This window comes from Acetobacter fallax (assembly GCF_011516735.1).
In the GTDB taxonomy this organism is placed as follows: domain Bacteria; phylum Pseudomonadota; class Alphaproteobacteria; order Acetobacterales; family Acetobacteraceae; genus Acetobacter; species Acetobacter fallax.
Window position 1 is genome coordinate 1 of the sequence record NZ_WOSX01000025.1, and the last position, 49,837, is coordinate 49,837.

60 protein-coding genes, 1 tRNA gene and 2 pseudogenes are annotated in these 49,837 nt (G+C 58.8%); 51 read left to right on the forward strand and 12 right to left on the reverse strand.

Annotated elements, in window-relative coordinates:
* Positions 1-288: 288 nt before the first annotated feature.
* Positions 289-1,152 carry a 23S rRNA (guanosine(2251)-2'-O)-methyltransferase RlmB gene (rlmB, locus tag GOB85_RS12095; protein WP_173577750.1) on the reverse strand — a complete coding sequence of 288 codons (864 nt, stop codon included), beginning with the start codon at positions 1,150-1,152 and terminating at the stop codon, positions 289-291.
* A 151-nt stretch (positions 1,153-1,303) separates the two neighbouring features.
* On the opposite strand from rlmB, the gene GOB85_RS12100 reads away from it, so the two are divergent.
* From GOB85_RS12100 to GOB85_RS12115, 4 genes are all read left to right on the forward strand, one after another.
* Positions 1,304-1,389 (forward strand) — tRNA-Tyr (locus GOB85_RS12100).
* Between the two features lie 120 nt (positions 1,390-1,509).
* A complete protein-coding gene (locus GOB85_RS12105; protein ID WP_173577751.1) occupies positions 1,510-2,952 on the forward strand; it encodes a cryptochrome/photolyase family protein in 1,443 nt (480 codons plus the stop codon).
* A 137-nt stretch (positions 2,953-3,089) separates the two neighbouring features.
* Entirely contained in the window at positions 3,090-3,791 is a 702-nt protein-coding gene (locus GOB85_RS12110; RefSeq protein ID WP_173577752.1) for a pirin family protein, read from the forward strand.
* 164 nt (positions 3,792-3,955) lie between these two features.
* A complete protein-coding gene (locus GOB85_RS12115; protein WP_408737071.1) occupies positions 3,956-4,807 on the forward strand; it encodes a creatininase family protein in 852 nt (283 codons plus the stop codon).
* 3 nt (positions 4,808-4,810) lie between these two features.
* On the opposite strand, the gene GOB85_RS12120 is transcribed toward GOB85_RS12115, so the two are convergent.
* Positions 4,811-7,000, reverse strand: coding sequence for an FUSC family protein (locus tag GOB85_RS12120; protein WP_173577753.1), 2,190 nt, complete (start codon positions 6,998-7,000; stop codon positions 4,811-4,813).
* A 307-nt stretch (positions 7,001-7,307) separates the two neighbouring features.
* On the opposite strand from GOB85_RS12120, the gene GOB85_RS12125 reads away from it, so the two are divergent.
* Positions 7,308-7,649, forward strand: coding sequence for a YidB family protein (locus GOB85_RS12125; RefSeq protein WP_173577754.1), 342 nt, complete (start codon positions 7,308-7,310; stop codon positions 7,647-7,649).
* Positions 7,650-7,737: 88 nt separating this feature from the next.
* Complete coding sequence (locus GOB85_RS12130) at positions 7,738-8,256, forward strand: hypothetical protein (RefSeq protein WP_173577755.1); 519 nt, start codon at positions 7,738-7,740, stop codon at positions 8,254-8,256.
* Between the two features lie 47 nt (positions 8,257-8,303).
* Here the strand turns inward: GOB85_RS12130 and GOB85_RS12135 are convergent, their stop codons facing one another.
* The 7 genes from GOB85_RS12135 to GOB85_RS12165 all read right to left on the reverse strand — a co-directional run bounded on the left by GOB85_RS12135 (position 8,304) and on the right by GOB85_RS12165 (position 12,789).
* A complete protein-coding gene (locus tag GOB85_RS12135) occupies positions 8,304-9,239 on the reverse strand; it encodes a bifunctional riboflavin kinase/FAD synthetase (protein WP_173577756.1) in 936 nt (311 codons plus the stop codon).
* Positions 9,236-9,958, reverse strand: coding sequence for an acireductone synthase (mtnC, locus tag GOB85_RS12140; protein WP_173577757.1), 723 nt, complete (start codon positions 9,956-9,958; stop codon positions 9,236-9,238). The genes GOB85_RS12135 and mtnC overlap by 4 nt, the downstream gene beginning before the upstream one ends.
* The gene (locus tag GOB85_RS12145; protein ID WP_173577758.1) at positions 9,955-10,500 is read right to left on the reverse strand and encodes an acireductone dioxygenase; all 546 of its coding nucleotides are present in this window, start codon (positions 10,498-10,500) and stop codon (positions 9,955-9,957) included. Before GOB85_RS12145 ends, mtnC begins: the two co-directional genes overlap by 4 nt.
* The gene (locus GOB85_RS12150; protein ID WP_173577759.1) at positions 10,497-11,186 is read right to left on the reverse strand and encodes a methylthioribulose 1-phosphate dehydratase; all 690 of its coding nucleotides are present in this window, start codon (positions 11,184-11,186) and stop codon (positions 10,497-10,499) included. Before GOB85_RS12150 ends, GOB85_RS12145 begins: the two co-directional genes overlap by 4 nt.
* Positions 11,187-11,204: 18 nt before the next feature.
* Positions 11,205-11,465 (reverse strand): twin-arginine translocase TatA/TatE family subunit, encoded by a 261-nt coding sequence (locus tag GOB85_RS12155; protein WP_173577760.1) that lies wholly within the window; start codon positions 11,463-11,465, stop codon positions 11,205-11,207.
* 185 nt (positions 11,466-11,650) lie between these two features.
* The gene (locus GOB85_RS12160; protein WP_173577804.1) at positions 11,651-12,088 is read right to left on the reverse strand and encodes a CHAP domain-containing protein; all 438 of its coding nucleotides are present in this window, start codon (positions 12,086-12,088) and stop codon (positions 11,651-11,653) included.
* A 74-nt stretch (positions 12,089-12,162) separates the two neighbouring features.
* A complete protein-coding gene (locus GOB85_RS12165) occupies positions 12,163-12,789 on the reverse strand; it encodes a regulatory protein RecX (RefSeq protein ID WP_173577761.1) in 627 nt (208 codons plus the stop codon).
* Positions 12,790-13,032: 243 nt separating this feature from the next.
* Here GOB85_RS12165 and rplK point away from each other — a divergent pair, with 243 nt between their 5' ends.
* From rplK to GOB85_RS12375, 42 genes are all read left to right on the forward strand, one after another.
* Complete coding sequence (rplK, locus tag GOB85_RS12170) at positions 13,033-13,467, forward strand: 50S ribosomal protein L11 (RefSeq protein WP_173577762.1); 435 nt, start codon at positions 13,033-13,035, stop codon at positions 13,465-13,467.
* A 4-nt stretch (positions 13,468-13,471) separates the two neighbouring features.
* Entirely contained in the window at positions 13,472-14,164 is a 693-nt protein-coding gene (rplA, locus tag GOB85_RS12175; RefSeq protein ID WP_173577763.1) for a 50S ribosomal protein L1, read from the forward strand.
* Positions 14,165-14,460: 296 nt separating this feature from the next.
* Positions 14,461-14,985, forward strand: a complete 525-nt coding sequence (gene rplJ, locus GOB85_RS12180; protein WP_173577764.1) for a 50S ribosomal protein L10 — start codon at positions 14,461-14,463, stop codon at positions 14,983-14,985.
* 94 nt (positions 14,986-15,079) lie between these two features.
* Entirely contained in the window at positions 15,080-15,454 is a 375-nt protein-coding gene (rplL, locus tag GOB85_RS12185) for a 50S ribosomal protein L7/L12 (protein ID WP_173577765.1), read from the forward strand.
* A gap of 272 nt (positions 15,455-15,726) precedes the next feature.
* Positions 15,727-19,899 (forward strand): DNA-directed RNA polymerase subunit beta, encoded by a 4,173-nt coding sequence (rpoB, locus tag GOB85_RS12190; protein ID WP_173577766.1) that lies wholly within the window; start codon positions 15,727-15,729, stop codon positions 19,897-19,899.
* Positions 19,892-20,050 (forward strand): hypothetical protein, encoded by a 159-nt coding sequence (locus tag GOB85_RS12195; RefSeq protein ID WP_338421725.1) that lies wholly within the window; start codon positions 19,892-19,894, stop codon positions 20,048-20,050. The genes rpoB and GOB85_RS12195 overlap by 8 nt, the downstream gene beginning before the upstream one ends.
* A complete protein-coding gene (gene rpoC, locus GOB85_RS12200; RefSeq protein ID WP_173577768.1) occupies positions 20,047-24,228 on the forward strand; it encodes a DNA-directed RNA polymerase subunit beta' in 4,182 nt (1,393 codons plus the stop codon). The genes GOB85_RS12195 and rpoC overlap by 4 nt, the downstream gene beginning before the upstream one ends.
* Positions 24,229-24,838: 610 nt before the next feature.
* The gene (rpsL, locus tag GOB85_RS12205) at positions 24,839-25,210 is read left to right on the forward strand and encodes a 30S ribosomal protein S12 (RefSeq protein ID WP_003621118.1); all 372 of its coding nucleotides are present in this window, start codon (positions 24,839-24,841) and stop codon (positions 25,208-25,210) included.
* 15 nt (positions 25,211-25,225) lie between these two features.
* A complete protein-coding gene (gene rpsG, locus GOB85_RS12210) occupies positions 25,226-25,705 on the forward strand; it encodes a 30S ribosomal protein S7 (RefSeq protein ID WP_146884866.1) in 480 nt (159 codons plus the stop codon).
* 101 nt (positions 25,706-25,806) lie between these two features.
* Positions 25,807-26,997: an elongation factor Tu gene (gene tuf / locus GOB85_RS12215; RefSeq protein ID WP_173577769.1), complete on the forward strand. Its 1,191-nt coding sequence runs from the start codon at positions 25,807-25,809 to the stop codon at positions 26,995-26,997.
* A gap of 133 nt (positions 26,998-27,130) precedes the next feature.
* The gene (gene rpsJ, locus GOB85_RS12220; protein ID WP_007282720.1) at positions 27,131-27,439 is read left to right on the forward strand and encodes a 30S ribosomal protein S10; all 309 of its coding nucleotides are present in this window, start codon (positions 27,131-27,133) and stop codon (positions 27,437-27,439) included.
* Between the two features lie 10 nt (positions 27,440-27,449).
* Positions 27,450-28,133: a 50S ribosomal protein L3 gene (gene rplC / locus GOB85_RS12225; RefSeq protein WP_173577770.1), complete on the forward strand. Its 684-nt coding sequence runs from the start codon at positions 27,450-27,452 to the stop codon at positions 28,131-28,133.
* Between the two features lie 5 nt (positions 28,134-28,138).
* The gene (gene rplD, locus GOB85_RS12230; protein WP_173577771.1) at positions 28,139-28,753 is read left to right on the forward strand and encodes a 50S ribosomal protein L4; all 615 of its coding nucleotides are present in this window, start codon (positions 28,139-28,141) and stop codon (positions 28,751-28,753) included.
* 35 nt (positions 28,754-28,788) lie between these two features.
* Positions 28,789-29,085 (forward strand): 50S ribosomal protein L23, encoded by a 297-nt coding sequence (locus GOB85_RS12235; RefSeq protein ID WP_173577805.1) that lies wholly within the window; start codon positions 28,789-28,791, stop codon positions 29,083-29,085.
* Between the two features lie 16 nt (positions 29,086-29,101).
* Positions 29,102-29,932, forward strand: a complete 831-nt coding sequence (gene rplB, locus GOB85_RS12240) for a 50S ribosomal protein L2 (RefSeq protein ID WP_173577772.1) — start codon at positions 29,102-29,104, stop codon at positions 29,930-29,932.
* A 12-nt stretch (positions 29,933-29,944) separates the two neighbouring features.
* Positions 29,945-30,223, forward strand: coding sequence for a 30S ribosomal protein S19 (gene rpsS / locus GOB85_RS12245; RefSeq protein ID WP_026397252.1), 279 nt, complete (start codon positions 29,945-29,947; stop codon positions 30,221-30,223).
* A 1-nt stretch (position 30,224) separates the two neighbouring features.
* Positions 30,225-30,632 (forward strand): 50S ribosomal protein L22, encoded by a 408-nt coding sequence (gene rplV / locus GOB85_RS12250; RefSeq protein WP_173577773.1) that lies wholly within the window; start codon positions 30,225-30,227, stop codon positions 30,630-30,632.
* Between the two features lie 2 nt (positions 30,633-30,634).
* Positions 30,635-31,312, forward strand: a complete 678-nt coding sequence (rpsC, locus tag GOB85_RS12255; protein WP_173577774.1) for a 30S ribosomal protein S3 — start codon at positions 30,635-30,637, stop codon at positions 31,310-31,312.
* 13 nt (positions 31,313-31,325) lie between these two features.
* Positions 31,326-31,742, forward strand: coding sequence for a 50S ribosomal protein L16 (rplP, locus tag GOB85_RS12260; protein ID WP_173577775.1), 417 nt, complete (start codon positions 31,326-31,328; stop codon positions 31,740-31,742).
* A 1-nt stretch (position 31,743) separates the two neighbouring features.
* Entirely contained in the window at positions 31,744-31,983 is a 240-nt protein-coding gene (gene rpmC, locus GOB85_RS12265; RefSeq protein WP_173577776.1) for a 50S ribosomal protein L29, read from the forward strand.
* Between the two features lie 11 nt (positions 31,984-31,994).
* On the forward strand, positions 31,995-32,267 hold the full coding sequence (gene rpsQ / locus GOB85_RS12270) for a 30S ribosomal protein S17 (protein ID WP_173577777.1): 273 nt from the start codon (positions 31,995-31,997) through the stop codon (positions 32,265-32,267).
* Between the two features lie 17 nt (positions 32,268-32,284).
* Positions 32,285-32,653 carry a 50S ribosomal protein L14 gene (gene rplN, locus GOB85_RS12275; RefSeq protein WP_173577778.1) on the forward strand — a complete coding sequence of 123 codons (369 nt, stop codon included), beginning with the start codon at positions 32,285-32,287 and terminating at the stop codon, positions 32,651-32,653.
* Positions 32,653-32,973 carry a 50S ribosomal protein L24 gene (gene rplX, locus GOB85_RS12280; protein ID WP_173577779.1) on the forward strand — a complete coding sequence of 107 codons (321 nt, stop codon included), beginning with the start codon at positions 32,653-32,655 and terminating at the stop codon, positions 32,971-32,973. Before rplN ends, rplX begins: the two co-directional genes overlap by 1 nt.
* Positions 32,974-32,983: 10 nt before the next feature.
* Positions 32,984-33,553 (forward strand): 50S ribosomal protein L5, encoded by a 570-nt coding sequence (rplE, locus tag GOB85_RS12285; protein ID WP_173577780.1) that lies wholly within the window; start codon positions 32,984-32,986, stop codon positions 33,551-33,553.
* A gap of 147 nt (positions 33,554-33,700) precedes the next feature.
* Positions 33,701-34,006, forward strand: a complete 306-nt coding sequence (rpsN, locus tag GOB85_RS12290) for a 30S ribosomal protein S14 (RefSeq protein WP_173577781.1) — start codon at positions 33,701-33,703, stop codon at positions 34,004-34,006.
* A 9-nt stretch (positions 34,007-34,015) separates the two neighbouring features.
* A complete protein-coding gene (rpsH, locus tag GOB85_RS12295; protein ID WP_173577782.1) occupies positions 34,016-34,414 on the forward strand; it encodes a 30S ribosomal protein S8 in 399 nt (132 codons plus the stop codon).
* Between the two features lie 10 nt (positions 34,415-34,424).
* Positions 34,425-34,958, forward strand: a complete 534-nt coding sequence (gene rplF, locus GOB85_RS12300) for a 50S ribosomal protein L6 (RefSeq protein WP_173577783.1) — start codon at positions 34,425-34,427, stop codon at positions 34,956-34,958.
* Entirely contained in the window at positions 34,958-35,320 is a 363-nt protein-coding gene (gene rplR / locus GOB85_RS12305) for a 50S ribosomal protein L18 (protein WP_173577784.1), read from the forward strand. Before rplF ends, rplR begins: the two co-directional genes overlap by 1 nt.
* A 13-nt stretch (positions 35,321-35,333) precedes the next feature.
* Positions 35,334-35,906 (forward strand): 30S ribosomal protein S5, encoded by a 573-nt coding sequence (gene rpsE, locus GOB85_RS12310; RefSeq protein ID WP_173577785.1) that lies wholly within the window; start codon positions 35,334-35,336, stop codon positions 35,904-35,906.
* Positions 35,899-36,090 carry a 50S ribosomal protein L30 gene (gene rpmD, locus GOB85_RS12315; RefSeq protein WP_173577786.1) on the forward strand — a complete coding sequence of 64 codons (192 nt, stop codon included), beginning with the start codon at positions 35,899-35,901 and terminating at the stop codon, positions 36,088-36,090. Before rpsE ends, rpmD begins: the two co-directional genes overlap by 8 nt.
* Position 36,091: 1 nt before the next feature.
* Positions 36,092-36,586: a 50S ribosomal protein L15 gene (gene rplO, locus GOB85_RS12320; RefSeq protein WP_173577787.1), complete on the forward strand. Its 495-nt coding sequence runs from the start codon at positions 36,092-36,094 to the stop codon at positions 36,584-36,586.
* Positions 36,587-36,711: 125 nt separating this feature from the next.
* Positions 36,712-38,073 carry a preprotein translocase subunit SecY gene (gene secY / locus GOB85_RS12325; RefSeq protein WP_173577788.1) on the forward strand — a complete coding sequence of 454 codons (1,362 nt, stop codon included), beginning with the start codon at positions 36,712-36,714 and terminating at the stop codon, positions 38,071-38,073.
* The gene (locus tag GOB85_RS12330; RefSeq protein WP_173577789.1) at positions 38,070-38,738 is read left to right on the forward strand and encodes an adenylate kinase; all 669 of its coding nucleotides are present in this window, start codon (positions 38,070-38,072) and stop codon (positions 38,736-38,738) included. The genes secY and GOB85_RS12330 overlap by 4 nt, the downstream gene beginning before the upstream one ends.
* Before the next feature lie 143 nt (positions 38,739-38,881).
* Positions 38,882-39,259: a 30S ribosomal protein S13 gene (gene rpsM / locus GOB85_RS12335; protein WP_173577790.1), complete on the forward strand. Its 378-nt coding sequence runs from the start codon at positions 38,882-38,884 to the stop codon at positions 39,257-39,259.
* 117 nt (positions 39,260-39,376) lie between these two features.
* Entirely contained in the window at positions 39,377-39,769 is a 393-nt protein-coding gene (gene rpsK, locus GOB85_RS12340) for a 30S ribosomal protein S11 (protein ID WP_173577791.1), read from the forward strand.
* A 132-nt stretch (positions 39,770-39,901) separates the two neighbouring features.
* The gene (locus GOB85_RS12345) at positions 39,902-40,921 is read left to right on the forward strand and encodes a DNA-directed RNA polymerase subunit alpha (protein WP_173577792.1); all 1,020 of its coding nucleotides are present in this window, start codon (positions 39,902-39,904) and stop codon (positions 40,919-40,921) included.
* Positions 40,922-40,943: 22 nt separating this feature from the next.
* Entirely contained in the window at positions 40,944-41,369 is a 426-nt protein-coding gene (gene rplQ / locus GOB85_RS12350) for a 50S ribosomal protein L17 (protein WP_173577793.1), read from the forward strand.
* A gap of 156 nt (positions 41,370-41,525) precedes the next feature.
* Entirely contained in the window at positions 41,526-42,578 is a 1,053-nt protein-coding gene (locus GOB85_RS12355) for an ABC transporter substrate-binding protein (RefSeq protein WP_173577794.1), read from the forward strand.
* A gap of 22 nt (positions 42,579-42,600) precedes the next feature.
* On the forward strand, positions 42,601-43,368 hold the full coding sequence (locus GOB85_RS12360) for an ABC transporter permease (RefSeq protein ID WP_173577795.1): 768 nt from the start codon (positions 42,601-42,603) through the stop codon (positions 43,366-43,368).
* A 4-nt stretch (positions 43,369-43,372) separates the two neighbouring features.
* The gene (locus GOB85_RS12365; RefSeq protein WP_173577796.1) at positions 43,373-44,158 is read left to right on the forward strand and encodes an ABC transporter ATP-binding protein; all 786 of its coding nucleotides are present in this window, start codon (positions 43,373-43,375) and stop codon (positions 44,156-44,158) included.
* Between the two features lie 30 nt (positions 44,159-44,188).
* Complete coding sequence (locus tag GOB85_RS12370) at positions 44,189-44,518, forward strand: hypothetical protein (RefSeq protein WP_338421727.1); 330 nt, start codon at positions 44,189-44,191, stop codon at positions 44,516-44,518.
* A 135-nt stretch (positions 44,519-44,653) separates the two neighbouring features.
* Positions 44,654-44,833 (forward strand): DUF1328 domain-containing protein, encoded by a 180-nt coding sequence (locus GOB85_RS12375; RefSeq protein ID WP_173577797.1) that lies wholly within the window; start codon positions 44,654-44,656, stop codon positions 44,831-44,833.
* Between the two features lie 150 nt (positions 44,834-44,983).
* Here the strand turns inward: GOB85_RS12375 and GOB85_RS12380 are convergent, their stop codons facing one another.
* Positions 44,984-45,541, reverse strand: a complete 558-nt coding sequence (locus GOB85_RS12380) for a helix-turn-helix domain-containing protein (RefSeq protein ID WP_198912211.1) — start codon at positions 45,539-45,541, stop codon at positions 44,984-44,986.
* A 26-nt stretch (positions 45,542-45,567) separates the two neighbouring features.
* Between GOB85_RS12380 and GOB85_RS12385 the strand changes: the two genes are divergently transcribed.
* A complete protein-coding gene (locus GOB85_RS12385) occupies positions 45,568-46,506 on the forward strand; it encodes a DMT family transporter (RefSeq protein ID WP_173577799.1) in 939 nt (312 codons plus the stop codon).
* An 80-nt stretch (positions 46,507-46,586) separates the two neighbouring features.
* Here GOB85_RS12385 and trpA read toward each other — a convergent pair whose 3' ends face one another.
* Together trpA and trpB are read right to left on the reverse strand one after the other, a co-directional pair.
* Complete coding sequence (trpA, locus tag GOB85_RS12390; protein ID WP_173577800.1) at positions 46,587-47,402, reverse strand: tryptophan synthase subunit alpha; 816 nt, start codon at positions 47,400-47,402, stop codon at positions 46,587-46,589.
* On the reverse strand, positions 47,399-48,622 hold the full coding sequence (trpB, locus tag GOB85_RS12395; protein ID WP_173577801.1) for a tryptophan synthase subunit beta: 1,224 nt from the start codon (positions 48,620-48,622) through the stop codon (positions 47,399-47,401). The genes trpA and trpB overlap by 4 nt, the downstream gene beginning before the upstream one ends.
* 186 nt (positions 48,623-48,808) lie before the next feature.
* Between trpB and GOB85_RS12400 the strand changes: the two are divergent.
* Both GOB85_RS12400 and GOB85_RS12405 read left to right on the forward strand, forming a co-directional pair.
* Positions 48,809-49,639, forward strand: a pseudogene (locus GOB85_RS12400) (cobyric acid synthase); the annotation flags it as partial.
* A 39-nt stretch (positions 49,640-49,678) separates the two neighbouring features.
* Positions 49,679-49,837 (forward strand): annotated as a pseudogene (locus GOB85_RS12405) (IS5/IS1182 family transposase); the annotation flags it as partial.

A 49,837-nucleotide genomic window follows, 5' to 3' on the forward strand; every position in this document is an offset into this window, starting at 1 on the left:
ATCGGCGAACTCCTGCGCAGCTACACTCCCAGCGAATGCGCCAACTACTTCACCAACTCAGGATATGGACCAACATAAAATCATCACGCTCTAATGACAACAGAGCCTTTCAAAAGCCCCTCTGCTGGCGATCAGGCGCGCGTTTTCTGCTCTCCGATGTCCACGGCCAGCACGGCCGCTTCGCTTCGGGGCTCAAAAACACACGCCGGTCGCATCCCCTCACGACCGCTCTCGCTCAGCAGTGAGGCTTTTGAAACACCTTTTTAATGCCTGTGCGCCAGAGCCCCGTTATTTCCCGCGCACCAGTTCATAAAGCCCGATTGCCGCCGCGACAGATACATTCAGGCTCTCCATCGTCCCCGGCATATAAAGCCCGGCAATTTCATCGCAGCCTTCACGTGTCAGCCGCCGCAGGCCGTCGCCTTCCGAGCCAAGCACCAGCGCAGCCCTGCGCCCGCCCAGAGAGGCGCCGTCCAGCCGTCCGCCACCCGCATCAAGCCCGACCGTCCAGATGTCGTGTTGTTTGAGAGTGTCGATGCAGCGCGCCAGATTGACCACCCGCACCAGCGGAACAACCTCAAGCGCCCCTGACGCGGCTTTGGCGAGGGCGGCACCCTCATCAGGAGCATGCCGATCCTGCATCACCACACAGGCAGCTCCGAATGCTGCCGCAGATCTCAGAATGGCGCCGACATTGCGTGGGTCCGTGACCTGATCAAGAACAAGCACGGGGCCGGGCCGTTCCAGCGCGTCCTCCAGATCGAGCGCTTCCAGCGGCTCCACAAGAACAGCAACTCCCTGATGAACCGTGTCCGCACCAAGCAGGGCCGTGAAACGTGCCCGGTCAGCACGTTCTGTCGCGGAAGGCAGAGGCACGGAGAGGCGTCCTGCGAAATCCTCCTGCGCTTCGGCGGAGAGCAGAACCCGGTGGACCGTCCGGTGCGGATTCTCAAGCGCCGCCTGTGAGGCATGAACGCCCGCTACCCAGTAAGGCGCCGCGCCCCGCCCTGATGGCCGCCCATGCCGGCGCGGCTGACGGTGCGTCCCTTTGTCCGCCCCTGTGTGATCATCGCCTCCATGCCGGGGCCGATGCTCTTTCTGAGGGCGATTAGAGGGAGACGGACGAGGCTTTGGATGACGGGGCGTGTTCATGCGCCTGCTATACGACGGCACGAAAGTCTCGTCATCACGTCTGTCGCCGCCAGATGATCGTCCGGATACCGGCATTGCATCACATGGCGCCGTGAAGAGACGCGCCCGGTGTTGACATGGCCGTCTGAGCCCCTTAATTCCTCGTCGCGTCGGACAGGTGCCCGAGTGGCTAAAGGGGGCGGACTGTAAATCCGCTGGCGTACGCCTACGTTGGTTCGAATCCAACCCTGTCCACCATCTCCTCAGAAAATATGTCGTGAAATAATGTTCCGCCGCAGCAGGCAGTTTGTGCCTGATCACTGTCGGCGCAGTCTTTCATGAGCTTTGACGTCATCTCCGGCATCGCTATGAAGTCGTATGTCCGTCACCCCACCCGCGCTCGTCTGGTTCCGCGAAGACTTCCGTCTCGCTGATAACGCTGCCCTCGCTGATGCTGCACAAAGTGGCGGTCCGCTGATCTGTTTCGTCATTCTTGATGAGGCCCGCCTGCCTGGGGCAGCGGCCCGCTGGTGGCTTGACGGTGCCGTGCGCGCGCTTGATGCCCGACTGAAAGGCATGGGAGGCGCACTCCACGTATTTCGTGGCCCGTCGCAGAGCGTTTTGCGCCGGATCGTGGAGCAAACCAGTGCGCGATCCGTCTTCTGGAACCGCCGTTACGACCAGAAAGGTCGTGAGACAGACGCTGCCATCAAAGCGGAACTGAAAGACGCCGGAATCGTGGCGCACAGTCATGCCGGCGCTCTTCTGAACGAACCGTGGACAGTGCGCACCCGTTCCGGCACGCCATTTCAGGTTTTCACGGCTTTCTGGCGCGGCGTCCGGGATCTTGGTGAACCTCGTCCGCCTCTTCCGGAACCGAAGACAATGTCATTTGCCGGGCTGCCAGAGAGTCTTAAACGGGACTGTCTCAGACCGGATGAATATGCGCTGCGCCCGCAGCATCCTGACTGGGCCTCAGGCCTGCGTGACGCCTGGACGCCCGGCGAAGCAGAGGCGCATGATCTGCTCGACTCGTTTCTGGCCCACGACCTCACGGCTTACGCCACATCGCGTGATTTTCCAGGGCAGGACACAAGCTCACACCTGTCGCCGTATCTCCGCTCTGGCCATATTACGCCCGCCCAGGTCTGGCATGCCGTTGCCGACAGGACTGAAGCGGCCAGCGAAACGGATGCCGCGAAGTTCCTCGCGGAACTTGGCTGGCGCGAATTCGCCTGGTCACTGCTGTTTGCTCATGATGATCTGGCGACCCGTAATCTCCGGCCAGCTTTCGACGCCATGCCCTGGCGTCACGATCCCGAGGGCCTGAAAGCGTGGCAACAGGGCCTCACCGGCTATCCCCTGGTCGATGCCGGGATGCGGGAACTCTGGCAGACCGGCTGGATGCATAACCGTGTGCGGATGGTCGTCGCTTCGTTTCTCGTGAAACATCTGCTGATCGACTGGCGCGAGGGTGAACGCTGGTTCGCAGACACGCTCGTCGATTATGATCCGGCCAGCAACGCCATGAACTGGCAGTGGAATGCCGGCACGGGTGTCGAGTCAGCCCCGTTCTTCAGGGTCATGAATCCGATCCTGCAATCGCGGAAATTCGATCCGGACGGCACCTATATCCGCCGCTGGGTTCCGGAACTGGTCCGTCTGCCAGATTCCGTGATCCATACCCCCTGGGAGGCTGATCCGGACTTGCTGCGTCATGCGGGTATTGCCCCCGGGCAAACTTATCCCGCCCCGATTGTCGATCATCGCGAGGCCCGGGAGCGGGCGCTCGCCGCGTGGCGCGGACTGAAAGCGGACTGACTGGCTGCTTCTGTCAGGCGTCCTTTGTGGAAACACATCGTTTCCGCCATTTCGATTTCAATCAGTCTCTCCTGAGCGCAACTCTTCGGCACACCCATTCTCCGGAAAACTGAGCGGGGAAGAACAGGAGAAGAACAATGATCGAAGTCAGACCCTTTGCCGGACTCGGTGCCGCCCGCCACGGCTGGCTGGACGCGCATCACCATTTTTCTTTCGCGGGTTATCATGATCCCGCCAGGATGCACTGGGGTGCGCTCCGGGTGTGGAACGATGACACCATCGACGCGAACACAGGCTTTCCGCCGCATCCGCATCGCGACATGGAAATCATCACCTATGTTCGCAGCGGCGCGATCACGCATGAGGACAGTCTTGGCAATAAAGGCCGGACCGGTGCAGGCGACGTACAGGTGATGTCCGCCGGTTCCGGTATCACACATGCGGAATATAACCGTGAGGCTGAACCGACCACGCTGTTCCAGATCTGGATCATGCCGGATGCCCGTGGTCACGCTCCGCGCTGGGGAGCCAGACCTTTCCCGAAGACCGATCGGTCCGGCCAGTTCGTGCCGCTTGCTTCCGGTCGGGAAGGGGATGGCGACGCGCTGTGGATCGGGGCAGATGCCCGCGTCCTTGGCGCAACGGTGAAAGCGGGTGAAAGCGTAACCTGGGCGACATCGAAAGATCGCTATCTCTACCTCGTTCCGGCGCAGGGAACGGTCATCGTCAATGGTGTGAAAGCCAGCGCACGGGATGGTGTGGCGATTCATGATGAAGATTACATCACCGTCGAAGCATGCGAGGACGCCGAACTCGTTCTTGTCGATAGCGCCGCGTGATGTCCCGGGCCCTGCGGGGGGCTTAGCCCCCGCATCCCGATCTTCTCATGAGAGCGACGGACTGAGTATTTTCCGACAAGCAGGCAATCCGGGCCACCCGGCCTCTTGCGGCGCAGCGTGACGCGGGATACCGCAACCCGTTTAGTCTCGCAGGAGGGCATCCCATGTTTCTGACACCCGGCAGCATGCGGGCTGCCGCCGCCGCGCTCACCCTGGCCACCGTTGGCCCGGTCGCCGCGAACGCTGCCCCTCAGGTCGAGTTCCAGCGTCTGACATGGACGGAAATTCAGAGCGCCATCCACTCCGGTTACGACACGATCATCGTCCCCATTGGCGGCACCGAGCAGAGCGGGCCCTACATAGCGGTCGGTAAACACAATGTCCGCGCCCAGGCGCTCGCCGATCAGATTGCCCGTAATCTTGGCAATGCGCTTGTCGCCCCGGTGATCGCTTATGTCCCTGAAGGGGGCACGTCCCCGCGCACCTCCCACATGCGCTTTCCTGGCACGATCTCCGTCACACCTGCTGTATTTTCCGGCCTCCTGCACTCTGCCGCCGAGAGTTTTCGCGTACAGGGCTTTAGTCTCATCGCCTTTATCGGCGATCACGGCGGATATCGCGCCGAAATGTGTAAGGTCGCGGCGGAAATCGACCATTCATGGTCGCATACGGGTGCCCGTGCTGCCTGTATTGACGATTATTATACTGTCATCAGCGGTGCCTACGATCAGGCGCTCCGTTCCCGCGGGCTGGCAACTGATGTCGGCACTCATGCTGAACTGAGCGACACCTCACTGATGCTCGCTGTTGATCCGTCCATGGTCCGTACCGATGCACTTCGCGCAGCGCCGAAACCCACGACAGCGGATGGTGTCTATGGCGGAGATCCACGCCCTTCGACGGCGGAACTCGGCCGGACCGGCGTGGAAATGCAGGTGAAGGCCGCAGTGGCGGAGATCAGAACGCTACAGGAAACAACACGGTCATCGGGTGGTCATTCAAACCGCCAGCCGTGATTCTCAGTCCTTCACCTTGAACCGTCTGGACGCGTCAAGGAACGCGTGGTTCGCATCCAGCTCATGCGAGACAACGATCAGATAAGTGATGGCCCGCGTCAGTTCGATGCGTGTCGAGATATTGGCTTCCCGTGCCTCGATCCGCCGTAACAGCGCCGTGGCCCGCCGGGCCGTGCTCGATGCCCGCCCATACTGCCCGGTGAACTGGCTCATGCGCGACATGGTGATTTCCAGCGCCTGGCGGGCCTGATGCGGGACCTGGTTGCGCTTCAGCAGCGTGCGAAGCCTGATGATGTTCAGCCCGATAGTCATCGCAGCCAGGGTGCCCTGCAGATAGCCCTCAATGGTGGGTGAGGGCGTAGGGCCGGCATGGCGGATCACCCGCGCAAAGCGGTCGATGTTGCGGCCCGTCCAGTCCTGCGTGAGCGGGATCGGCTCGGCTGAGGCCAGGGTGCGGAGATCCTGAAGCATCGTCCGGCGCATCCGCCAGCGCTCGGAAGACGCATCGAACGGCAGCACAAGGCGGAAAATCATCACGGCGAAAGCAACGCCGAGAACAACGGCGCTCGTCGAGTTGAGCCACTCGATCTCGTTCCAGCGTCCCTGATTCCAGGTATGCACAAAGTTCGGCAAAAGCAGTGTGTAAGCAGCGGCATGCAGCGCTGTCGCCGAATTGCGGGCAGCCAGACCACCTGCAATCATCGGTATGGCCAGAGCGGCAATGAGTTCCTCATAAACCGTAAGCTGCGGCACAATGAGAAACACCATAAAGAACGACACAAAGGCGGCCCAGAGGCTGCCTTTCAGAAAGTTTGTCGTCGCCAGAACCGGGTTTTCACGTGTCGCGAACAGACCGCAGACAACGCCCACAAAGGTGATGAAACCGAGCCCTGACGGCCATGCGGTAATTTCCCACACCAGCCCCGCCGTTGTCATCGCAAGGGTAGCACGCACACCGTTATAGGCCGCCTCGCGCCAGTCCCGATGAGACTGTAGCCGGAAGCGGAAATGGTCGCCCTTAATCTCGTGATGGCTGGCATCGAACTCAGCAAGAGCCCCGTCAAGTTCACCCAGCAGTTCGTCAAGCGCGTTATGCAGAATGCGCTCATCAAGCAGCGCCGTGACCTTGTCGTCAGTGGACGGGAGATTAAGCGAGATCTCCTGGGTCAGGGCATCAACGATCTGCTGACGGCATTCAGCGCGCAATCGCGAGAGGTCGTGCCGCAGGACGACAATCTCTTCGTCGGTTGCCAGACGCGTGGGAAGCGTCAGCAGAAAGGTGCGTGTCATCCCCGCCGTATTCTCGAAAGCCGGCTGGGCATGTTCAAGCGATTGCAGCCGCACCGCCATACCCAGACCGCGGGAGAGCAGGACGGATACGGCAGCCAGCGCAGCACGCGCATGATCGCCTTCGTGTCCGTGTGGCCCCATCTCCACTTCGCTGAATTCGATCTGGTCGTTGATCGACAGAAGCGGCCCGAACAGAGCGCGGGAACGGACCAGCGCCGCCTGCTTGCCTTCGAGCAGAGCGGCAATTGCCTCCGAGACACTGGACAAAGCAGTGCCGAGCTTATGCCGGATGTTGCGCCGGGCCGTTTCGGCAAGATTATGAGCGAACAGGCCCGCCAGCAGCGCCTCGCAGGTAATCCCGAGCACGATATACGTTGCACGCGACATTGCGATCATGAACACATTGTCAGGATTGTTGACCGAACCCAGCGCGATGATGGCGGAGGTATAGCCTGCCAGAACAAGGGCATAGGAACGGAAATTGTGCACAAGCGTGGCGCACATGCAGCAGAAACCCACCCAAAGGCCGAGTGCGGGGAAAAACAGCCAGGGTTTCTGAGGGAAAGCCGAAACCAGCGCGATTGATGAGACCACACCCAGCACAGTGCCCACCAGACGCCAGCGGGATTTCGACATGCTTTCGCCGCGGGAGCCCTGAGCCACGATCCAGACGGTCATCGCCGCCCATTGCGGATCGTCCAGTTCCATCCACATGGCGATGACCAGCGCCAGAAGGGCTGCGGTCGTGGTGCGAACCGCAAATCCGAGAGCCGCCGGAGTCGGCGCGAAGAGCCACCGCAGAGCATCATTCCGCGATTCGCCTGGTCGCCTGACGGGCTGCAGGTGACGCAGAAAAGAGAGGCGCTTGATCAGAAAGAGGGGAATTCCGGGAAGCGCGGGCACAATCTGCCTGGATCAGAAGGTGAGAATATGAAATTACGGATAGCTGATGTTTGGACGCCGTGCGTGGGGGATAGCCGCATAACAGCCATCCTTTAGCCTGAACGCGACGCACATATCCTTACCGGCAGCGCTTCTGAAACGTTTTTGGGACGAGGATGTTGCCCGGCCCGGAAAATCAGGGCCGGAGCGTCGCGGAGCACAGTATAACGCTCCGGTCGCAAAGCGTCCTGAAATGCGTTAACGTCCCATTCAGGCAGCGCCCATTACATGCCGGAATACGCGAAACAACGGGCCAGAGGACACAGTCATGAGCATATTGGGCAATCTGGTCGATAAGATCGGTTCCTCTCTCGGTATCGATCTGCACGCCAAAATGAATGAGCAGCTTCAGTCCCTGCTTGATCCGGCCACCATTCAGCAGATCGTCGCCAAAGCCGACGATGCCGGCCTCGGTGACAAGGTCCGCTCGTGGATCGGGAAGGGCGACAACCTCCCGGTTTCTCCGGATGAGATCAAACAGATCCTTGGTAATTCAGAAGTCCAGAATCTCGTGGCGCGGACTGGTCTGCCCGCGGACTCGCTGCTTCCCGCGCTGGCGCATTTCCTGCCTGATGCGGTTGATAAAAAGACACCGGAAGGCACAGCCTGAGAGTTTTCGCCCTGAAAGCTTTCACCGGACGGTCGCGCAGTTCTGACAGGAAAGGCGTGACCAGGGCTGAAGGTCACATGATAACGTTATGACTCTTTCCGATATTATTACCCGGTTCGATCTCTGGCTGCTCGACCGGGTTTTTCAGCCTGTCGCGGATCGCCTGCCGGAACGGCTCCCTGCTTATGAAGCCGGAATGAGTCTGCTGCTCGGTTCCCTGCTTTTGCTGGCAACCTCAATCGCCGCCATGGTTGTTCTGCTGGGCGAAAACCCGCTGAATGCTATTTATGACGTGCTGATCTGGGGCATGTGGGTGGCGTTCTATCTCGGCGTCAATCGCATGCGTGTGCTCGTGCGACCAGGCTTCATGAATCCGCTCCGGACCATGTTTCTTGGTTTTCGTCCGATTTCTTTTGCGTTCCTGCTCTATGCCATCTGGCAGAGCACGTCCCTGCCGCCCCCGATCAATCTGGGTTTGTGGTTCAATGCTCTGGCTGACGCGGCATTCGTCTGTGGAGTTTATCTGATTTCCTGTGAACAGACGCCGCCAAAAAAGAAGCAGGTGAACTGGAAGCGCGAATTCGGCAGTGTGCCGGATCAGGGCTGAGGGAAAAACCGTTCCGCTGGCTGAATAGCAGCCTGAAACTTAACGGATCAGGCCGGACGATCCAGTATGTCCCGCGCCTGTCCCGCATCCAGAGCGATCTGAGCCTTCAGCGCGTCCAGTCCATCAAACCGCTTTTCCGGTCGCAGCAGCACGTGGAGCGCAACAGAGAGCGTCTGTCCGTAAAGATCGCCGTCAAAGTCGAAAAGATTGACTTCAAGCCGGCTTTCCCGGCCATCATTGATCGTCGGTCTGCGACCGATATTGGCCACGCCGCGATGGGTCCGGCCGTTTTCCAGCCGGACTGTCGCGGCATAAACGCCACGGGCCGGCTCCAGATGTCGTCCCAGCGGCACATTCGCAGTCGGAAAGCCCAGCAGACGACCGCGTTTATCGCCATGCTGAACAACGCCCCGGATGGACCACAACCGCCCGAGTTCCTGTGCCGCCCGTTCCGGATATCCATCCTGCAGCAGGCGCCGGATACGGGTCGATGAGTAAGGGCCGTTCGCGTCCGTAAAGGCCGGCACGAGGGTGAACCCCATCCCCAGTTCACAGGCCCGCTCAGCCAGAAACTCCGTATTGCCACCCCGGCGATGGCCAAATGCAAAATCATGACCGCAGGCGATGTGCCGCAATCCGAGAGCATCATGAAGCACGTCACTGACAAACTGTTCGGCGCTCATTTGCGAAAAGGCTTCATCAAAGCGGATCTGAAACACATCCCGCACGCCAAGCGCCGCAAGTGCTGAAAAGCGCTCCTCAGCAAGGGTCAGCCGAAATGGCGGATCCTGCGGACGGAACAGTTCCCTGGGATGGGGTTCAAATGTCACGACCGCCAGCGGTTCGTCCGGTCGCGCCTGATGCAGTGTACGCACCAGATGGGCATGACCGAGATGCACGCCGTCAAAGTTGCCCAGCGCTGCGACAGCACCCCGTGCATGCGCCGGAATGGCGCGCCAGTCTGTATAGAGTTTCGCGCTCATGATCCGGTGACAGCGGGGTCCGGCAGTGCAAACAGGGTCGCCACATCCGTCATATTGTGAGCAACCGGATGGACATCGCCTGGCACGGTCCCGTCTTCGGCCCGCACCATCTGGCAGGTCAGCAACCCGGCGGCGTCCGCTGCGTCCAGCTCGGCAATGACATCCGAGACAAACAGCACCGTTCCCGGCTTCCAGCCCTGTGTCGCCAGAATGTTCCGGTAACTGCCTGCCTCTTTCTTGCCGCCCATTTCCAGGTCAAGAAAAGCGGAAAACAGTGACGTCAGATCACCACTGGTCGTGTGTCCGTAGATCAGCCGCTGCGCGGCAGCTGAACCGGAGGAATAAACGGCAAGCATGAAACCTGCCTGCTTCCAGTCCCTCAGAGCCGCCGGAACGTCCGGGAATACTGTCGCCATCAGCGTGCCCTCAGCATAACCTTCCGCCCAGGCCAGCCCCTGCAATGCTTTCAGGGGCGCAACCTTCGCATCCGCGTCCATCCACGCCATCAGCTGGTGGATCGGCTCGACTCCGGGTGCCAGACGCCGTGTCTCAGCGAGAGCTTCCTGTACGACCGGATCATTTGCCCGTCGCTCAATAAGACCGGGCAGGGCCTTCCGGGCGTAGGGAAACAGGACCTTGTGGACAAAGGAGACGGGCGTTGTCGTGCCTTCGATATCCAGCAGAATCACTTTCGGCGGTGCTGCGACAACGGCTTTCATGCTGCGCGCGCCGGAAAACGGTTGGCGATATCGTCGCCGGTGTAATCCGCGATCCATCCGTCACGATTGGTGAAGATCCGGAGCGCGACCACATCGGGCGTTTCACCGGCATCGAACCAGTGCGGTGTTCCGGCCGGAACTGAAATCAGGTCGCGTTGCGTGCAGCCAATATCGTAGACCCTCCCATTCAGATGGAGCACGAAATGACCGCCGCCATGCACGAAAAAGCGGACCTCGTCCTCCGTATGAATATGCTCCGAGAGGAATTTCTTCCGTAACGCCTCACGACCGGGCGTATTCACATCAATACGAATCACATCGGCGGAGCCTGCGCCGGTCTCGCCCATCAGTTTATCGAGCCAGGGACGGTATCGCGTCAGCACGGCGGTTTCATCCGCATCGCGTGGCGGCGTTTCCGCACCATCCCAGCGCTCGAACCGGACCCCGATCGTCTTCAGGCGCGCCGCAATCGCCGCCGGATCGTCCGTGGCGAATTCAGGTTGCTCAGGACTGGCATCATTGAAAATAACAAGACTGCTCACGTCACGTCTCTCACAGGAATGGCAGAGAGGAGTTTGCGCCGCTCAAGTTCGCAGGAAAGCAGAAACTCCAGTCCCTCAAGCCGGGCAAGCGCAATGGCCATATCCGGTCCCCAGACATAAACACCGTGACCACGAATAATATAGCCAGCCTTCGTTTCGTCCAGATACAGCGCCACACTCCGCGATAGTCGCGGGATGTTCTGGTCGTTGGCGAACATCGGCACGGCAAGTCGCGTCGCATGAGTCGTCTGCCCTTCAAACACCTTGAGCACTTCGTAGTTTTCAAGATGAAGAGCCGCGTCATCAGACGTCATGGACAGCACGGTCGAGGCAACAGAATGACCGTGCAGCACTGCACCGGCGTCCGGGAAATGTCCGTAAATCTGGCAATGAAGGAGCGTTTCAGCACTGGGCCGGTCTCCCTCATGAAGCGGTTGGCCATTAAGGTTCACCTCAATGACGCTATCCGTCGTCAGGAATCCCTTATGACCGCCGGAGCGCGTGACCGCGATCCGGCCATCAGCAAGACGGACACTCAGATTGCCGGCCGTTGCCGGAACCCACCCGCGTTCATCCATCCGCCGTCCGGCCCTGACGATCGAGGCCGCAGCCTTGTCCCACGCGACATCTTCCGTGGCGGGAAGGGGAACGCCCTCCCGTCTGGCAATCCCCGGGTCAGCGGTCATAGAGGTTGTCTCCGGCGATCAGGAGGAGTGCGTGCTGCCGGGAGCCCGGCTCGCGGTCGTGTCCGTCGTAAAAGTCGTGCCTGCCGGTGGTGGGGGCTGAATACGACCATCAGGCTTCACGCTCTGTTCCATGGATTCGTCGTCTTCAAGATTCTTCTTGAACGATTTGATGCCTTTGGCGAAATCGCCCATCAGCCCGCTGATCTTTCCGCCGCCGCCAAAAACGACCACCACGACGGCCAGCACGATCAGCCAGTGCCAGATGCTCAAGCTACCCATTGCCTCGACTCCTGGTTGTGTCCATCGCGCCCGCTGGTTTCGGCCAGACGCGCATCTGATGTTTCATGATGAACTCACATGGGAGATGGCTGCCTCGCGGCCATCATGCAAGCGTTCTGTGCGCGCTATTACACCTCAACGCTTCACAAGGCCATTGGTCGTGATTTTGTCGCGACGCGGAGGTCTCAGGAAATCCAGCCCGGATGCGACGCCGGGAGGATGAATCCGTAAGTCGAATACACCGTGCGTCCCATCGTTCCTGTCGGGGACCACCAGACCCGCACGCGCGTCCAGTCATTTCCCGCTGAGACATCGACCACCGGTACCGCGTGATCGATGCGCCCGGGATTCCAGTTCGCCTGATCGACAAGAATGGCGCGTGATCCCCGGACGGACCGAACCACCGAGACATGTCCGTCCGGCAACCGGGACGTGGCGCGGAAAACCAGCACGGAGCCGGGCTCCGGCAAAGAGGCCCGCGGATATTCGCCGCGCGCGTTCGCCCACCATGAAGCTGCCTGCCCTCTGAGGGCGATGGAGGAGTGTTCGCGTGCCCATGGAGCGCATTGCAAACGCCCGTGCCAGCTTCGTCCTGTGCCGCCACCGTCAGCGCAGGCTGTCATCAGAAGCGGCAGACTCACTGTCGTCAGGCAGTGAAAGGTGGTCCGCAAGGCGCGAAACAGGACACTTATCTCCCTCACAGGGCATCCTTTAGCGTGATGATCCTTTCCTCGGCCTCGTCCCGATCCATGGCGAGTGCCCGGAAAGCAATCTCACGCGTGAAACCGGCGCGCGCGAAAGCCGCCAGAATGCGCGACTCGTCTTTCTGTAAAGTTTCTCCGGTGCTGAAAGGGCCTGCCCGTCGCTTGCGGGCAAAAACCAGAGCCGCGCCCAGTTCCGAGTCCCGGGCGCGCTCATCATCGCCGAGTGTCTCATCCAGCACGTCGCCGACGGTCGATGGTGCAATCCCTTTTGCCGCAAGCCGAGCCTCAACCGAGCGCCGGGACTGACCGGAACGGGTCAGTCGCGCGGCACGGGCACGAGCGAAGGACGAGTCGTCGACGGCACCCAGTTCCACCATGGTGCGCGCAACCACAGTGGCCAGCGGCATCAGCCGTGCTGTTATGTCGGCGATTTCATCGGAAGCGAGACCGTCTTCAGCCGCACGACGTCCCCAGCGCCCGATTCGTCTTTCGAGCACCTGTGTCAGCCCCTGCTCAGTTGTGGCAAATCGTGCCAGATGAGCCAGCGCGGCCTCGCGGAGCGCTGCCTGATCGGGAGGCGGTCCAGCCGGACGGGGAAGGCGGGGTGTTCGTGTAGCCATGATCGGATTCCATTAACATGGAGCATCGTTCTGTGTCACAGCCACGTTCGTTTTCAGCCTCGCGCCGACCCTCGTGTGACCGTGTCCGGACACGGTCGTGATCGCATCCCGCTCTTGACGCGATCTGGTATGCAGCGTATGGGCGCCCCTCCTACGGAACGCGGGAGACTTGCTGGCGTGCGTGATATGCGTGCCAGCGTCGATCGAACCGCGGTTCGGGCATAACACTAAGGAGTCCCGGATATGGCCAAAAAAATCGTTGGCTACATCAAGCTGCAGATTCCCGCAGGCAAGGCAAACCCTTCGCCGCCGGTCGGTCCCGCTCTCGGTCAGCGCGGTCTGAACATCATGCAGTTCTGTAAAGAATTCAACGCGAAGACGCAGGGCATGGAGCCCGGAATGCCGATTCCGGTTGTCATCACCGCCTTCGCTGATCGTACGTTCAGCTTCATCACCAAGACCCCGCCGAATACCTACTTCCTGCTCAAGGCCGCCAAAATTTCCAAAGGCAGCCAGACGGTCGGTAAGTCTGCGGCTGTTGGTAAGGTGACGATGACGCAGCTGCGTGAGATTGCCGAAGAAAAGAACAAAGACATGAACGCCAACGACCTGGACGGCGCCGTCCGGATGCTGGCTGGTTCAGCCCGCTCGATGGGTCTTCAGGTTGTGGAGGGCTGAGGTCATGGCAAAGAACAAGCGTCTGGCAACTGCCCGCGCAGCAGTCGACATCACGAAGGCTTACGGTCTTGATGAGGCTATCAGCCTTGTGAAGAACAACGCGAAAGCGAAGTTCGACGAGACGGTCGAAATCTCGATGAATCTCGGTATCGACCCGCGTCACGCGGATCAGATGGTCCGTGGTCTGCTTTCCCTGCCGAACGGCACGGGCAAGACTCTGCGCGTTGCCGTGTTTGCCCGTGGCCCGAAGGCTGAGGAAGCACAGGCGGCCGGTGCCGATATCGTCGGTGCGGAAGACCTGATGGAGAAGGTGCAGGCTGGCGAAATCAATTTCGACCGCTGCATCGCGACGCCGGACATGATGGGCCTCGTCGGCCGTCTCGGTAAGGTGCTTGGTCCGCGTGGCCTGATGCCGAACCCGAAGCTAGGCACAGTGACGATGGATGTTAAGGGCGCCGTCACGGCAGCTAAATCCGGTCAGGTTGAATATCGCGCCGAAAAGGCCGGTATCGTCCATGCCGGTATCGGCAAGGCCTCTTTCGATGCTGAAAAGCTTGCCGAGAATATTCGCGCGTTCGTGGATGCGGTCCAGAAGGCTCGTCCGACGGGTGCGAAGGGCACGTATCTGAAGAAGATCGCGCTGTCCTCCACCATGGGTCCGGGCGTGCGGGTCGATCTGTCCGGCTTCGCGGCCTGACGCGATAAAGATGATCCCGGGTGACGTAAGTCGCCCGGTTTCCAGGGTGATACGTTCGCGTGTCATCTGATCCTGTCCAAGACCGGGCGTGGCTGATGCCTTAATCTCTGTTTCGGGTAACCGCGGCAGATACGACCGGGAGACGAGGATGCTGGTTATGCAGGTTTCATCGCCTGCGTCTCCGTGTGTTCCGTAACAAAGGACAGGCGAACCGGATCAGCAGCCTTTCCGGCTGATGGTCTTTGGGCAACCCGGCTGACCCGCATTGCGCGGGGAAGCCCAGACGGAGACGGGAAGTGAACCGTACGGAGAAGCGCGAATTTGTCGCGTCGCTCGCCGCCGTATTCGCCGAGACGTCCATGGTGGTTGTTACCCGTAATGACGGGCTGACAGTCGCTGAAGTGACGGATCTGCGACGTAAGGTGCGCGCTGCGGGAGCGACATATAAAGTCGCGAAGAACCGGCTGGCCACTCTCGCCCTGGACGGGACCCGGTTCGACGGCATTGCACCTCTGCTGAAGGGTCCGACCGCGCTCGCGTGGTCGCAGGATCCTGTGGCGGTGGCAAAAGCAGTCGTCGAGTTCGCCAAGACCAATGACAAGCTGGTTCTGCTTGGTGGAGCCCTCGGTACTCAGACGCTCAATGTCGAAGGTATCAAGGCTCTCGCAGAACTGCCGTCTCTGGATGCACTCCGCGCGCAGCTGGTGGGGCTTATCTCCACACCGGCCACGCGTATCGCGGGTGTTCTTCAGGCGCCGGCAGGTCAGCTTGCACGGGTCTTCGGGGCCTATGCCAAAACGGGCGAGGCGGACGCAGCCTGATGCGTGTCCCTGTCACGGGGACAAGAAAATTCGCATGGCCCGGGGAATCGGGTTGTGCATTGGTAACCAGTATCTATATTAGGAAGACCATATCATGGCCGATCTGAACAAGCTTGTTGACGAGCTGTCCGCTCTTACGGTCCTTGAGGCTGCTGAGCTGTCAAAGCTTCTTGAAGAAAAGTGGGGCGTTTCCGCTGCTGCTCCTGTTGCTGCCGCCGCCGGTCCGGCTGCTGCGGCCGCTGCGCCTGCTGAAGAGCAGACGGAGTTCACCGTTATCCTTGCCAAGGCTGGCGACAAGAAGATCAACGTCATTAAGGAAATCCGCACCATCACCGGTCTGGGCCTGAAAGAGGCGAAAGATCTGGTTGAGGGCGCGCCTAAGACCGTCAAGGAAGGCGTCAGCAAGGACGAAGCTGAGAAGATCAAGAAGACACTCGAAGACAACGGTGCATCTGTTGAAGTTAAATAACGACGGTACTCTCATGGCGGGGCGTTTACCGCTCCGGCATGTTTTTTAAAGTCGGTTTTCGGGCGGAGGCTGTTCTGGTCTCCGCCTGTTCGTCTGTGGCGGGTCCGGGTTCAGGGTCGCCGCAGTGGACGATTTGAGGCGAGTGCGCAGGGCGGGGTCGGTAACGACCGCATCGGGCGCGATATTTCGGCCGGACCGTCTGGCCCCCTGTTTTCCGGTGTTCCGGACGCAGGAGGCCTGGTGGTCCGACGGCAGGGACGGGGCAGGATAGAATGAACGCAATTACGAAATCGTTCACGGGACGCAAGCGGATCCGCAAAAGCTTCGGACGGATCCCCGAAGTTGCGCCGATGCCTAACCTTATCGATGTTCAGCGCGCTTCGTATGAGGCGTTCCTGCAGGCGAATATTTCGCCTGATGCCCGTACCCAGACGGGTCTGCAGGAAGTTTTCCGCTCTGTGTTCCCGATCAATGACTTCGCGGGTCGTGGTCGGCTGGAGTTCGTCCAGTACGAATTCGAAGAGCCGAAATATGACGTTGAGGAATGCATCCAGCGTGGTCTCACATACGCAGCGCCTCTGAAGGTAATTCTGCGTCTCATCGTGTGGGACGTGGATGAAGACACCGGTTCGCGCTCGATCCGCGATATCAAAGAGCAGCCGGTCTATATGGGCGACATGCCTCTGATGACGGGTAACGGCACCTTCATCATCAATGGCACCGAGCGTGTGATTGTCAGTCAGATGCACCGTTCGCCTGGTGTGTTCTTCGATCATGACAAGGGTAAGACGCACTCCTCAGGTAAGTATCTCTTCTCTGCACGCGTGATCCCTTATCGTGGTTCCTGGCTCGACTTCGAGTTCGACGCGAAGGATCTGATCTACGTCCGCATCGACCGCAAGCGGAAGCTGCCGGTCACCACGCTGCTCTACGCGCTTGAGGGGGTTCACTCCGAAGCTGCCCGCCGCAAAAAGGTGGAAGAGGGTGGTGATGTCGAGTCCATGGACATCCGTGGCATGGATCCGGACGAGATCCTCGGCTATTTCTACAATACAGTGACTTTCACGAAGACCCCGAAAGGCTGGGCGCGTCCGTTTGATCCGGAGGCTTTCCGTGGTCAGAAGCTGCTGTCCGATATGGTCGACGCGCAGACAGGTGAAGTCGTTGCCGCGGCTGATTCCAAGCTGACGGCCCGTATGGTCCGTAAGATCGCCGAGGCGACGAAAGAAGTCCTGGTTGGCGAGGCTGATCTTCTGGGGCGGTTCATTGCTCATGATATCGTCAATCCGGAAACGGGTGAGATCTTCGGTGAATCCGGCGAAGAACTGACAGAATCCCGTCTTGAGGCGCTTGAAGAAGCAGGTCTGACCGAACTGCCGACACTCGCTGTCGATCAGGCCAATGGTCCCTGGATCCGCAATACGCTGGCTGTTGACAAGAACAGTTCACGTGATGAGGCGCTGATCGACATCTATCGTGTCATGCGCCCTGGTGAGCCGCCGACCGCAGAGACGGCCGAAGCGATGTTCCGCAGCCTGTTCTTCGATCCCGACCGTTATGATCTGTCGTCTGTTGGTCGTGTGAAGATGAACATGCGGCTCGGAATTGATTGCCCGGATACGGTCCGTGTGCTGCGTAAGGAAGATATCCTGCGCGCCCTCAAGGTCATGTGTGATCTGAAAGATGGTCGCGGCCAGATCGACGATATCGATAACCTTGGTAACCGTCGTGTCCGCTCGGTCGGCGAGCTGATGGAGAACCAGTATCGCGTCGGCCTGCTCCGCATGGAGCGTGCCATTCGCGAGCGTATGGGCTCGGTCGATATCGACACGGTCATGCCGCATGATCTGATCAACGCGAAGCCGGCCGCTGCTGCCGTGCGTGAGTTCTTCGGCTCCTCGCAGCTTTCGCAGTTCATGGATCAGACCAACCCGCTGTCTGAAGTGACGCACAAGCGTCGTCTCTCAGCCCTCGGCCCGGGCGGTCTGACCCGTGAGCGGGCCGGTTTCGAAGTCCGTGATGTTCATCCAACACATTACGGCCGTATCTGCCCGATTGAGACGCCCGAAGGCCCGAACATCGGTCTGATCAACTCGCTTGCGACGTATGCGAAGGTCAACAAATACGGCTTCATCGAAACTCCGTATCGTCTCGTGAAGGACGGCGTTTTTCAGGATGGCTGGAAATATCTGTCTGCCATGGAGGAAGAGCGCCTCGTTGTGGCTCAGGCCGATGCGAAGCAGAGCCCCGACGGTCGCCTGACCGGCGAGCTGGTATCCGTTCGCAGGAATGGTGACTTCCGCCTGGTGCCGCCGACCGATGTGACCGCCTGTGACGTGTCGCCGAAGCAGCTTGTTTCCGTTGCCGCCGCGCTCATTCCGTTCCTTGAGAACGATGACGCCAACCGTGCGCTGATGGGCTCGAACATGCAGCGTCAGGCCGTGCCGCTGGTGCGCTCCGATGCGCCTCTGGTCGGCACCGGCATGGAGGCCGCGGTCGCTCATGACTCCGGCGCGACGATCGTTGCCCGTCGTCCCGGTATCGTCGACCAGATCGACGGCGCCCGCATCGTGGTCCGCACGACCGATGACAAGGGTGCGACGCAGGGTGTCGATATCTATCGTCTGCGTAAATATTCGCGTTCCAATCAGTCTACCTGCATCAATCAGCGTCCGCTGGTGCGTGTGGGTGATCAGGTTGCCGCCGGTGATATCATCGCTGACGGTCCTTCGACGGAACTCGGTGAACTGGCTCTGGGCCGGAACGTGCTCGTCGCGTTCATGCCGTGGAACGGTTATAACTTCGAGGATTCCATCCTGATTTCCGAGCGCATCGCGCGCGATGACGTCTTCACCTCGATCCATATCGAGGAATTCGAAGTCATGGCCCGCGACACGAAGCTGGGTCAGGAAGAAATCACCCGTGACATTCCGAATGTCGGCGAGGAAGCCCTGCGCTGTCTCGATGAAGCCGGTATTGTCTATGTCGGTGCCGAAGTGAACCCTGGCGATATTCTCGTCGGCAAGGTCACACCAAAGGGCGAAAGCCCGATGACGCCGGAAGAAAAGCTCCTCCGTGCCATCTTTGGTGAAAAAGCGTCTGACGTCCGTGACACGTCGCTGCGTCTGCCGCCAGGCACGACCGGCACGATCGTCGATGTTCGTGTCTTCTCCCGTCGCGGCGTCGATAAAGACGAGCGCGCCATGGCGATCGAGCGCGCCGAGATCGAGCGTCTGGCCAAGGATCGTGACGACGAGCAGGCGATTCAGGAGCGTTCGTTCTACAACAGGCTGCGGGAACGCCTGCTCGGTGAGACGGCGGGGACGGGCTTCAAGGGTCTGAAATCCGGCACGCCAATCACTGAAGACGTGCTCGCTGAAATCCCTCGCGGTGCATGGCGCCACGTCACGGTTGCATCTGACGCGGTCATGGCCGAGCTTGAAACCCTGCGTGCTGAATTCGATGTCGCGGTCGGCAAGATCAAAGGTCGCTTCGACAGCAAGGTCGAGAAGCTTCAGCGTGGTGACGAGCTGCCACCTGGCGTGATGAAAATGGTCAAGGTGTTCGTTGCGGTGAAGCGCAAGCTGCAGCCGGGCGATAAAATGGCCGGACGTCATGGTAATAAAGGTGTCGTTTCCCGGGTTGTTCCGGTTGAGGACATGCCGTTCCTTGAAGACGGCACCTCGGTCGATATCGTCCTGAATCCGCTCGGTGTACCGTCACGAATGAATGTCGGGCAGATCCTTGAGACGCATCTTGGCTGGGCGTGTGCCAATATCGGCAAGCGTATCGGCACGATGGTCGATGAGTATCAGCGCGACGGTGAGAAGAAGCAGGTGCTGCTGGACGAACTGAAAGACGTCTATGGAGATGCGGTTTACAACGCCGATATCGCGGATATGGAACATGCTCAGCTGGTCGAGCTGGCAAACAACCTGCGGAAGGGTGTGCCTATCGCGACGCCGGTGTTCGACGGAGCGTCCATCCCGGATATTGAAAACATGCTCGAAAAGGCCGGCGTCGATCGTTCAGGCCAGTCTCAGCTGATCGATGGTCGCACCGGTGAACTGTTCGAGCGGAAGACCACAGTCGGCTACATCTATATGCTGAAGCTGCACCATCTCGTTGATGATAAGATCCACGCTCGTTCGATTGGTCCTTACTCGCTCGTCACGCAGCAGCCGCTGGGTGGTAAGGCGCAGTTCGGTGGTCAGCGCTTCGGTGAGATGGAGGTCTGGGCTCTTGAGGCGTATGGCGCGGCCTACACGCTTCAGGAAATGCTGACGGTGAAGTCCGATGACGTATCGGGTCGCACCAAGGTCTATGAGTCGATCGTGCGGGAGCAGGATGACTTCGAGGCCGGTATTCCTGAGAGTTTCAACGTTCTCATCAAGGAGCTGAAGTCGCTTGGTCTGAATGTCGATCTGGAAAACAGTGGTGACTGAACGACTGGTGACATCCGGTTTTGCGCTCGTCGGGGGGATAAATCCCTCCGACGCGGGCTTATTTTCGATGAATTCGGGTGCGGGACATGACGCACCGCACGGCGCGGCGGCAGACCGCGTCATTTCCGTTCTGGAGGTTTTCGGCGCATGAATGAACTCATGAAGATCCTTGGCCAGACAGGCCAGGCAGCCACCTTCGATCAGATCAAGATTCAGCTGGCATCCAGCGAGCAGATCCGGTCGTGGTCGTATGGCGAGATCAAAAAGCCCGAGACGATCAATTATCGTACGTTCAAGCCCGAGCGCGACGGCCTGTTCTGCGCGCGTATCTTTGGGCCGATCAAGGACTACGAGTGCCTTTGCGGCAAATACAAGCGGATGAAGTTCCGCGGCATCATCTGTGAGAAATGCGGCGTTGAGGTAACTCTCGCGAAGGTGCGGCGTGAGCGGATGGGTCACATCCAGCTTGCAAGCCCGGTCGCTCACATCTGGTTCCTGAAGTCGCTCCCGAGCCGTATCGGCCTGATGGTCGACATGACGCTGAAAGACCTCGAAAAGGTTCTGTATTTCGAAAGCTACGTTGTTCTTGAGCCCGGCACCTCGCCGCTCAAGCAGTTCAGCCTGCTGTCGGAAGACCAGTATCTTGACGTCATGGACGAGCATGCCGAGGACGGCATCGAGGTCGGCATCGGCGCGGAAGCGGTCAAGAAGATCCTTGAGCGCATCGATTGTGACGCCGAGAAGGTGAAGCTGCGCCAGGAGCTGAAGGAGACGACCTCCGAAGCCAAGCGCAAGAAGCTCGTCAAGCGTCTGAAGCTGATCGAAGCGTTCGCGGAAAGCGGCTGTAAGCCGGAATGGATGATTCTGGACCTCGTCCCGGTCATTCCGCCCGAGCTTCGTCCTCTCGTGCCCCTCGATGGTGGTCGTTTCGCGACTTCGGATCTGAACGATCTCTATCGCCGCGTCATCAACCGTAACAACCGCCTCAAGCGGCTGATGGAACTGCGTGCGCCGGATATCATCGTCCGTAACGAAAAGCGCATGCTGCAGGAAGCGGTTGACGCCCTGTTCGACAACGGTCGTCGTGGTCGTGCCATCACCGGCGCGAACAAGCGTCCGCTGAAGTCCCTTTCCGACATGCTGAAAGGCAAGCAGGGACGCTTCCGTCAGAACCTGCTCGGCAAGCGCGTCGATTATTCCGGTCGTTCGGTCATCGTGGTCGGCCCGGAACTGAAGCTTCACCAGTGCGGCCTGCCGAAGAAGATGGCGCTCGAACTGTTCAAGCCATTCATCTATTCGAAACTCGAAAAATACGGTCACGCAACCACCATCAAAGCCGCAAAGCGCATGGTGGAAAAAGAACGCCCGGAAGTGTGGGATATCCTCGAAGAGGTAATCCGCGAGCATCCGGTTATGCTCAACCGCGCGCCGACACTCCATCGCCTTGGTATCCAGGCCTTCGAGCCGATCCTCGTCGAGGGTAAAGCCATCCAGCTTCACCCGCTGGTCTGCACTGCCTTCAACGCCGACTTCGATGGCGATCAGATGGCCGTTCACGTGCCACTGTCGCTCGAGGCCCAGCTCGAAGCCCGCGTGCTGATGATGTCGACCAACAACATCCTCAGCCCCGCGAACGGCAAGCCGATCATCGTGCCGTCGCAGGATATTGTTCTCGGTTTGTATTATCTCAGTCTGGAGACGCCGGAATTTCTGGCGACCCCGGATAAGAGCGAATATGACGAGACGACCGGAGCAATCCTTAAAGAAGGTGCGCCGGCTTATGGCTCAATCAATGACGTTGAATACGCTCTCAGTTCCGGCGCGCTGAAGCTGCACGACAAGATCCGTGCCCGTCTGGAAATGGTTGATCCTGACGGCAAAACGGTGCGTCAGACAGTTGTTACGACGCCAGGTCGCGTTCTTGTCGCGCAGATTCTGCCGAAGAGTTCGTCGATCCCGTTCTCGCTGATCAACAAGCAGCTGACCAAGAAGAATGTCTCGGACGTCATTGATGCGGTGTATCGTCACTGTGGTCAGAAGGAAGCTGTCATCTTCTGTGACCGGATGATGACCCTCGGTTTCCGTCACGCAGCGAAAGCCGGCATCTCCTTCGGTAAGGATGACATGATCATCCCGAAAGAGAAGGTAGCTCTGGTCGATCACACCACGGCTGAGGTCAAGGAATTCGAGCAGCAGTATCAGGATGGTCTGATTACGGCTGGCGAGCGCTATAACAAAGTGGTGGATGCCTGGTCGCGTTGCACGGACGAAGTCCAGGCCGCGATGACCAGGGAACTGTCGCGGGCAGAGATTGGCAAGCCCATTAACTCTGTGTGGATGATGAGCCACTCCGGTGCCCGCGGGTCGCCGGCCCAGATGAAGCAGCTTGCCGGTATGCGCGGTCTGATGGCCAAGCCGTCGGGTGAGATCATCGAGCAGCCGATCATCGCCAACTTTAAAGAAGGCCTGTCAGTTCTCGATTACTTCACTTCAACCCACGGTGCCCGTAAGGGTCTGGCCGATACGGCGCTGAAGACAGCGAACTCAGGTTACCTGACCCGTCGTCTTGTCGACGTGGCTCAGGACTGCATCATCGTCGAAGACGATTGTGGCTCCGAGCGTGGTCTGACGGTTCGTGCGGTTATGGATGGCGGCGAAATCGTGTCCTCGCTTTCCGAACGTGTTCTTGGTCGCACACTGGCGGCTGATGTCATCAGCCCGGTGACGGGCGAGCTTGTCTTTAAGCGCAATCAGCTTCTGGATGAGGCGGATTCCGAGAAACTTGAGAAATCAGGTGTCGAGACCGTGCTCATCCGCTCGGTTCTGACCTGTGAAAGCCGCGTCGGCGTTTGCGGGCATTGCTATGGTCGTGATCTTGCTCGTGGCACGCCGGTCAATATCGGTGAAGCTGTCGGCGTTATCGCGGCTCAGTCCATCGGCGAGCCTGGCACGCAGCTGACGATGCGTACCTTCCATATCGGTGGCGCGGCACAGCGTGGCGCCGAACAGTCCATGGTCGAGGCGTCGCGTGATGGTAAGGTTACCATCCGCAATCGTAACGTGGTGCAGAACAGCCAGAATATTCCGATCGTCATGTCGCGTAACTGCGAAATCGTGCTGACAGATGAGAATGGCACGGAGCGCGCGCGCTACCGCGTGCCTTACGGTTCTCGTCTGCTGGTTGATGATGGTCAGGCCGTTGATCGTAATCAGAAGATGGCTGAGTGGGATCCGTACACCCTGCCGATCATCACGGAGAAAGCCGGAACGGTCGAATATCTCGATCTGATCGATTCCATCACGCTCGTCGAGCGGATGGATGAAGTCACCGGCCTCACCTCGAAAGTGGTCGTCGATTACAAGCAGGCCTCGAAGGGCGTGGATCTTCGGCCGCGTCTGCAACTCAAGGATGAGAAAGGCGAGGTCATCAAGCTGGATAACGGCAATGACGCCCGCTACTTCCTCTCACCGGACTCGCTGCTGTCGGTTGAAAACGGCGCCGTCGTTCATGCTGGTGACGTTCTGGCGCGTATTCCGCGCGAAGGCTCGAAAACCCGTGACATTACGGGTGGTCTGCCGCGCGTGGCCGAACTGTTCGAAGCCCGTCGTCCGAAAGATCATGCGATCATCGCGGAGAATGAAGGCCGCGTTGAATTCGGTAAGGATTACAAGTCGAAGCGCCGCATCATCGTGAAGAATGATGAGACCGGCGAAGAGACCGATTATCTGGTACCGAAGGGTAAGCACGTATCCGTTCAGGAAGGCGATTTCGTCCAGAAGGGCGATCCGCTGGTCGACGGTCCGCGCGTCCCGCATGACATTCTGAAAGTGATGGGTGTTGAGGCTCTGTCCGATTATCTCGTGAATGAGATTCAGGACGTGTATCGACTGCAGGGCGTGAAGATCAACGACAAGCACATTGAAGTGATCGTTCGCCAGATGCTGCAGAAGGTTGAGGTACTTGAGCCTGGCGATACCACGTATCTCATTGGCGAGACCGTGGATCGCATCGAGTTCGATACTGAGAACACGAAGCGACTCAATGCAGGTGACCGTCCTGCAATGGCCATGCCGGTGCTTCAGGGCATCACGAAAGCTTCGCTGCAGACCCAGTCGTTCATCTCGGCTGCCTCGTTCCAGGAGACAACACGCGTGCTGACCGAGGCTGCTACAGCGGGCAAGGTCGATACGCTGAATGGTCTGAAAGAGAACGTGATCGTCGGGCGTCTGATCCCGGCCGGAACAGGAAGTGTGATGAACAAGCTGCGCGCTGTTGCGGCTCGTCAGGATCGTCAGCGGCTATCTCCGAACAACGAAGCTGCCGAGTAAAGGTCTTCGGGAATCGGATTATGGAAAAGGCCGGACCCTGTGTCCGGCCTTTTTCTTTGGCAGGCAGAAAATCCTGATTCTGCGGGAATCAGGCGGAAATTGGCAGTTCCTGCGTTGTCGAGTGTGAGCAACTCAAAGGTCGCCAGGGATCGTTCGCGCTCAAAAGAAAGCAGTGTTTCACTTCTTGTCAGAGAGTCACGGCAGATTTCTGCCGAATCCCGCCGAATCCTCTGGCCTTCCCGTGCATTACGCGGTAAGAGCGGGCCAATTCGTTGCGTTACGAAGCCAGTTGTCCTCGCAGAAGGATATGTCTGAGATGCGCGGCGGGTAACACGGGGACGAATCGCAGGTCTTTCTTGACTCGCATCTTCCTCCCCCGTAGGTTCCGCGCCCTCAGCTATCTCCGACGTCGGGTAGCTACTCGGACGTGGTTGCTGAAAGCAGCAGGGTAAAGCATGTGGTGCCGTATGTCTCTCTGAAGGCATGCCAAGGCCGGATGTAAAGATAGGCTCCGCAGGCGCTTTGCGTCCGCAGGGGTTCGTTTTGAATGACAGTCGGCAGCCAGAGTGAGGGCTTGCCGGCCGAATTGTGTAAGGATCGGGAAGGGCGCATGCCGACCATCAATCAGCTGATCGCAAAAGGGCGCGAGCCTGCGGCGAAGCGCAACAAGGTGCCGGCTCTTCAGGGCTGCCCGCAGAAGCGTGGCGTTTGCACTCGCGTGTATACAACCACACCGAAGAAGCCGAACTCCGCGCTGCGAAAGGTCGCCAAAGTGCGTCTGACGAACGGCTACGAGGTGGTGAGCTATATTCCGGGTGAGGGGCATAACCTCCAGGAGCATAGCGTCGTTCTGATCCGCGGTGGCCGCGTGAAGGATCTTCCCGGTGTCCGCTATCACATCCTGCGTGGTGTGCTCGATACGCAGGGTATCGCAAAGCGCCGTCAGCGCCGTTCGCTCTATGGCGCGAAGCGTCCGAAGTAAGAGGAATATCGAGGCATGAGTCGCCGTCACCGCGCTGTAAAGCGTGAGATCCTTCCGGATCCAAAATTTGGAGACATCGTTATCACGCGTTTCATGAACGCACTGATGTACGATGGTAAGAAATCCACAGCTGAGGGCATCGTATATGGTGCGCTCGAGTCCCTTCAGCGTCGTAGCGGTGGAGCGTCGGCAGATCCTGTCACGATGTTTCACACAGCTCTGGATAACGTGAAGCCTGCTGTCGAGGTTCGTTCGCGTCGTGTTGGTGGTGCCACCTATCAGGTGCCCGTCGAGGTTCGTACCGATCGTCGTCAGGCTCTGGCAATCCGCTGGCTGATCGATGCTTCGCGTAAGCGCGGTGAGAACACCATGCAGGACCGGCTGTCGAACGAGCTGATGGACGCGATGAATAATCGCGGTTCGGCAGTGAAAAAGCGTGAGGACACGCACCGCATGGCTGAAGCCAATAAGGCATTCAGTCATTATCGCTGGTAATCGGCGGGCGTGGATTTCCTGGTGCCGGATTAATCCGGTATTCAGTGCGTGAAACAGGACTAATAACCGCATCCCGCCTGGTGGGATAACGGAGAGAAACGATGGCAAAGGCTAAATTTCAGCGGAACAAGCCGCACTGTAACATCGGCACCATCGGTCACGTTGACCATGGTAAGACCTCGCTTACAGCTGCAATCACGAAGACTCTGGCGAAAGCCGGTGGCGCTGAGTTCAAGGCGTATGATCAGATCGATGCGGCTCCGGAAGAGCGCGCTCGTGGCATTACGATCTCGACAGCGCATGTCGAGTATGAGACGGCGAAGCGTCACTACGCTCACGTCGATTGCCCGGGTCATGCCGACTATGTGAAGAACATGATTACCGGTGCGGCGCAGATGGACGGCGCGATCCTGGTGGTGTCCGCTGCTGACGGTCCGATGCCGCAGACCCGTGAGCACATCCTGCTTGCGCGTCAGGTCGGTGTGCCTGCTCTGGTTGTGTTCCTGAACAAGGTCGACCAGGTTGATGATCCTGAGCTTCTTGAGCTCGTCGAGATGGAAGTGCGTGAGCTTCTTTCGTCTTACCAGTTCCCCGGCGACGAGATCCCCATCATCAAGGGCTCCGCTCTCGTAACCCTCGAAGACGGTGATCCGGAGATCGGTGAAAACCGCGTGAAAGATCTGATGGATGCAGTCGATGACTACATCCCGCAGCCTGAGCGTCCGGTTGACCGTCCGTTCCTGATGCCGATTGAAGATGTGTTTTCGATCTCTGGTCGTGGCACGGTTGTGACTGGTCGTGTGGAGCGTGGCATTGTCAACACGGGTGACGAGGTTGAGATCGTTGGCCTGAAAGACACCGTCAAAACGATCGTGACCGGCGTTGAGATGTTCCGCAAGCTGCTCGATCGTGGTGAGGCTGGCGATAACATCGGTGCCCTGCTGCGTGGCACGAAGCGTGAAGATGTTGAGCGTGGCCAGGTTCTCGCAAAGCCGGGATCCATCACTCCGCACAAGAAGTTCAAGGCTGAAGCGTACATTCTGACGAAGGAAGAGGGTGGTCGTCATACACCATTCTTCACCAACTATCGTCCGCAGTTCTATTTCCGTACGACCGACGTCACCGGCGTCGTTCATCTGCCGGAAGGCACGGAAATGGTCATGCCAGGTGATAACGTCGCTATGGATGTCGAGCTGATTGCTCCGATCGCCATGGATGAAGGCCTCCGCTTCGCTATTCGCGAAGGTGGCCGTACTGTTGGCGCCGGCGTGGTGGCTTCCATCACCGAGTAATACGGGGCAGGTGCCCCGATGGGCCCTGAACCGAGTAGCCCCGGCCGGAGTCATCCGGTCGGGGTCTTACCTGGTGGTGGGAATATCCCGGACAGATGCTGACCCGGGTTAAAAAGTTGGACTGAACAAAACGATGGACAACCAGAACATCCGCATTCGCCTGAAGGCGTACGATCACCGGGTGCTTGACAACAGCACGAAGGAAATCGTCAACACGGCGAAGCGTACGGGTGCGCGGGTTCGGGGTCCTATCCCGCTGCCGACGCATATCGAACGGTTCACAGTGAACCGCTCACCCCACGTGGATAAGAAAAGCCGCGAGCAGTTCGAGATTCGGACTCATCGTCGGCTGCTCGACATTGTCGAGCCGACCCCGCAGACCGTGGACGCCCTCATGAAACTCGACCTCGCCGCTGGCGTGGATGTCGAGATCAAACTCTAAGGTCCAGACGATGCGCACCGGATTGATCGCAAGAAAGCTGGGTATGACCCGGCTATTCAAGGAAGACGGCACACATGTGCCCGTCACTGTCCTGCACCTCGACGACGTGCAGGTGGTTGAGTCGAAAACAGAAGAGCGCGACGGTTATACCGCCGTTCAGCTCGGGCTCGGCAAAGCCAAGGTAAAGAACGTCACAAAGCCGAACCGCGGCCACTACGCCCGGGTAAAGGTCGAGCCGAAAAAGGTTCTGCGCGAATTCCGCGTGGCACCCGATGCCGTGCTTGAGTCCGGAACCCGTATTCTGGCCTCGCACTTTATCGTCGGGCAGAAAGTGGACGTGTGCGGCACCAGCAAGGGTAAAGGGTTCGCGGGCGCCATGAAGCGCTGGAACTTTGCTGGTCTTGAGGCATCTCATGGTGTTTCGGTCTCTCACCGTTCTCATGGTTCGACCGGCAACCGTCAGGATCCGGGCAAGACCTTCAAGAACAAGAAGATGGCTGGCCACCTGGGTGACGAGCGGGTGACGACGCTGAACCTTGAAGTCGCAGCGGTCGATCCGGACAAGAACCTGATCATGATTCGTGGTTCCATCCCGGGAGCTAAGAACGGACTGGTCATGGTCCGTGACGCTATCAAAAAGGCTCGTCATGCTGAGGCGCCATATCCGGCAGCCCTCGCGACGGCGGAAGGCTGAGGATCATGGAACTCGATATCAAGACCCTCGATAACGGCAGTGCCGGGACCGAGACACTTCCGGACGAGATTTTTGCTATTGCGCCGCGCGCCGATGTCATGGCCCGCGTTGTTCACTGGCAGCTCGCGAAACGCCGTGCCGGCAACCATAAGGTGAAGGGCATGGGCGAAGTCTCCGGAACGACAAGGAAGCCTTATAAGCAGAAGGGGACCGGTTCGGCTCGTCAGGGCTCGCTTCGTGCTCCGCAGTATCGCACCGGTGGCGTCGTTCACGGCCCGGTCGTTCGTGATCACGGCTATGATCTGCCTAAAAAAGTTCGTCGTCTTGGGCTGATCTCCGCGCTTTCGCAGAAAGCGAAAGACGGCAAGCTGATCGTTCTTGACAGCGCTTCCGGCGTGACGAAGACAGCGGAACTGGCCACGAAACTGAAAGCTCTGGGCTGGAAGTCAGCGCTGATCGTTGATGGTGCAGTTGATGAAGGCTTCGTTCGCGCAGCCCGCAATCTGCCGAGGATCGACGTTCTGCCAACTGTTGGTGCGAATGTTTACGATATTCTGAACCACGACGTGCTCGCGATCACACGCGCTGGCGTCGAGAAGCTGAAGGAGCGGCTGGCATGACAAACGTGCTTGCGATCCGCAAAAAAGCGGAGCGGCTGTCTCGTGAAGCGATGTTCGACATCGTTCGCGCGCCGCTGATCACGGAAAAGGCGACGGCGCTGTCCGAGAAGAACCAGATGGTCTTCAAGGTTGCGATTTCGGCGACGAAGCCGGAAATCAAGGTCGCTGTCGAGACACTGTTTGGCGTCAAGGTTCTTGGCGTGAACACGCTCGTGCAGAAAGGCAAAGCGAAGCGCTTTAAAGGCCGTCCTGGCCAGCGCTCCGATATCAAGAAGGCGTTCGTGCAGCTCGCGGAAGGTCAGTCCATCGACCTGACCGCAAAACTGGCGTGACGCGGGGTATCTACACATGGCACTGAAGCACTTTAATCCCGTCACGCCGAGCCTTCGCGGCACGGTGCTGGTGGACCGGTCCGAGCTCTGGAAGGGCAAGCCGGTCAAGCAGCTGACTGAGGGTAAGAACAAAACCGGTGGTCGCAACAATCACGGGCGTACGACATCGCGCTTTCGTGGTGGCGGACACAAGCAGTCGTATCGTTATGTCGACTTCAAGCGTCGTAAGCTTGACGTAACCGGCACGATCGAGCGTCTGGAATATGACCCTAACCGTACGGCTTTCATCGCTCTGGTGAAGTACGAAGATGGTGAGCTCGCCTACATCCTGGCGCCTCAGCGCCTGAAGGTCGGCGATCAGGTCATTTCCGGTGCCCGTGTCGACATCAAGCCAGGCAACGCGATGCCGCTGTCGGCTATCCCGGTCGGAACCATCATCCATAACATTGAACTGAAGCAGGGCGCAGGCGGCAAGCTGTCGCGTTCGGCCGGCACATATGCCCAGCTCGTTGGTAAGGATTCCGGTTACGCGCAGATCAAACTGCAGTCCGGTGAGCTGCGGGTCGTTCGTGGTGAATGCTTCGCAACGGTCGGTGCGGTTTCGAACCCGGACAATATGAACCAGCATATGGGTAAAGCGGGCCGCTCCCGCTGGCTGGGTCGCCGTCCGCATAACCGCGGTGTGGTCATGAACCCGGTCGATCATCCGCATGGTGGTGGTGAAGGTCGTACCTCAGGTGGCCGTCATCCGGTCACGCCATGGGGCAAGCCGACAAAAGGTTATAAGACGAGGGTCAACAAGCGTACGGACAGTCTGATTATCCGTCGCCGGAAGACCGGCAAGTAAGGGGCAAAAGAGATGGCACGTTCCGTCTGGAAAGGCCCGTTCGTGGACGGGTATCTGCTGAACAAAGCCGACGCATCGCGCGCTTCGGGTCGTAATGAGGTGATCAAAATCTGGTCGCGTCGCTCAACGATCCTGCCGCAGTTCGTCGGGCTGACCTTCGGTGTTTATAATGGTCACAAGTTCCTGCCCGTGCAGGTGACCGAGAATATGGTCGGACATAAGTTCGGCGAGTTCTCGCCCACCCGTACATTCCATGGGCATGGCGCTGACAAGAAGTCGAAGCGGGGCTGAGATGAGCAAATCCAAGCACCCACGCACACTGGCTGAGAACGAGGCTCAGGCGATCACGCGGAATATCCGCGTGAGTCCCCGTAAGCTGGGTCTCGTTGCCGGTCTCATCCGCAACAAGCCGGCATCACAGGCCGTGGCAACACTGACGTTCTCGAAGCGTCGTATTGCCCAGGAAGTGAAGAAGACGCTGGAAAGCGCGATCGCAAATGCGGAGAACAACCACCAGCTTGATGTCGATCAGCTGGTGGTGAAAATCGCTGACGTTGGCAAGTCTATCGTTATGCGGCGTTTCCATGCACGTGGCCGCGGCCGTTCCGCGCGCGTCGAGAAGTTCTTCAGTCATCTGAAGATTGTCGTCGCTGAGCGTGCGCCCGAGCCAGAGGCAAAGACGGAAGAGAAGGCGGCCTGACGATGGGACATAAAGTCAATCCGATCGGGCTTCGGCTCGGTATCAACCGCACCTGGGATAGCCGCTGGTACGCCGGTCAGGACTACTCCCGGCTGCTGCATGACGATCTGAAGCTTCGCGCTTTCCTGCGTCGCAGGCTTTCTGGTGCGGGTGTTTCCCGCGTCGTGATCGAGCGTCCGGCCAAGAAGCCACGCATCACTATTTACGCGGCTCGTCCGGGTGTGGTGATCGGCAAAAAGGGTCAGGACATCGACACGCTGCGTAAGCAGCTCACGAAGATGGCCGGCGTCGAAGTTTCGCTGAACATCGTCGAGATCCGTAAGCCGGAAATTGATGCAACGCTGGTTGCCGAGAACATCTCGCAGCAGCTTGAGCGTCGCGTTGCTTTCCGTCGCGCCATGAAGCGCGCGGTTCAGTCCGCCATGCGTCTCGGCGCACAGGGCATCCGGATCAACTGCTCCGGCCGTCTCGGTGGCGCTGAAATCGCACGCGTCGAGTGGTATCGTGAAGGTCGGGTGCCGCTGCACACGCTCCGCGCCGATATCGATTATGGAACTGCAACGGCGAAGACGACCTACGGGACGTGCGGCGTGAAGGTCTGGATCTTCAAAGGTGAGATTCTGGCTCATGACCCGCTGGCTCAGGATCGTCGGGCTGCCGAGCAGGCGCCGCAGCGCTGAGGGATAGAGAACAATGCTTTCTCCGAAGCGGACTAAATTCCGCAAAGCTCATAAAGGCCGTATTCACGGGCTGGCGAAGAGCGCCACTCAGCTGAATTTCGGTACATTTGGCCTGAAAGCGCTCCAGCCGGAGCGTATCACGGCTCGTCAGATCGAAGCCTCTCGTCGCGCCATTACCCGTGCCATGAAACGTGCTGGTCGTGTCTGGATTCGTATTTTTCCGGATCTTCCGGTCTCGACAAAGCCCGCCGAAGTGCGTATGGGCTCCGGCAAGGGATCCCCGGAATTCTGGGTGGCCCGTGTGAAACCGGGTCGTATCCTGTTCGAGATCGAAGGCGTGTCGCCGGAAGTCGCGCGTGAAGCGCTGGCTCTCGGTGCGGCGAAGCTTCCGATCAAGACGAAATTCGTCACCCGAATCGGAGAGGCGTAAGATGAGCAAGGCAACAAAGCCGGCTGATCTGCGTGTGAAATCCGTTGATGAGTTGCAGACGCTTCTTCTTGATCTGAAGCGTGAGCAGTTCAATCTGCGGTTCCAGCAGGCGACCGGTCAGAATGAAGGTGTATCGCGGGTTCGCGTAGTGCGTCGCGATATCGCCCGCATCAAGACGATCGTGGCTGAGGCTGCGAAGAAGAACGCTGCGGAGGCCGGTGCCTCTGCTGCAAAAGCCTGAGGGAGCCGTTAATGCCGAAGCGCATTCTGAGCGGACGTGTAACGAGCGATAAGATGGATAAGACGGTTACCGTTCTTGTCGATCGTCGCGTGATGCATCCGCTCTATAAGAAGTTCATTCGTCGCTCGAAGAAATATGTGGCGCATGATGAACTCAACCAGTGCAAGATTGGGGATGCGGTGCGCATTGAAGAATGCACACCTATTTCCAAGCGCAAGACCTGGGCAGTGATTGCCCGCAACGGTGAGACCGTAGCGGCAGCCACGTCCGGGGCCGCTGCGTAAACAGGGGTATAAGGTAAATGATCCATCCCGAGACCAACCTTGAGGTCGCCGATAATTCAGGCGCCCGTCAGGTGCAGTGCATTAAGGTGCTGGGCGGTTCCAAGCGGAAGTCTGCCTCGGTCGGCGACGTGATCGTCGTTTCCGTTAAGGAAGCGATTCCCCGTGGAAAGGTGAAGAAAGGTGACGTCCATCAGGCCGTTATCGTTCGTACCTCTTACCCGGTGCGTCGTGCCGACGGCAGTGCGATCCGTTTTGACCGGAACGCCGCTGTTCTGATCAACAAACAGCAGGAGCCGATTGGCACCCGCATTTTTGGCCCGGTGGTCCGTGAACTGCGTTCGCGCAAGTTCATGAAAATCATCTCGCTGGCGCCGGAGGTGCTGTAATGGCTGCTCGCATCAAAAAAGGCGATACTGTCGTCGTCATCACCGGATCCTCAAAGGGAACCCGTGGTGAGGTTCTCACCGTGATTCCTGCGGCTAATAAGGCCGTAGTGCGTGGTGTGGCGATCGCGAAGCGGCACAAGAAGCCGACACGCATGGGTGAAGATGGTGGAATCATCGCGCGCGAAGCGCCGGTGCATCTGTCTAATCTTGCGCTGATCGACCCCAAAAGCGATAAGCCGACAAAGGTTGGTTTTCGCGTGCTTGATGATGGTCGCAAAGTCCGTGTGGCGAAGGCCACGGGCGAAGTGATTGAAGGCTGAGGGGCTGATAATGTCGGATAATACAAACGCAGGCACAGCGCCTCGCCTTAAGCATCTGTATCGTGCTGAGCTTGCAGGTAAGTTGCGTGAGCAGTTTGGCTATAAGAATGTCATGCAGGTTCCCCGTCTTGAGAAAATTGTTCTCAACATGGGGGTCGGTGAAGCGGCTGGCGATCAGAAAAAGCTTGATGCTGCTCTGAATGATATGATGCTGATCGCAGGTCAGCGTCCTGTCAAAACTGTCGCTAAAAAGGCTATCGCAGGTTTCAAGATCCGTGAAGGTCTACCGATCGGCTGTAAGGTGACGCTGCGGAGCGCCAGGATGTTCGAGTTTCTCGACCGTCTTGTGACGATTGCGATGCCGCGTATCCGTGATTTCCGTGGTCTTCCCGCGAACAAGGGCTTTGATGGGCGTGGCAACTTTGCCATGGGTCTTAAGGAGCAGATCATTTTTCCTGAGATCGAATACGACAAAGTCGATCAGGTTCGTGGTATGGACATCATCTTCGTGACAACCGCGAAGACCGATGCGGAAGCTAAGGCGCTCCTGAAAGCGTTCGATCTGCCCTTTATCGGGTAAGCATCACGCGGCTATTCGTTCTCTGTGGTCATTGTGCTACCACAGGGTATTGTTATGTTTCAGCGTCCCGGTCGATATGGGATGCGAAGCTAAAGGTTTTGGAAAACCGCTGGAATGGTCCGGCAGGTTCCGGAGGGTAAATCAGGCATGGCCAAGATTTCCGCCGTCAATCGTAACGCTAATCGTGCGCGTATGGCGCAGCGCGATAAGGCGAAACGTATGGCGCTTAAGAATATCGTGATGGATCGCTCGCTGCCGATGGAAGATCGGTTCGACGCATCCCTGAAGCTGGCGGAGCTCCCGCGCAACGGTTCGCGCGTTCGCGTTCGTTTGCGTTGTGAACTTACAGGGCGGTCTCGCGGCAACTACCGCAAGTTCAAACTGTGTCGTATTGCGCTTCGTGATCTGGCCTCGAATGGTCATATCCCGGGTGTCGTGAAGGCGAGCTGGTAAGGGCGGGCGATGTCACTTTCTGATCCATTGGGTGATATGCTCACCCGTATCCGGAATGCACAGCGCGCGCGTCATGCCGCCTGTGTTGCTCCGGCCTCCAGGCTCCGTGCCAGCGTGCTCGAAGCTCTGAAGCGTGAAGGTTATATCCGCGGCTTCTCCGTTGAGGAGATTCGTAAGGGTATTTCCCAGATCCGCATCGAGCTGAAATACACGGATGGTGATCCGGTTATTAAGGAAATCCATCGTGTTTCCCGTCCGGGTCGCCGGGTTTATTCGAAGATTAAGGAACTGCCACGGGTTTATGCCGGGCTGGGTGTTTCCATCCTGTCCACCCCGAGAGGTGTTCTTTCTGACGCAGAAGCGCGCGCTGCCAATGTTGGTGGCGAAGTGCTCTGCCGCGTCTTCTGAGGAGGGATAAATGTCGCGTGTAGGCAAATATCCCGTTGAGGTTCCGTCCGGCGTCACTGTTTCGATCGTCGATGGCATTCTCACGGCAAAGGGTAAGCTTGGCGAGCTGAAGCTTCCCCTGTCTTCGCATGTCGAGACGACCATTGATGATGGTAAAGTCTCGGTTAAGCCTCTCGGCACTGTTTCGCAGGCCCGGATGATGTGGGGTACCACACGTTCGCTGGTTGCATCCATGGTGAAAGGTGTTTCCGAGGGGTACTCGAAAACGCTGGAAATCAACGGAACAGGTTACCGTGCGGCAGTGCAGGGTTCGAACCTGGTGATGAACCTCGGTTATTCGCATGATGTGGTCTATCCGATTCCGCAGGGAATCAAGATTACAACGCCGCGGCCGACTGCTGTGGTTGTCGAAGGGATTGACAAGCAGCGTGTCGGGCAGGTTGCGCTGGATATCCGGAGCTTCCGGAAGCCTGAGCCTTATAAGGGTAAGGGCGTGCGTTATGAGACCGAGACCATTCGTCGCAAGGAAGGCAAGAAGAAGTAATGAGCACGCAACAGGAATTGCGGGACCGGCGGAGCAAGCGCCTCCGGTTCCAGCTCCGCCGCAAGGCCGGCGGGCGTCCGCGCCTGTCGGTGTTCCGCTCAGGCAAGAATATCTATGCTCAGGTGATCGACGATGCCGGTGGTCGCACGCTGGCCTCCGCTTCATCGCTCGAGCAGGAATTCCAGTCTCAGGGCACGAAAGGCACGAACCGCGATGCTGCAAGCACGGTCGGAAAGCTGGTCGCGGAACGCGCGATCGCTGCCGGTGTGAAGCAGGTCGTGTTCGACCGCGGCGCTTATTTGTATCATGGGCGCGTTCAGGCGCTGGCGGAGGCTGCCCGCGAGGGCGGTCTCTCGTTCTGAGGGAGGTCACGTAATGGCACGTGAACCGAGAGAAGGCGGCAGAGGCCGTGAGCGCGATCGCGACCGTGAGGGCGATGATCTGATCGACAAACTGGTTACCATTAATCGCGTTGCGAAAGTGGTAAAGGGTGGACGTCGGTTTGCTTTCGCAGCGCTGGTTGTGGTTGGTGACCAGAAAGGTCGTGTCGGATACGGAGCAGGCAAGGCCCGTGAAGTTCCGGAAGCGATCCGTAAGGCGACAGAGCGCGCGAAGCGCGGTATGATCCGTGTTCCGATGAAAGAGGGTCGTACTCTTCATCATGATGTTGCCGGGCATTTCGGTGCCGGTAAGGTGGTTCTGCGTTCGGCTGATGCCGGAACCGGGATTATCGCAGGCGGCCCGATGCGCGCGGTGTTCGAGACCCTGGGCATCAATGATGTCGTGGCGAAGTCACTGGGGACCCGTAACCCGCATAACATGGTGAAAGCAACGTTTGCTGCTCTTGAGCGTTGCGCCAGCCCACGTTCCGTGGCCAGTCGCCGCGGAAAGAAAGTGGCCGACATCCTGGGTAAGCGCGAGCATGTAGCGGAGGGTGCTGATGTCTGAAGCAAAGACAACAACCGTCCGCGTGACCCAGACTGCGTCCGGCAACGGACGCAAGCCGGGTCAGCAGGCAACGCTGATCGGGCTTGGCCTGAACAAGATCGGTCGTACGCGCGAACTGCAGGATACGCCTTCGGTGCGTGGTATGCTGCGGAAAGTGGCCCACCTGATTAAGGTGGAGGATTGAAATGAACCTCAATGAACTGCGCGATAACGAGGGTTCCCGTTATCGCAAAAAGCGCCTTGGTCGTGGCATTGGTTCCGGCAAAGGCAAGACGTCCGGCAGGGGTGTTAAAGGTCAGAAAGCACGTGAAGGTGTTTCTCTGAACGGCTTCGAAGGTGGTCAGCTTCCTCTCTACCGGCGCATGCCGAAGCGTGGATTCAAGAACATCTTCCGCAAAGTCTATGCTCCGGTAAATCTTGGCGCGGTCGATAAGGCCATCGCTGATGGTAAGCTTGATGCTTCTGCTCTGGTAACCGAGGAGGTTCTTCGCAAGGCGGGTCTCGTCGGTACCGGAAAAGTCGCCGGTATTCGTCTTCTGGCTCGCGGAGAGATTTCGCGCGCTATCAATGTCGAGGTTGCCGGAGCTTCTGCTTCCGCAATCGCCGCTGTTGAAAAGGCTGGTGGATCGGTGAAGACCACAGTTGCGCCAAAGCAGGCAGGCGAAGCTGCGGCATCGTGACATAAAGGAGTGGCGCCGCGTGAGAGCGTGGTGCCACATATCCTCTCCGGCTTTGCAGACCCTGGCGTCTGCCATAACAGCGTCCCGCTTTGCGGCGGCGCTGTTTTTCGTGAAAGGACAGACGTATGGCCTCGGCGGCTGAACAGCTTGCAGCCAGTTTTAACTTCAGCTCGTTCCAGAAAGCGACCGAGCTCAAAAAGCGGATCTGGTTTACGCTTGGTGCCCTGATTGTCTATCGGCTCGGAACCTACATTCCGGTTCCCGGCATTGATGCGACAGTGATGGGACAGTTGCTCGCAAAGCACCAGGGCGGTATTCTGGGGATGTTTGACATGTTCTCGGGTGGTGCGCTCGGGCGTATGACCGTTTTTGCCCTGAACATCATGCCTTACATTTCAGCATCGATCATCGTTCAGCTGATGTCGACGGCTCTTCCTTCTCTTGAATCGCTTAAGAAAGAAGGTGAGCAGGGGCGCAAGCGTCTCAATCAGTACACGCGTTATCTCACGGTCGCCATTGCGTTTTTCCAGGCCTACGGTATCGCTGTCGGACTGGAACGGATGAGTTCCGATGCGGGCTCGGCTGTTGTGAGTCCAGGTATGTTCTTCATCGTCTCGTGCGTGTTCACTCTTGTGGGCGGTACGATGTTTCTGATGTGGCTTGGTGAGCAGATCACGTCCCGCGGTGTCGGTAACGGCATTTCGCTGATCATCTTTGCCGGTATTGTCGCGAATCTCCCGCATGCGCTGGAGACTCTCTTTCAGCTTGGTTACACCGGCGCATTGTCACCGATTTTTGTGCTGATTTTCCTTGTGCTGGCCGCGATCACAATCACGTTTATCGTGTTCATGGAGCAGGCCCAGCGTCGTGTGGTCATCCAGTATCCCAAGCGTCAGATGGGCAACCGTATGTTTGGCGGTGAGTCGACGCACATGCCGCTGAAGGTGAACACGGCCGGTGTTATCCCGCCGATTTTCGCATCGTCTGTGCTTCTGGTTCCGGTCACGATATCAGGCTTCATGAGCGGGAAGGGGATGCCGGGATGGCTGTCGTTCCTCGGGCAGCAGCTTGGTCAGGGGCAGCCGCTCTACATGCTGATGTATGCGGCGATGATCATGTTCTTCTCGTATTTTTATGCTGCCGTGACATTCAATCCGGATGAGACTGCAGACAATCTGCGTAAACAGAGCGGGTTCATTCCCGGAATCAAGCCCGGGGCTGCGACCTCCACTTATTTCGACCGGATTCTGACCAGACTGACGACGATTGGTGCGCTCTATCTTGTGGTTGTCTGTCTCCTGCCCCAGATCCTGATCAGCCGCTATAATGTGCCGTTTTACTTCGGTGGCACGAGCCTGATCATCATTGTGTCCGTGACGATCGATACGGTCACCCAGATTCAGTCTCATCTGGTGGCACATCAGTATCAGGGTCTGATCCAGCGTAGCCGACGCGGTGGAATGAATCGAAGGATCATGCGCAAATGAACATTATCTTTCTGGGTCCTCCGGGCGCGGGAAAGGGAACGCAGTCCAAGCGCCTTGAGGCCCGGTACGGGATCGCTCAGATCTCGACCGGCGACATGCTGCGGGCTGAAGTCAAAGCCGGATCTGATATCGGTCGTGAGGCAAAGACGCTTATGGATGCCGGCAAGCTTGTGCCGGACTCCATGATCGTGAGTATGCTTGAGAGCCGTATTCAGCAGCCGGATTGCGCGAAAGGGTTCATCCTCGATGGCTTCCCGCGCACAGTGGGGCAGGCTGAGGCTCTGGATGAGGTGCTGGTCCGCCTGAAGAGCCAGATCGACGTGGTACTCGTGCTGCAGGTGGATGAGGATGCGCTGGCGGATCGAATCGCCGGTCGCTTCTCCTGCGCGAAATGCGGCGCGAGCTATAATGACCTGTCAAAACCAACAGAACTGCCTGGCAGGTGTGATGTGTGTGGCTCGCATGATTTTGTGCGGCGGGCTGATGACAACCGTGAGACCGTTACATCGCGGCTCGCCTCCTATCGTAAGGAGACGATGCCTCTGCTGCCTTATTACGAAAAAAAGGTAATGGTCGCGTTCGTTGATGGGATGGCGCCGATCGAAGCGGTGAGTGCTCAGATTGATACAATCATGCAGGAGGTCGAACTGATCACGAAAAAGTGATCAGTTTTTATTGACTCTCGGATGCCGGTCGGTCTATTGCGCGCGCTCTGGACCGTGCGGTCGCTCATTGCGGCTCTGCAATGGCAAGATTCTTTTTATCATCGCTCGGGCGCGCAGCCGGGCGGAGACCAGGAGTGTGTAGCGTGGCGCGTATTGCCGGCGTTAATATCCCGACTAACAAGCGGGTCGTAATCGGACTTCAGTATATCTACGGAATTGGTGAAACCAAGGCTAAGCAGATCTGCAAGGCTCTTGAACTTCCTGATGCCAAACGGGTGAATCAGCTGAGTGACGACGAGATCGCGAAACTCCGCGAGACCATCGACAATGATTATCGCGTCGAGGGTGATCTCCGTCGAGAGACCGCAATGAACATCAAGCGTCTGATGGATCTCGGTTGTTACCGTGGTCTTCGTCATCGCCGTGGCCTGCCTGTGCATGGTCAGCGTACCCACACGAACGCCCGCACCCGTAAGGGTAAGGCCGTGGCGATCGCCGGTAAGAAGAAAGTTACACGCTAAGCTGTCGTCTGCTTCGCAGGCGATATTGGAATTTCCTGCGTCCCTGCGGCTCCGGTTGCAGGGACGTTCTGTCGGGCATCATTCCGTCAGAGAAGTTAAAGAACAGGGCTATCAGATATGGGCAAGGCCGCCACACCGCGTATCCGGAAAAAAGAGCGCAAGAACATTATTTCGGGCGTGGCGCATGTGCTGTCCACGTTCAACAACACAATGATCACCATCTCGGACGCGCAGGGTAATGCTATTGCCTGGTCGTCAGCCGGTGCTCAGGGCTTCAAGGGGTCACGTAAGTCGACACCTTATGCAGCTCAGGTTGCTGCCGAGGATGCTGGTCGCAAGGCACGCGAGCACGGTATGGAGACGCTGGACATCGAGGTTTCGGGTCCTGGTTCAGGACGTGAGAGCGCGCTGCGTGCGTTGCAGGCTGTCGGTTTTCAGATCGCTTCGATTCGTGACCTGACGCCGGTCCCGCATAACGGCTGCCGTCCGCGGAAGCGCCGCCGCGTCTGATTCCGGTTCGGGCGGCGGCGAATGAATGGCTGGCCGCCCGCATCGCTATCACACTCTGAATGAACCTGCCCCGGCCATGTTCGGGGTTGTCCGCCGTCTCGTTACGGCGTCCTTTTTTGAAAGGCCGACACCTTGGTGCTCCAGAAAAACTGGCAATCCCTGATCAAGCCGGAGAAGCTGGAATTCGAGCCCGGAACCGTCCCGTCGCGGATTGCGACGGTGGTCGCGGAGCCGCTCGAGCGCGGCTTTGGCTTGACGCTCGGTAATGCGCTGCGTCGCATTCTGCTTTCTTCTTTGCAGGGCGCAGCCATCACCGCCATCCAGATCGACGGTGTGCTGCACGAATTCTCCTCGGTGCCGGGTGTGCGTGAAGACGTCACCGATATCGTGCTGAACATCAAGCAGCTTGCACTGAACATGCACGGCGAAGGCCCGAAGCGCATGATGCTCACGGCCACCGGCCCTGGTGAAGTGCGCGCTGGTCAGATTCAGGCCGGACACGGCGTCGAGATCATGAACCCTGATCTCGTGATCTGCACGCTTGATGACGGCGTGAAGCTTGGTATGGAATTCACGGTCAATATCGGTAAGGGCTATGTTCCGGCCGCCGCAAACCGTCCGGAAGACGCGCCGATCGGGCTTATCCCCATCGATGCGATTTATTCGCCGGTGAAGCGCGTGTCTTACAAAGTCGAACCGACCCGCGTTGGGCAGGTCACCGATTATGACCGCCTGCTTCTGACGGTGGAGACGAATGGCTCCGTCACTCCGGAAGATGCTGTCGCTCTTGCAGCCCGGATCCTTCAGGATCAGCTGCAGCTGTTCATCAATTTCGATGAGCCGCGTCCGGTTGTGCCCGCCGAGCCGGAAGACGATCTGCCGTTCAACCGCAATCTTCTGCGGAAAGTGGACGAGCTGGAGCTTTCGGTGCGTTCGGCAAACTGCCTGAAGAACGACAACATCATCTACATCGGTGATCTGGTTCAGAAGACAGAGCAGGAAATGCTGCGCACGCCGAACTTTGGCCGGAAGTCGCTGAACGAAATCAAGGAAGTCCTCACCACTATGGGACTTTCGCTTGGAATGAATGTTCCGGCGTGGCCGCCGGAGAATATCGAGGATCTTGCGAAGCGGCTCGACGAGCCCTTCTGATCCGCAACAAGGAGACTTAACAATGCGTCACGGTGTTGCCGGTCGGAAGCTCGGCGTTACCTCTACCCATCGTGCGGCGATGTTCCGCAATATGGCTGTTGCTCTCATCAAGCATGAGCAGATCACGACGACGTTGCCGAAGGCGAAAGAACTTCGTCCGGTCGTCGAGAAACTGATCACACTTGGCAAGCGCGGTGATCTGCACGCGCGTCGTCAGGCTTATGCTCAGCTTCGTGACGATACAGTCGTCAGTAAGCTGTTCTCGGTCGTCGCCGAGCGCTACAAATCACGCACGGGCGGCTATGCCCGCGTGCTGCGGGCCGGCGTTCGTCATGGCGATGCTGCTGATATGGCGCTGATCGAACTGATCGATCGTGACGTATCTGCAAAAGGTCAGGACAGCGGACCTCGTCCGGTTCATGAACCTCAGGATGATCTCGCCGCTTAAGTTTTGCGGAGTTGAGACAAAAAAGCCGGCCTTTGGGCCGGCTTTTTTGTTTGTGTGGTGTGGAATTGTCAAACTATCTCTGATCATTGTATATTGGCTTCAGTGGGTGTGCTATCACTATGCTCATTCGTATTAAATAATGCTGGGCGACCGTCGATGATAAAGAGAATTGCGTGGATATCAGTTCTTCGTATGGTTGCTGCGGTGCTCTGTCTGGCACTGATAACGGGGGCAGGTAAGGCATCTGCGGCCACAACGGTCCGGGTTGGTTATATTCCGGTTCTGGGATCGTCCGCGCTGTTTGTGATCGATGGTAAAGGCTGGGCAAAAGACGCCGGGCTGGATCTGCAACTTGTGCGTTTCACCTCCGGTCCCCAGGCAATTCAGGCTCTCGTCGCTGGTCGTATTGATGCTTACGTTGCCGGGGTTCTGCCGCTTCTTCAGGTTCGGGCTCATGGAGTAGATGTCAAGGTATTGGCAACCGGGGCCATTGAAGAGCTCTCCGTCGTCGCGCACGGTCCGCTTGCCGCCGGACTTGACGCGACGAAGCCTGGCGGGCTCACACGCGAGGCTCTGACAGAACGTCTCTCACACTTCACTACGGTGACCAGTCGCAAGCCGAAAATTGCCGCCCAGCCCCAGGGCTCCGTGCCCGATACGGTGCTGCGCTACTGGCTTAAGGAAGAGGCCGGCGTAGCGTCCGACGCTGTCGATATTGTCGGTATTGATATCGATGCCGCTCAGCAGGCCTTTCTTGCCGGCGCCGTGGATGCCGCCATCCTGCGTGAGCCGGCTCTGACCATCATTCGTGCCCGCGTGCCCGACGCACGCATTCTTGCCACCGGCCATGATCTGATACCGGACCAGCCCGGGTCGGTCTTCGCGGTTCTGCATCCTGATGCGCCGGACCGCGCTGTCTGGAAAGGGAAGCTGACCGCGCTCTTCGTCAAAGCAACCGACCTGATCGCGTCTCATCCTGAAGAGGCCGCTCCGTATGTCGCTTCCGCTCTTGGCGGCGGTCTGATGAAACCGGCCCTGATTGAAGGGGCCCTCAAGGCTTCAGCGAGGGATTTCGTCGCCGATCCGGGGCGTATCACCGCGAGCGTGAAAACCCTGCAGGATTTCGAGGTTTCCCAGGGACTGCTCCGCAATGCCGCTCCGGTCGAAGGTCTCTTCGATCTGGAGACATGGCACCAGGCGACGCCATAACTTCACTGAAGGCACCGGGTTTATGATTGTTCTGCGCCCGGGAACCGGGACACGCACGGCCCTGAGCATCGCAGGGCTCGTTGTATTGCTTGTTATCTGGCAGATCTGCGTACAGTTCCATGTGGTCCCGCCTGGCCTTCTGCCCGCACCGACAGAACTCTGGCCCGCATGGCGCAGCGAACTGGCAGGCGGCTACTGGCAAGGCGCCGTGCGTGACAGTCTGGGCCATTATGCTGCCGGTCTTGCCATCGGTTCGGTTCTCGGTGCCGCAGCAGGACTCGTCTGTGGTGCCGTGCCACTGGTCGATGCCCTGACAGGTGGCATCGTACGTCTTCTTCGTCCGATACCCGGTCTCGCCTGGGTGCCGTTCGCCATTCTCTGGTTTGGTCTGAACACGGCAGGAGCGACCTTTATCATCGCCATCTCCGTTTTCTGGATCAACTTCTACGCCGCCTGGGGTGCCGTGAAGTCGGTCGATCCGGAACTCTGTGAAGTCGCCGCCGCCTTCGGTCACAGCGGATTTGTGGCGAGGATGAGTTACGTCATTCTGCCAGCTTCTCTCCCCGGACTCCTTGCGGGACTGCGCACCGGGCTGGGACAGGGCTGGATGTCCGTCGTCGCTGCTGAACTCTTTGGTGTTCCCGGTATCGGCGCACGGATGATGCAGGCCTCCAGCCTGCTCGCGACCGACATCGTTGTCGTCTACATGATCACCATGGCCGGGCTCTATGCGCTGACCGATTTCCTTTTCGGTTTCCTGAGAGACCGGCTGTTGCGGTGGCAGGGCTGAACACATGACATCTCTGGTTCATCTGGACGACACCGGCCTCTCCCATGACCGGGGCAGCAGCTTCGTCTTCCGCCATGTCGATCTGACGCTCAATACCGGTGAATTCGTCGCTGTCCTGGGTCCCTCAGGCGTTGGAAAATCAACATTACTGCGTGTCATCATGGGACTCATCCCGCCGACAGAGGGCCAGATAACACTCGCTCCGCCGTCTGTTCAGCAGACAGATTCACGGCGCACGGCACTCGTTTTTCAGGATGCGCGTCTCATGCCCTGGCGCACGGTGAGACAAAACGTCGAACTCGGCCTGGAAAGTCTCGGTCTGAGTCGTAAGGAGCGCTATGTCCGCGCTGATGAAGCACTGCGCCTGGTCGGGCTTTCCGCCGAAGCGGGCCGCTGGCCGCGTCAGCTTTCCGGTGGCCAGCGACAGCGTGTCGGGGTTGCGCGGGCACTGACCGTCAATCCGGACCTGTTGCTCATGGATGAACCTTTTGGCGCCCTTGATGCCATTACCCGCACAGGCCTGCAATCCGAACTGCTGGCAATCTGGGAGGCCACGCATAAGACGGTGCTCTTCGTGACCCACGACATTGATGAAGCCATTATGCTTGCCGACCGGATCGTCGTGCTGGCTGGCAGCCCCGGTTCCGTTCGTGGCGATCTGATCGTCGGCCCGCGACCCCGTGATCCCTCTTCGCCGGCCATGCGCGTCCTCGCCGGTCGACTGCGCGCCCTCATCGCCGGCGAGTCCGACCCCGGCGGCGCCGCTTACTGGCAGTCCGCCGAGATCTGACCCGATAAAGTCGCCGCCAGGAGCGATCCGGTGGCGATCCCGATCCGGATCGTTGACCCGGCTTGCGCATCGACACACAGTGCGGCCAGAAATCAGCCACAGGAGGCCATCATGGCGGAGACCGGACAGGACGAAACTCAATATACTCTTGAAGACGGCGTGGGTCGGCTGCAGGACGGCCCCGGACGGGGTGTCGGCAAAGAGCCATCGGGGCGCGGAACAGGCTGGGCGGCGTGCAGCGATTGCGTCACCGACGGGCTGGATACAGTCCGCGATATCACTGCCGATATTCCCCTGCTGGCGCTTGGTGTGGCCACCGTGGCCGGATTTGTTACAGGAATCCTGATCGCCCGTCGGTAAGCCGGTCTGGTTAAACGGAAGTGGCACGTGCAGAGCAGATAATTATCCGGCTCAGTGATGACCCGGTGCAACTCACGTGTCGTCAATCTGTTTAAAGCAACGATGGCATTTCGCCCGTGTTAACAGGAGGATGCGATGCTGAGGCTCGCTCTGTTTTTCTTGATCATTTCGATCATTGCCGGCCTGTTCGGCTTTGGTGGTATTTCCAGCGCAGCTGCAGGCATGGCGAAGATTCTGTTCTTTATTGCCATCGTGATCTGCGTCGTTCTGTTCGTGCTCGTACTGATAGGGGTCGGTGCCGCATCGGGCAGATGATGAGGACTACGATCCGCGTCTGCCTGGTAGCGTAAAAAGAAACGGCGGCTGTCCTGAGACAGCCGCCGCATTTTTTTCCTGATAACCCGCCGTGACGATGCAGGTTGCATGTCCCGCTAAAAATGTTTTCGCCACGTTATATTTTGTCCGTTATTCCACCGAGGTCCGCACAAACCGGACAACGCTCTCGCCATCATTGATGTAACTGTACGACTGCGCGCTGCTATAGATCGCAAAGTCACCGGCAGGGACCGTGATGCTCTCCGTCTCCAGTTCAATGCGCAGACACCCCACGGTGACGAAGATCATTTCCGTCCAGCCCGGCGGGTCCGGCTCAGGGTGATAAGAGTCGCCAGGCTCAATCGACCATGACCAGAGCTCCGCCTCCCGGCGCGCAGACACGCTGCCGAGCAGGATGCCCTTACTTCCCGCTTTTCGGCCTCGCCAGGCGAGAGCTTCGATCCGGCGGGGTTCCGCCTGCGGGTCAGCGACCAGCTGCACAAAACTCGTACTCAGCGCTTCCGCAAGCCGGTCCAGACTGGCGAGGCTGATATTTGTGTCGCCACTTTCAAGATTGACGATTGTCCGCCGGCTCAGCCCTGACGCTTTGGCCAGAGCATCCTGACTCATCCCGGAATCCTTACGGAGACGACGAAGATTCTGGCTGACATAAGAGAGAACGCCATCTGAGGGGGATTGATTGTGCATTATATTGCTCATATATACTGCGCATTATGTTGCACAGTTCATCCGATCGCAAGCAGTATGGCTTCAGACCCACCCGCCAGGAACTGGCTCTCGTCGGCGTCACCATGCTGTGGGGTGCGTCTTTCCTCACCGTGCATACCGCCGTACAGTATAGCGGCCCGCTCTTCTTTGTCGGCATTCGCTTTCTGACAGCCGGCATCATCAGCCTGCTCCTGTTTCTGAAGACAATGCGTAATATCACGATGCGCGAACTGTGGGCGGGCGCTGCGATCGGTCTGTCAATCTGCCTTGGCTGCAGTCTCCAGGCATATGGGCTACGCAGCATCAGCAGCAGCCAGTCCGCATTTCTGACAGCGCTCTATGTGCCTGTCGTTCCCCTGATGCAGTGGCTCGTGCTGCGCAAAACACCGCATGTCATGAGCTGGATCGGCATCGGTCTTGCCTTTGCGGGCCTTATGCTTCTGGCCGGCCCGAACGCTCACCGGATCGGCCTCGGTCACGGTGAAATCGCGACACTTCTCGGCACGGTTGCGATGGCTGGCGAAATCATCCTCATCAGTCGTTTCGCGACTCAGGTCGACAGCCGACGCATTACCGTCGTGCAGCTTCTGTTCGCCGGGCTGTTCTCCCTGCTGTTCATGCCCATCGCCGGTGAGGCCGTGCCATTCTGCCCGCCTGTCTGGGTACTCTGCGCTGTCGGCCTCGGTATTGCGAGCGTCGTGATCCAGCTGACCATGAACTGGGCGCAGAAGGTTGTCTCTCCCACCCGCGCAACCGTTATATACGCCGGGGAGCCAGTCTGGGGAGGTATCGTCGGGCGCCTCGCCGGCGACACCCTGCCGTCGCTGGCGGTGCTGGGCGCCGCCTTCATCATAGCCGGCGTCGTCGCCAGTGAATGGCGCCCGAAATTCACACGCTCCGCCCGGATCAGCCGCGCGGAGCGCCATTCAGACGCAACGATCTGAAACAGGCCCATGCCCCGGACCGACATTCGTCCGGGGCATGATTTCGTGAAGTGATTTTTTACGGATGAGGCCCGGAAACCTTATCCCCGAACCGCCTTAGCCAGCTCCTGCAACTGCGCCAGCACCTTCGGCAACGTCTCCGCAGTCGCGCGGCCCTCTGCATCCAGTGTTTCCGCCAGCGTCTTCAGCAGTGCCGAAGCCACGACAGCCCCATCCGCGATCCGCGAGGCCGCAGCCGCCTGTTCCGGCGTGCGGATACCAAACCCGATTGCAACCGGAAGATCTGTCGCTGCCCGCAACCGGGGCAGGGCCGCCTCAAGATCAGCATCGCTCGCAGACCGTGTTCCGGTAATGCCGGTGATGCTCACATAATAAACAAAACCCGACGCATGGCTCAGCACCAGCTTCAGCCGCGCATCATCTGTCGTCGGCGCGACAAGCCGGATGATATCCAGCCCGTTCTCCGCCGCGCAGGCCTGCATCACGCTCGCCTCTTCCGGCGGCATATCGACGATGATCAGCCCGTCGATCCCGGCCCGCGCCGCGTCCTCGCAAAACCGCAGCGGCCCGTAAGCCTCAACGGGATTCAGATACCCCATCAGAATCACCGGCGTATCCGGATCGTTTTTGCGAAATGCATGAACCATTTCAAACAGACGTGGCAGCGTCGCTCCGGCTTTCAGCCCGCGCCGCGCCGCCATCTGAATGACCGGACCATCGGCCGAAGGGTCCGAAAACGGCATCCCGATCTCGATCAGATCGGCACCCGCTTCCGGCATCGCCCGCAGCAATGTCAGCGATGTCTCGAAATCCGGATCGCAGGCCTCAAGATACGGAATCAGCGCCCCGCGCCCTTCCTGCTTCAGTGCCGCAAAACGGCGCGCAATGCGGCTCACAGCTTCACCCCCAGACGATCAGCAACCGTGAAGATATCCTTGTCTCCGCGGCCGGAAATATTGATGACAAGCAGCGTCTCCGGACTCAGCGTTGGCGCGATCTTTGTGGCATACGCAATGGCATGTGCGGATTCCAGTGCAGGAATAATGCCTTCGGTGCGTGTGCAGAGCTGAAATGCTTCCAGTGCCTCATCGTCGGTCGCACCGACATAGTCTGCTCGCCCGATCTCATGCAGCCAGGAATGTTCCGGCCCGACACCAGGATAATCCAGTCCGGCGCTGATCGAATGAGCCTCGGTGATCTGCCCGTTCTCGTCCTGCAACAGGTAGGTGCGGTTACCATGCAGCACGCCCCGCGACCCGCGCTCGATCGACGCCGCTGTCTTGCCGCTGTCCAGCCCGTAACCTGTCGCCTCAACACCAATCAGCCGCACCGAAGGATCGTCAAGGAACGGATGGAAAATCCCCATCGCGTTCGAGCCGCCACCGATCGCCGCCACGATCACATCCGGCAGACGTCCTTCCTTCTCCTGCATCTGCGCTTTCGTCTCTTCACCGATCACACACTGAAAGTCCCGCACCATCGCCGGATAAGGATGTGGCCCGGCGACCGTACCAACCAGAAAATATGTGTTTTGAACATTGGCGACCCAGTCCCGCATCGCCTCGTTCATCGCATCCTTCAGCGTCCCGGCGCCGGCTGTCACCGGAATCACCTCGGCGCCCAGAAGCTTCATGCGAAACACATTCGGCTGCTGCCGCTCAACATCGACGGCGCCCATATAGATCACACACTGCATGCCAAAGAGCGCACACACCGTCGCCGTCGCCACACCGTGCTGGCCCGCGCCAGTCTCCGCGACAATCCGCTTCCGTCCCATGCGCCGCGCCAGCAGAATCTGACCCATCACATTGTTCAGCTTGTGCGAGCCGGTGTGGTTCAGTTCCTCGCGCTTCATGTAGAGCTTCGCGCCACCGCAATGCTCCGTCAGACGACGCGCGAACCAGAGCGGGGAAGGGCGGCCCACATAGTCCTTCAGATAAAACGACAGCTCTTTGTGAAACGACGGATCGGTCTTCGCGGCCTTATAAGCGTCATCCAGCTCCAGAAGCAGCGGCATCAGCGTCTCGGCCACGAACCGCCCGCCAAGACCATCGCCGAAATGTCCGGACTCAGCGGGCCCGTTCCGCAGACTGTTCGTTCCTGTGCTGTTCGTCATCGCTTAACCGATCCCTGCTTCCTGCACCCGCACCGGGGGCGGGTCCGCCCTGTCAGGCGGTATAACAGAGCCGGGATGAAAGCGTCCATGTGGCGAACCTGCACGGAAATGCGGTTGCCGCCTCTCGGCGGGGTTCCTATCACAGGCGCACTGAACTGTAGCAGGAAAAAGCATGTGGCCGGCCTGATGATACAGGGAACAGGTTCGGATGTCGGAAAATCAGTGCTGGTTGCCGGCCTGTGCCGGGTATTCTCGAACCGCGGCCTGAAAGTCGTTCCGTTCAAACCACAAAATATGTCCAACAATGCCGCCGTGGCAGGCAATGGCGGTGAAATCGGCCGCGCCCAGGCTCTGCAGGCTCTTGCCGCCCGTGTTGCGACGCATACGGATATGAACCCGGTCCTGCTCAAGCCTCAGGCGGATACCCGATCTCAGCTCATTGTCCAGGGGCAGATGAGGGGACATCTCGACAGTCGAAACTTCCTGACTGACCGGCGTTTACTCATTCCGGAGGTCATGGAAAGTTACAGGCGGCTCGAAAAACAATCCGATATTGTCGTTGTGGAAGGCGCCGGCTCACCCGCCGAAATCAATCTCAGGGCAGGCGATATCGCTAATATGGGGTTCGCCCATGAAGCCGCCGTGCCGGTCATCCTTGTCGGAGATATCGATCGCGGTGGGGTTATCGCATCTCTGGCCGGCACGCATACCGTGCTCGCCCCCGGCGACGCATCCATGATCCGGGGCTTCATTATCAACAAATTTCGTGGAGATCCGGCCTTGTTTGCAGATGGTTATGACGCCATCGAACATTTTACCGGCTGGGCAGGCTATGGCATCGTCCCCTTTATTCCCGCTGCCGCCAGATTGCCGGATGAAGACGCCGTCGTGCTGCAACGCGGACACGTTATCTCATCCGGCCGCAAAGTCATCGCCTGCCCGATCCTGCCTCATATCGCTAATTTCGATGATCTCGATCCTCTGCGCCAGGAACCTGACCTAGCAGCCTGTCGGGTTGGGGTACCCTGTGAAGGGGTAAGGTTGTAAGGTGGTGAGATGAGCAGCTTCATCCCGTCTGACCGGTCTCAGCCGTATCTTCTGCCTCCTGATCTGAAGTCGTGGCTTCCTGCTGACGATATGGCGCATTTCATTGTCGCAGCCGTTGAGCGGGTTCCGATGAGTGCGTTCTGCGTGCCAGTGCGCACGGGAGGCAAG

Bases quoted from the DNA above. Each gene is read 5' to 3' on its own strand.
- trpB (WP_173577801.1), bottom strand. From the start codon at position 48,622: ATGACGAACAGCACAGGAACGAACAGTCTGCGGAACGGGCCCGCTGAG.
- GOB85_RS12380 (WP_198912211.1), bottom strand. From the start codon at position 45,541: ATGCACAATCAATCCCCCTCAGATGGCGTTCTCTCTTATGTCAGCCAG.
- rpoB (WP_173577766.1), top strand. From the start codon at position 15,727: ATGAACGCAATTACGAAATCGTTCACGGGACGCAAGCGGATCCGCAAA.
- rpsQ (WP_173577777.1), top strand. From the start codon at position 31,995: ATGCCGAAGCGCATTCTGAGCGGACGTGTAACGAGCGATAAGATGGAT.
- GOB85_RS12160 (WP_173577804.1), bottom strand. From the start codon at position 12,088: ATGACAGCCTGCGCTGACGGTGGCGGCACAGGACGAAGCTGGCACGGG.
- rpsE (WP_173577785.1), top strand. From the start codon at position 35,334: ATGGCACGTGAACCGAGAGAAGGCGGCAGAGGCCGTGAGCGCGATCGC.
- rplN (WP_173577778.1), top strand. From the start codon at position 32,285: ATGATCCATCCCGAGACCAACCTTGAGGTCGCCGATAATTCAGGCGCC.
- GOB85_RS12150 (WP_173577759.1), bottom strand. From the start codon at position 11,186: ATGACCGCTGACCCGGGGATTGCCAGACGGGAGGGCGTTCCCCTTCCC.
- GOB85_RS12330 (WP_173577789.1), top strand. From the start codon at position 38,070: ATGAACATTATCTTTCTGGGTCCTCCGGGCGCGGGAAAGGGAACGCAG.
- rplL (WP_173577765.1), top strand. From the start codon at position 15,080: ATGGCCGATCTGAACAAGCTTGTTGACGAGCTGTCCGCTCTTACGGTC.
- GOB85_RS12125 (WP_173577754.1), top strand. From the start codon at position 7,308: ATGAGCATATTGGGCAATCTGGTCGATAAGATCGGTTCCTCTCTCGGT.
- GOB85_RS12355 (WP_173577794.1), top strand. From the start codon at position 41,526: ATGATAAAGAGAATTGCGTGGATATCAGTTCTTCGTATGGTTGCTGCG.
- rplP (WP_173577775.1), top strand. From the start codon at position 31,326: ATGCTTTCTCCGAAGCGGACTAAATTCCGCAAAGCTCATAAAGGCCGT.
- rplE (WP_173577780.1), top strand. From the start codon at position 32,984: ATGTCGGATAATACAAACGCAGGCACAGCGCCTCGCCTTAAGCATCTG.
- GOB85_RS12115 (WP_408737071.1), top strand. From the start codon at position 3,956: ATGTTTCTGACACCCGGCAGCATGCGGGCTGCCGCCGCCGCGCTCACC.
- rplF (WP_173577783.1), top strand. From the start codon at position 34,425: ATGTCGCGTGTAGGCAAATATCCCGTTGAGGTTCCGTCCGGCGTCACT.
- rpoC (WP_173577768.1), top strand. From the start codon at position 20,047: ATGAATGAACTCATGAAGATCCTTGGCCAGACAGGCCAGGCAGCCACC.
- GOB85_RS12375 (WP_173577797.1), top strand. From the start codon at position 44,654: ATGCTGAGGCTCGCTCTGTTTTTCTTGATCATTTCGATCATTGCCGGC.
- GOB85_RS12165 (WP_173577761.1), bottom strand. From the start codon at position 12,789: ATGGCTACACGAACACCCCGCCTTCCCCGTCCGGCTGGACCGCCTCCC.
- rpsG (WP_146884866.1), top strand. From the start codon at position 25,226: ATGAGTCGCCGTCACCGCGCTGTAAAGCGTGAGATCCTTCCGGATCCA.
- rplX (WP_173577779.1), top strand. From the start codon at position 32,653: ATGGCTGCTCGCATCAAAAAAGGCGATACTGTCGTCGTCATCACCGGA.
- rpsK (WP_173577791.1), top strand. From the start codon at position 39,377: ATGGGCAAGGCCGCCACACCGCGTATCCGGAAAAAAGAGCGCAAGAAC.
- GOB85_RS12135 (WP_173577756.1), bottom strand. From the start codon at position 9,239: ATGAGCGCGAAACTCTATACAGACTGGCGCGCCATTCCGGCGCATGCA.
- rpmD (WP_173577786.1), top strand. From the start codon at position 35,899: ATGTCTGAAGCAAAGACAACAACCGTCCGCGTGACCCAGACTGCGTCC.
- secY (WP_173577788.1), top strand. From the start codon at position 36,712: ATGGCCTCGGCGGCTGAACAGCTTGCAGCCAGTTTTAACTTCAGCTCG.
- rplD (WP_173577771.1), top strand. From the start codon at position 28,139: ATGGAACTCGATATCAAGACCCTCGATAACGGCAGTGCCGGGACCGAG.
- rpsH (WP_173577782.1), top strand. From the start codon at position 34,016: ATGTCACTTTCTGATCCATTGGGTGATATGCTCACCCGTATCCGGAAT.
- tuf (WP_173577769.1), top strand. From the start codon at position 25,807: ATGGCAAAGGCTAAATTTCAGCGGAACAAGCCGCACTGTAACATCGGC.
- rplO (WP_173577787.1), top strand. From the start codon at position 36,092: ATGAACCTCAATGAACTGCGCGATAACGAGGGTTCCCGTTATCGCAAA.
- rlmB (WP_173577750.1), bottom strand. From the start codon at position 1,152: ATGAACACGCCCCGTCATCCAAAGCCTCGTCCGTCTCCCTCTAATCGC.
- GOB85_RS12365 (WP_173577796.1), top strand. From the start codon at position 43,373: ATGACATCTCTGGTTCATCTGGACGACACCGGCCTCTCCCATGACCGG.
- mtnC (WP_173577757.1), bottom strand. From the start codon at position 9,958: ATGAAAGCCGTTGTCGCAGCACCGCCGAAAGTGATTCTGCTGGATATC.
- rpsS (WP_026397252.1), top strand. From the start codon at position 29,945: ATGGCACGTTCCGTCTGGAAAGGCCCGTTCGTGGACGGGTATCTGCTG.
- rpsL (WP_003621118.1), top strand. From the start codon at position 24,839: ATGCCGACCATCAATCAGCTGATCGCAAAAGGGCGCGAGCCTGCGGCG.
- rplQ (WP_173577793.1), top strand. From the start codon at position 40,944: ATGCGTCACGGTGTTGCCGGTCGGAAGCTCGGCGTTACCTCTACCCAT.
- rplK (WP_173577762.1), top strand. From the start codon at position 13,033: ATGGCCAAAAAAATCGTTGGCTACATCAAGCTGCAGATTCCCGCAGGC.
- GOB85_RS12155 (WP_173577760.1), bottom strand. From the start codon at position 11,465: ATGGGTAGCTTGAGCATCTGGCACTGGCTGATCGTGCTGGCCGTCGTG.
- rplR (WP_173577784.1), top strand. From the start codon at position 34,958: ATGAGCACGCAACAGGAATTGCGGGACCGGCGGAGCAAGCGCCTCCGG.
- rplC (WP_173577770.1), top strand. From the start codon at position 27,450: ATGCGCACCGGATTGATCGCAAGAAAGCTGGGTATGACCCGGCTATTC.
- rplA (WP_173577763.1), top strand. From the start codon at position 13,472: ATGGCAAAGAACAAGCGTCTGGCAACTGCCCGCGCAGCAGTCGACATC.
- rpsN (WP_173577781.1), top strand. From the start codon at position 33,701: ATGGCCAAGATTTCCGCCGTCAATCGTAACGCTAATCGTGCGCGTATG.
- rplB (WP_173577772.1), top strand. From the start codon at position 29,102: ATGGCACTGAAGCACTTTAATCCCGTCACGCCGAGCCTTCGCGGCACG.
- GOB85_RS12360 (WP_173577795.1), top strand. From the start codon at position 42,601: ATGATTGTTCTGCGCCCGGGAACCGGGACACGCACGGCCCTGAGCATC.
- GOB85_RS12130 (WP_173577755.1), top strand. From the start codon at position 7,738: ATGACTCTTTCCGATATTATTACCCGGTTCGATCTCTGGCTGCTCGAC.
- rpsC (WP_173577774.1), top strand. From the start codon at position 30,635: ATGGGACATAAAGTCAATCCGATCGGGCTTCGGCTCGGTATCAACCGC.
- rplV (WP_173577773.1), top strand. From the start codon at position 30,225: ATGAGCAAATCCAAGCACCCACGCACACTGGCTGAGAACGAGGCTCAG.
- GOB85_RS12110 (WP_173577752.1), top strand. From the start codon at position 3,090: ATGATCGAAGTCAGACCCTTTGCCGGACTCGGTGCCGCCCGCCACGGC.
- rpmC (WP_173577776.1), top strand. From the start codon at position 31,744: ATGAGCAAGGCAACAAAGCCGGCTGATCTGCGTGTGAAATCCGTTGAT.
- GOB85_RS12105 (WP_173577751.1), top strand. From the start codon at position 1,510: ATGTCCGTCACCCCACCCGCGCTCGTCTGGTTCCGCGAAGACTTCCGT.
- rpsJ (WP_007282720.1), top strand. From the start codon at position 27,131: ATGGACAACCAGAACATCCGCATTCGCCTGAAGGCGTACGATCACCGG.
- GOB85_RS12385 (WP_173577799.1), top strand. From the start codon at position 45,568: ATGTTGCACAGTTCATCCGATCGCAAGCAGTATGGCTTCAGACCCACC.